The organism is Rhizobium rosettiformans (genome assembly GCF_016806065.1).
Classification (GTDB): Bacteria; Pseudomonadota; Alphaproteobacteria; order Rhizobiales; family Rhizobiaceae; genus Allorhizobium.
Genome location: NZ_CP032405.1, coordinates 805,344 through 847,500 on the forward strand (window position 1 = coordinate 805,344; position 42,157 = coordinate 847,500).

Consider the following 42,157-nt stretch of genomic DNA (forward strand, 5'->3'; position numbering starts at 1 on the left):
TCCTTTCCCGTCCGCAGGCTGACCGCATCGTGATGCGGAATGGCATGGGCATCGACCGCAGCCTGCCGGATTACCGCGAACTTGACCCGTTGCTTGGAGTTTAGACATGGCCGACTACGCGAGGATCAAACAGGAACTGGACGGCATCGCCGTCGAAGACAATCCGGCGCTCGTCAAACAGAAAAGCCGCGACTTCTACTGGTATTCGCCGATCCTGAAGGAAGAACTCGACAATGTCGTCGGTGACCTCGTCGTCTCGCCGACAACGGAAGAAGAGGTCATCCGGACGCTCAAGGTCGCCTATGCCCATGGCGTGCCCGTCACCCCGCGCGGCGGCGGCACCGGCAATTACGGCCAGGCCATGCCGCTCTCGGGCGGCATCGTTCTGAACCTGATCAACATGAACAAGGTGAAGGAGATCCTGCCCGGTCGCGTCATCTGCGAACCAGGCGTCATCATCTCAGAACTCGACAAGCAGACCAAGGAACATTCCGGCCAGGAACTGCGCTTCCACCCATCGACGAAGCAGACCGCCAGCGTCGCCGGCTTTATCGCCGGCGGCTCCGGCGGCGTCGGCTCGATCACCTGGGGCGGCTTGCGCGACCTCGGCAACATCCTGCGCCTGCGCGTCGTCACCATGGAAGCCGAGCCGCGCGTGCTTGAACTCTCCGCCTGGGATCTGCAGAAGGTCTCGCACGCCTATGGCACCAACGGCATCATCACCGAAGTCGAGATGCCGCTGGCACCTGCTTACGACTGGGTGGACGTCATCGTCGGCTATGACGACTTCATGGACGCGGTGAAATTTGCCGATGCGCTCGCCCACAAGAACGGCATCCTCCTGAAGGAAGTCGCCCCGATCGCAGCCCCGATCCCTTACGACTATTTCACGCGCCACAAGCCCTGGCTGAAGGAAGGCCAGTCGGTGGTCGTGCTGATGGTGGCACCCCATTCGATGGAGCCCTTCCTGGCGCTCGCCGAGCGGATGAAGGGCGATGTGCGTTTCCGCTCCGATCAGGTCGAAAGCATGAAGGGCATCCCGCATGCCTATGAGCTGACCTGGAACCACACGACGCTGCGAGCGCTGAAGCTCGATACCAACATCACCTATCTCCAGGTCCAATACCCCGGCCCCAATCATGTCGAGAAGGTCCGTGTCATGACCGAGCTCTTCCCCGACGAGGTCATCGGCCACCTCGAATTCATCAAGTTCGACGGCCAGATCCAATGCGCCGGCCTGCCACTGGTACGCTACACCACCCAGGAACGGCTGGAAGAAATCATCCGCATCCACGAAGAAAACGGCTGCCCAATCTTCAACCCGCACCGCTACACGCTGGAAGAAGGCGGCATGAAGCAGACCGACCAGGTCCAACTCGCCTTCAAGAAGGAAACCGATCCGAAGGGCCTGCTCAATCCCGGCAAGATGATCGCCTGGGAGAACCCGGACTTCGACTTCTCGGCGGGCAAGAACTACCTCTTCCCGGGCCTGGAAGTGTTTTCCGAAGCCTCATAAGGCCCTTCAGATGCGTTGCGGCTCCCTGTTCCGGAACCGCAACGGATAACCGCCGGAACGAACTTATTCCGAAGGTACTCCCGGCCGGACCAATCCGGCCCATGCGACATCAGACATGGCATCCCCCATCCCTCGGCATCAGGCGGCGAAGGATCGGGATGTTGGGACAAACGGCGCGGAAGTTTTCAACTGGACCCCGACTGCGAACGCGGCGGGCAACGACTTGGAGCTTTTGACATGCGCGTACTCGTCCTTCACTCCCACCCCCTAGACGAGAGCTTCGGCCGGGCGCTTTACAAGCTGACATGCGAGAGCCTGGAAAAGGCCGGCCACGAAGTCGACGGCTGCAATCTTTATGAGGAGGGTTTCGACCCGGTGCTCTCAGCCCATGACCGCCGCGTCTATCACGACATCCCGGACAATCTGGCGCTCGTGAAGCCCTATGTCGACCGCTTGCTGAAAGCCGAAGCGCTCGTCATCGTCACGCCCGTCTGGAATTTCGGCTTTCCGGCCATGCTGAAGGGCTATTTCGATCGCGTCTGGCTGCCCGGCGTCTCCTTCGACCTGGTCGACGGCAAGCTCACCCCGACGCTCCGCCACATCAGGAAGCTCGCCGCCGTCATGACCTATGGTGCCACCCCGATGCGCGCCTTCCTCGCCGGCAATCCGCCAAAGAAGATCGTGAAGCGCGTCATCCGCGCCCAGATCAAGATCGGCGCGCCGGTCAAATACCTCGCCCATTACGACATGAACAATTGCACGGAAGAAACCCGTGCAGCCTTCATGGCCAAGGTGCGCCGCGAGATGGAAAATTTCTGAGAGAAAGGCTTGCGGTCAGACCACCTTGGCCGCTGTCACCTCGACTTCAACGAGGAATTCCGGCCGCGTGAAGCCGCCCACCACCAGCAGTGTCGAAACCGGCTTCGGATCGAGCGTATAGCGATCGCGCACCGCCATATAGGCGGGAAAGTCCTCCCGCCGCGTCACAAAGCCGGAGATCCGGATCACATCCGCGAAGGTCATCCCAGCCTCTTCCAGAATGGCCTTGATCGCCTCAAAGCAAAGCTCGGCCTGGCCGGTCACATCAGGCGGGATCGTGTCGTCTGGACGGATGCCAAGCTGACCTGAAGTGACGAGCAGGCTCGCACCTGGCGGCACCAGCAGACCGTGATTGTAGTGTCCGAAAGGACGGCGGACGGAGGGGGGATTGAAGACCTTTTTCATGGGTCCGAGCCTAGCGCGGCGAGCCCGTGTGCGAAAGCGCAAAGCGCGCATCGACTCGCCTTTTGTCCTTGGCGATTGAGGCCTGTCGGCTAACGAATGCGCAGCCCCGAAGCATCGAAGAGAAAGCTGGTCTTCGCAGAAATCCCCACCGCGATCTCGTCGCCATAGCGCGCTCCATGACGCCGCTCTTCCTGCTCGATGATGATCTGCTCGCCGGGCACCGTATGGGCGTAAACATAGCTGGTATTGCCGAGATGTTCGACAACATCGACATGCGCCACCATCCGCGTATCCCCGCTGCCATCAGGCAGGAAATGCTCTGGCCGCACCCCGACCGTCACGGCATCGCCGACCTTTGGCGGGGTCGCGCAGGCAATCGTCAACTGCGTATCCGGCCGCGCAGTGAGGGCGACAGTGACCTGCCCACCCTCCGCCTGAGCGACGACCGTGGCCGGCAGAAAATTCATTCGCGGCGAGCCGATGAACCCGGCCACGAACATGTTGTCGGGATCGTCGTAAAGGGCGAGCGGCGCTCCGACCTGCTCGACAATGCCGCCACGCATGACGACGATCTTGTCGGCCAGCGTCATAGCCTCGACCTGGTCATGCGTGACATAGACGATGGTGGCGTTGAGCTCCTTGTGCAGCCGGGCGATCTCGACACGCATGTGCACGCGCAGTTCCGCGTCGAGGTTCGAAAGCGGCTCGTCGAACAGGAAAACGTCTGGCTGGCGCACGATGGCACGGCCGATCGCGACACGCTGCCGTTGGCCGCCCGACAAGGCCTTGGGCTTGCGGTCCATCAGCGCGTCGAGTTCGAGGATCTTCGCCGCCGCATTGACCCGTCGCTCGATCTCGTCCTTCGCCATGCCGGCAAAGCGCAACGCGAACCCCATGTTCTCCCGCACGGTCATATGCGGGTAGAGCGCATAGGTCTGGAACACCATGGCAATGCCACGCTTCGACGGATCGACATCGTTCATCACGCTGCCGCCGATCTCAAGCGTGCCTGCGGAAATGTCCTCAAGCCCCGCGATCATCCGCAGCAGCGTGGACTTGCCGCAGCCGGACGGACCGACGAAGACGACGAATTCCCCCGAGGAAACCTCGAGATTCACCCCCTTGATGACCTCAAGCGAGCCGTAGGACTTGCGGATATCGGTGAGCCGGACCTCTGCCATGTAAGCCTCGCTCAGGTGACGTTGAAGGTCATGCGCTTGGTCCCGAAGGGACGGCAAGTCGCCGACAGCGTCAAGTGACCGGTTTCGTTTCCGGCTTCGACATAAACGCCAACCGCGCCACCCTTGAAGGAGAGAAGCGAGGGGCCGACGATCCGGCCCGGGCCTTCGAGCGACACCTCGACCGGATCATCGAAGAAGCCCAGGACATTGCCGCCCTGATCGAGCGCACGCAGGATGACGCGAACCGTGTCCTTCTCGCCAGATCGAAGCTCAGTGTCGTCAGCCGCGATGTCCAGAGTTGTCGGCAGCGGATCGGCTGGCAGATGACGGCGAACCACTTCCTCGCCGTTGATAAAGCCGACCAGTTCGCCATCCCGCCAGGTCATGCCCCATTCGCCGAATTCCTCCGGCGTGACCATGCTGTGGTCGAGAATGCAGGGCGGATGCGGGAGGTGCGGATAGGTCTTAGTATCCGGCTCGATCCGCTTGACGATATGGCCCATGCGGATTTCGACATAGTCGCAATTGGTGAGCACGATCAGCGGCAGCACGCCACCGATATTGCGCTCGCCACGCGCCCAGAAGCTGACCGGCTGCATTACCACTTTGTCAGTTGGGTCGCCCTGCGAGGCATAGGCGTAAGCCGCGAATTTCGGCTCGCGATACATGTCGGTGACGCCGTGATAGCAGATGCGATCGCCGGAGCCGAAATCCTTGTGGGTGTTGTAGTCGAACATGCACCAGCCGGTGGACCCCGAGATCGACGGGTCACCGGCGGCGGCATTGAGGATCGCCAGATGCCGGCCGACATGCTCCGCCTGCCGCTGCTCCTGGTCGAAACGCTTGGTCGGATACATGTGACCGCCGTATTCGGTGATCATGTAGGGCACCTTGCGGTCGAGCCCGGTGACCTCGCGCTGGTCGCGCAGCACCAGCCGCTCGCGATTGTGGCCCGGCATTTCCTCCATGCCGAGGATGAAGTCGTTCATCGTATAGACGTCTTCGAGCAGCTCGCTGTCGGTGATGTAGCGAACACCGCCGGTCTGGCGGGTCGTGTCGAGCGAACGCGCCATGGCATTCGTCTCGACATAGAAGTCGTGATCGTCCTGGCTCTCGTTGATGCGGACACCCCAGATGATGATTGAGGGGTGGTTCCAGTCGCGCTCGATCATCCGGCGCACGTTCTGAACGCTCTCCGCCTTCCAGGCATCCCCGCCGATATGCTGCCAGCCGGGAATTTCCTCGAAGACCAGCAGACCGATCTCGTCGCAACGGTCGAGGAAGTACTTCGACTGCGGATAATGCGAGGTGCGGGCAATGTTGCAGGCGAGATCGAACTTCAGGATATCGGCATCCTTCTCCTGACCACGCCGACCCATGGCGTAACCGAGATGCGGCCAGGCCTGGTGACGGTTGAGGCCGCGCAGCTTCACGACGCGACCATTCAGCTTAAAGCCCTCGATCGTGTATTCGGCCGAGCGGAAGCCAAAACGGCTCGTCGTCTCATCGATACCGGCTGCGGTCTCCAGCGTAACGGTGAGGTGGTACAGAGCAGGATTGTCGATATCCCAGAGCGTGATGCCCTGAAGTGCGGAAAAGCTGAGCGCGACCTCACCGCCGGAAACACTTGCCTCGGTCCGCGCAATTTCCTGACCCGCGGCATCCTTAAGAACAGCCGTAACCTTGCCGGAGAGCGCCTGATCCGTCGGATTGGAAATCCAGACCCGCGCCGTGACCTGCTTGGTTTCAGAGAGCACATCCGGCGTCTCGATCTTGACGTTCTTGATCGAAACCGGCGCAGTGATCTTGAGCCAGACGTCGCGATAGATGCCAGCATAGGTGAGATAGTCGATCACGCCACCGAAAGGCGGGATTTCGGGGTTTTCCGAACCATCGATCTTCACCGTCAGCAGGTTGTCGCCGGCCTTCAAATGCGGCGTCAGCCGCGCCTCGAACGGCGTATAGCCATCCTTGTGCCCGGTGATCTCGGCGCCATTCAGATAGACCACGCTGTCCGCCATGGCGGCATCGAACACCAGCGAAACTTCTTTGCCTTCGAAACGCGGATCCCAGGCAATGACCTTCTGATAGGTGAAGGCCTTCTGATAGCTCTTCTCGTCGAAGTAATTATAGGGCAGCTCGACCGACGTATGGGGAAGCTGGACCGTCTCGCCCGGCTGGGACGCCGAGGCAAAAGCCGGCTCGAAGCCTGCGCGGAAGGTCCAGTCCCGGTTGAAAGTCTCGATAATGCGCATTTCAAAGTCCTATTTCACGGAGCCGAGCATGCCCTGCACGAACTGGCGCTGCATGGCGAAGAAGACGAGAAGGGTTGGAAGGGTGGCAAGAATGGTGCCGATCATCACCGTGCCGTATTCGGGCGAATAGGCGGAGGCGAGCGACGAGACCACCAGCGTGATCGTCTTCATGTCGTTCGACTGCAGCACGATCAGCGGCCAGAGATAGTTGTTCCAGTTGAGCATGAAGACGATGACGAAGGCCGCCGCATAGGTCGAGCGCATCACCGGGACATAAATATAGAAGAAGATCTGCCACTCCTTCAGACCATCGACCTTGGCCGCATCGCGAAGCTCGGTCGGGAAGGCCTTCGAGGCCTGGCGGAAGTAGAAGATGATGAAGGCCGACGCGATCATCGGCAGCATGATGGCGATATGCGTGTTGAGCAGTCCCGCCTTGCCCATCAGCATGAAGAGCGGGATCATCAGCGCCGCGAACGGCACCATCAGCGTCAGCAGGATCACGGTATAGACCCGCTCCCGAAGTTTGGAGCGGAACATCTCGAAGCCATAACCGGCAAGCGACGAGACGAGCAGCGTCAATGCTGTGCCGACCAGCGCGATCTTCACCGAATTCCAGAAGACCAGCGGCACATCCACCTGCGCAAAGAAAGACGCGATATTGTCGAGGAGGGCCGTACCGAACGTGACCTTTCCGCGAATGATCTGGCTGGTCGTATTCGTTGCCCCAATCACCATCCAGATGAAGGGGAAGATCGAGAGAAAGGCGGCAAGCGACAACACGCTGTACTGCACGATGTCGGGCAGGCGGCGACGAAGTATTGTCATCATCGACGTTCCCTTGCGGCATAGAATTGCAGGAAGGAGAGCACCGCCACCATCAGCACGATCACATAGGAGACGGTCGCCGCATAACCGAAGCTCGGCATGAAGCGGAAGGTCAGATTGTAGATATAAAGCGACAAGGTCAGCGTCGAATTCGCCGGCCCGCCCGTGCCTTCGGTGAAGTTATAGACCTCGTCGAAGAGCTGCAGCGTGCCGATGGTCGAGGTGATCGTGGTGAACAGGATCACCGGCTTCAGCATTGGGATCGTCAGGAAGGCGAAACGCCCCCAGGACGGCACGCCGTCGATCTTCGCCGCCTCGTAGATCGAGCGGTCGATGTTCTGCAGCGCTGCCAGATAGAAGATCATGTTGTAGCCGGTCCAGCGCCAGGTGATGGCGATGATGATCAGGACCTTGGCCCAGAAGGGGTCGGTGAGCCAGCCGATCGGTTCGCCGATGACGCCGATGGCGAGCAGCGTATTGTTCACCACGCCGTCGAGCGAAAACATGCTCTTGAACAGGATCGAATAGGCGACCAGCGAGGACACGCAGGGCAGGAAGATCATCGTCCGGAAGAGGCCGGAATAACGCAGCTTCGGATTGTTCAGCATGGCGGCCAGGATCAGCGCCATGGTGATCATGATCGGCACCTGCACGATGAAGAAGATGATGGTGTTTTGCAGCGCCTGCCAGAAGACCGGATCATTCCAGAGACGCACGAGGTTACCCGTGCCTGAGAATTTCAGCATCATTCCGCGTCCCGAATACAGGGAGAGAATGAGCGAGCGAACGATCGGATAGAGCATGAACAGCGAAATGAGCGCGATGGCGGGCGCAACGAACAGCCATCCGTTCACGTCGTAATAGCGTTTCAAGCTGGATCTGGATGTGGTGGCCATGCGGTTATCCCCGAACCCGATCAGTGGTCACTGAACCTTGTTATGCGAAGGGAAGCCGCGCGACGTTTCCGCCGCGCGTCTCCGGGAGGACAGGGGCCATGCCCGAGGCCAAGCCCCTGTGGGATGGGCTTACTGGATCTGAGTGGCGGCCTGGCTTTCGATCGCCTTCAGGACGTCATCCACGGGCGTGCCTTTCAGCAGTGCCGGGAAGTTCGCCGTGACGGCCGTATCGAGCTCGTTGGTGAAGATGCCGTAATTCACAGCCGGCACCTGCTCGAGCCAGTCCGCGAAATTCTGCCAAACCGTCTGACCGCTGAAGAAATCGTCCGGCTTCTGATAGGCCTCACCAGTGCGGGCGGCGAGCAACGAACCGACGGCGCCTCGCTCGGTCAGGATCTTCTGATAGAAGTCGAGATCCTTGGCATAGACCTCATTGAGGAAGTCGATCGCCTCATCCTTCTCGGCGGACGCTTCCAGCACATACCAGCTTGAACCACCGAGGTTCGATGCAGCCGTCGCACCCTCGATGTTGAGTTTCGGAATGGCGGTCAGCGCCCATTTTCCGGCCTGGTCAGCCTGCGATTTGACGGTACCGGTGATCCACACGCCCATCAGGACAGATGCGACATCGCCCGACGTGAGCGCACTGATGCCGTCATTCCAGCCGCTGGTCGGTTTGGCCACACCTTCGTTGACAATGCGGGCCTGGGTTTCAAGTGCGGCCTTCAGCGCGGCGTTACCCGTGATGTTGAGACTGCCATCCTCGTTGAAATACCACTGGCCGCCGGACTGCATCATGATGCGGATCAGGCCGCCGTCATTGCTGTCGAGCGCCATCATCTCGTGGCCGGTCTTGGCCTTCACGTCCTTGCCGATTTCGATAAAGCGGTCCCAGGTCAGGTTCTCCATATCGGAGGCCTTGTAGCCAGCCTGTTCGAGATAGTCCGTGCGGTAATAAAGCCCGGTGACGCCGGAATCGAAGGGAACGCCATAGACCTCGCCCTCGAGCGTCATCAGGTCGACCTTGTATTTGGCAAAGCCGGAATAGTCGATCTTGTCGGTCAGCGCGGCAAAGGAGCCCGGGAAGGACTGGAGATACTTCTGCGCGCCGTAATCCTCAATGAGCACGATGTCCGGCAGCGTGTCGGTCATGCCGGAGGCGAGCCCCGTTTGCAGCTTCTGCTCAACATCGGCCTTGGCGAAGTCGACGATGTTGAAGGTCGTGTCGGGGTTCTTAGCAGTATAACGCGCCGCCGCTTCCTTCATGATCGCAACGTTGAAGTTCGGGTCCCAGCACCAGATGGTGACTTCACCGGCAAAGGCGGCGGTGCTGCAGAGAAGTGCGGCGCCAGCAACGGTGGCCGAAATCGAGCGCTTGAACGCGCGAGAATAATCCATGTCTTCCTCCCAAGATCTCGTTGAACGCGGCAGCTCCATCCCCTGCCTGACGGTCACTATTCCTGAAAATCGGGAGACAGCCAAGAAAATTTTTACTAAATATTTTGTGCGCTGCGGTAAGTCACGAGGATCTCACAACCTTTCCACGAAGACTTAAGTGCGCACAGGCCTTCTCGCACTGCCACGCCAGACCATTTCGGTCGGCAGGGTGACATGCTTGGAATAGTCGCGCCCGTTCAGCCGCTCGACCAGGAGATCTACGGCCACTTCGCCGATCAACTCGCCGGGAATGCGCATGGTCGAAAGCGGCGGGTTGAGAAATTGCGCCACAGGAATGTCGTTGAAGGCCACCACCGCGACATCATCAGGAATTGAAAGCCCCGCCTCCTGGATGGCCCTGTAGGTACCGATCGCCATATTGTCGTTCGCCGCAACGATGGCATCGGGGGGCGTATCGAGTGCCAGCAGCGATTTCGCCTGCTGGTAACCGGTCTCAAGCCGGAGGTTCTGGCCGAAGCGCTCGCTTTGCCCAAGCGCCATGAGCTCGGGCTGGTAGCTCCCGCGCGCCTCGTGCCATTCGATGAAGGCCTTGCAGCGCTGCTCTCCATGCATCAGCGCATCATTGTCCATTAGCTCGTAGCCGCCGACAAAGCCGATCCGGCGGTAGCCAGCCTGCTCCAGACTGTCGAGGATAGTGGTCGTCGCCTCGCCCAGATCGGCGCGGACACAATCGAATTGCGGCATGCGTGGATTGAAATCAGCCATGATCAGATGCGGACAGACCTTGGCCATCGCCTCGATCTCGGCTCTGGGATGATGCCCGACCACGATCGTCGCGGAAATGCCCGTCAACATCGCAAGATCGACGGGCACATCGGGATTGAACACCCTTGCGATCTCGATCTTGTACTCGCGGCAGCGGGCCTCGATGCCAAGCCGCACGCCGACATAATAGGGATCGACCAGCTCCTCCTGCGGCGCCAGGAAGTGGACGATGGCGACATGCGCCGACACATCCGCATGGCTGGCCATCGGAATGTTGAGCGGAGGAAGCAGGGCATTCTTGCGCGCGCGTGGCGTCGCATAGTTCAGCGCTTCGGCCGTTTCGATGATCGCCTGCCGCTTTGCCTCGGAGACCGACAGCGTCTGGTCGTAGTTCAAGACACGGGAGACGGTCCCCGACGAAACGCCGACGGCCTTCGCGATTTCCTTGATCGTCACCACGGCGGCCTGTCCCTCCTCCACCTCTTTCCCAAGGAAACTGGTAAACCTCAGGAAAATATTTACTAGGCCACTGCGGAGATCGATACAAGCACTTCCTTGAAGACGGACCGGACCGATGCAGAGCGCCGTCCTGACGAGACACGACGACGTGGATTGCAGGGAAATCTGATCCGCCGTGAAGCCTTATCCTTGTGTCTCGCTGACAAAGGCTTCGATCTCGGCGAGACTGTCGAGACGGGTCACGTCGAAATCGGCAGCAGCCAGATCGATCCCGAAAGTCTCCTCGAGCAGCATCATCAGATGCGTGGCCGCGAGCGAATCCAGCCGTCCGCTGAAGAAGAGCGAATCCGTATCCAGAAGCGGCTGCCTGTCGCCGCGCTCTTCGAGCAGTCCCTGAACACGAGCACGGATGGATGCAATCTTGTCGGTGGTCATGGCAGGTCAAACTCCAAACAGGCCAAACAGAAAGTGGAAGCGATCCGACAGCTGGCCTTCGAGCCAGACGCTGTCGAAGATTTTCAGAAAGCAGAAGAACAGCGCCACATTGATCCGGGGCAGAACCTCGTGACGCCAGAAGCCATCCGCCGGCGAGGTCTTGCGGCCCCAGATCTGCGAGATGATCAGGCCCGCCGAGAGCAGACCGACATAAAAGGCCAGCGTCGCAAAACGGTCGAGTTCATCGAAAGGCGTCCCGTCTGCGAAGACATGGGAGACGAAGATCAGATGGTAGAGGAAATTGCCGAACCCGGCCGCACAGAAGGTGGCGAACGCGATCCGCAGGCGTGGCGATGTCTTGAACCAGCGCATGAAGGCCGGATAGAAGAAGAAATCAACCAGAACCTCCTTGAAGTAATAGTAGTAGCGGTTCCAGAACTCGGCGATCGAGCGGGATGCCAGCGGGTTCACCGTATTGCGCGGGATGTTGTAGCCCATCATGCGCGCCACGGCGACGATGGCATGGCCCCAGGCGGCAATGATCAGCAGATCCACACCGTAATTGACGATCAAACCGGCCCATTGGAGGCCAAGGGGCATGGTCGCAGTATCCCCCGGATTGAGGATCATGAAGCCGAGTTTCGGCACGCCCAGCATCTCATGAAACAGTGTCGTGGCCGCAAGCGCGGTCCAGCTGAGAATGGCCGTCCACACGGCGAGTTTCAGTGCCTTTAAGCGCGTTACGGCGAGGGCTTCGTCATCCTTTGCCTCGAAACGCTTGAGGAAGGACAGACCCTTGCCGAACGGCGCGACATCACCGCCCCAGACCGGACGCATGTAGAGCGCCCGCACGCCGTCCGGTGCTGCAGCCTTGGCCCTCAGGTCGACAGCCGCATAGGCGAGAAACCAGAAGCAGGATGCCCAGACAGCGAGGAAAGCCCAGAGCATGGCATGGCCATAATCGCCCGGCGGCACGAAGGCGGCAACAGCAAGCACCGCAAGGAAGCCGACAAGCTGCACCAGCACCGGACGGCGGGACCAGATGCCGCTGCTCATGCGCTGGCCTGCGATCATCAGCTGCGCAAAACCGAGGAAAAGAACCACACCGGCCACCTGGAGGGCGAGCGGAGGCACGGACACGCCGTTCCCGACCGCTGCGGCCAAGTCGACAACAAGCGTGTTCATGTCGGCGGTTCGGAAGGGCCGCAGCAACAGGAAGACTAGGCTCGACGTGACCAGAATGGTGAGCCGGCGCTCTGGCCAGCGCGCTGCAGCAAGAAGGGTCAAAGCGATCAGTGCAAGTGCCGACAGACTGATCTGCAGGCTTACGGCGAGTGCCGCAAGGAAGAGTGCATGGATCAGAAGCAGTCCGCGGATGGTCCCGGCAAAGCTGCGCGCTGCCGGATTGGCGTCGATCGTCAACCAGGCACGCCGCCACTTCATGAGGCGGCCTAGAGGGCGAAGCGGCTCTTGCTCGAAAACGATGCTCAAGACGCGCCCCCTTCGAGGATGTCACGCAATGCGCGCCGATCCACCTTGCCGTTGACGTTGACGGGTAGCCTATCCTTGAGATGAATGGCTTCCGGGACCATGTAGCGTGGCAGCGACCGCAACATCTTCGTCTGGATCGATTGAGCCGTTTCATCGCTGCCGGCGACAAAGCCGACCAGCCCGGTGGCAGCACCATCGACATGGGGCCAGGCCACGACCGCAACGACCGTGCTGTCAGCCGCCAGCCGCAGATGCGCCTCGACTTCTTCCAGCTCGATCCGGTTACCCTTGACCTTGACCTGGTTATCCGTCCGGCCGAGATGATGGTAGACGCCCTCGGCATCGCACAGACCGAGGTCCCCCGTCAGGTACCAGCGCTCACCATTCATGTCGCGGAAACGGTCCGCCGTCTGTTCCGGCGAAGCAAAATAGCCAATGCCGACCTGCGGCCCGCCCAGCGCGATTTCTCCCGGCACACCCGGAGCCACCGGCTGCAGGTCAGGACCGAGGATTGCGATCCTGCCGTCGCTGAAGGGTGTGCCGATCGCTACCACCCCGCGCCCTGGCGTAAGCGGCATCTCGGCACCCACGCTTTGCCTGAGCATGACGACGGTGCATTCCGTTGGCCCATAGATATTCTCGATGGCGCTGTTTGGCGCGGCAACCTTCCAGGCCTCGACCGTCACGCCCGGCAGCGGCTCGCCGCAAAAGACGGACAGGCGGATCGTCTCGAACAGTCCGGGCTTCAACGAACCGGCCGTACGCATCATGTTGACGATTGTCGGCACCGACATCCAGGCCGTGATGCCATGGCTGCGAATGAAATGCTGCGGTGCCGATAGCTCGAGCGCCGACATCACATGCAGTGCGGCGCCCGACTCCAGTGCCAGGAACAGATTATGCACACTGAGGTCGAAGGTGAGGTCATGCGCTTCGGCAACCCGGTCTTCTGTCCCGAGCGTCGTCCACGGGCGTGCCTGCACCAGATAGGACGCAAGAGAGGCGGCCGAGATCACCACACCCTTTGGAAGCCCGGTCGTGCCGGAGGTGAAGATGATATAGGCCTCATGATCCGGCCCCACCATCTCGGGTTCGCCGAGCGACGGATCGGTCAGGGCGTCGAGCGGCGTGATCGCAGCATCCACCGTTGCCGGCATATCGGCCCGCTCAGGGCCGATGATAATGGAAGGGGCCGCAGCCAGGACCTCCGGCGTCAGCAAGCCTATCCCATTGCGGTCAACGATCAGCGCATCAAGCTGGAGCAGGCTCAGCAGCGTGACCAGCCTCTCCGGCGGCCATTTCTGATTGAGCGGCACATAGGTCGCACCCGCCATGCAGGCGCCGAGAATGCCAACATAACCCTCTAGGCTTCGGGTGGCGAAAATCCCTACGCGCCGTTGTCTCAACCGCGGCGCCAGATGGCCGGCGAGGCGAGCAACCTTTTGCGCCAAGACTTCATACGTAAACTCGCGCCGCGCAACGACCAGGGCAGTCGCACTGGGATGAGCATGCGCGCATTGCCAGAAGGGAGCGGCAATGTTGAAGTTTTCATGCGTTGTTTTCACTGGAACACCGTTCAAGATTAAGCCCGTGTCACTGATATCTTTTATCGTGCTGGCGCTGATCGTTACCCGTCCGCGCACCACTAGAAGTCGGCGGCAATCATCAGGGCCGAGGCTGCTGCGGCTGAGCCGACGGCCATCGAGAGCCAGGGTCGCTTCTGCGCCACATCAATGGTGAAAAGATTGAGCGGAAACAGGTGCTGATGTGGCTGTGGCGTCGCGCCCTGACGGGGTGCCGGCAGATACCACTCGTCATCAAACCATCGCCAGTCATCCGCCCAGGTCCAGCAATCATGCCGCTTGTAGACAGAGGCCACCTCTTCCGCGAAAGCCTTGTTGGTCGGCAGACGGATCGGCTGTCCGGGAGATGTCTGGAAGTATCGCATCGCCAGAGGCAGCGACCGATTGGTGCAATAATTCGACATCCAGAGATTGAAGCCGATCTCATCCCTCAGACCTTGGAGCACGCGGAAGAGCTGGACATGTTCCTCATGCCCATATTCGCCCCAGGGATTGTGTGTGAAAACATTCATGCCCGGACGCAGGCGATCCCGCAGCAAGGTTTGTATCTTCACGAAGTTGTCCTGATAGGCCTTCAACACACTGTGTTCGGCCACGCGCCGTTCGCCCATGCCGACCTTGCCAAGCGCAAGGCGCGACATGCGCGTCAGTTCCCGCCGCTGGCTTTCGAAGCTGAGGACGAGACCGTCAGGGCTTTCTCGCGGGTCATCCCAGTTTGCACAGCCAGCCGCACCGGATTCCGAGATATTGAGGCAACTGACACCCGCGCGGGGAAAATCGGCGAGAGCGGCAGCTCGCTTTTCGCCGAGTCCCGGCTGGGCCCAGAAATCCCTGTAGACGACGACCACCTCATCGACGTCGTGCAGAATGGCATTGAACCACAGCAGTTCATCGTCCGGATGCGCTGCAACGATGACCGAATTCTCGAGGAATGCTGGGCGCGCGTTCATCCACTGTCCTCCCCGGATGTCTGGCGGCGGGCAAAAGGTGTCGTGGTCGTGGCGGCAGAAGCCTCGCGCCACCGCTCGCGCCAACGCATCGCAGTAAGCGCAATTGCGCCTCGCACGGTCGGCGTATGCGTCAATACATGAAGGGGCGTGGCCACCGTGCCGAAATCTGCCTTGAAGGGCTCATCGCCAATGGTGAAGTCGAAGATCTCGCCACCGGCCTCAATCCAGTCGCCGATCATCCCATCATAGAGCAGCAAACCCGGCGAATGGCGCCCATGGGTCTGGTAATCGCAGCCGATCAGCAGGTAGTGGAGCCGTCCGCCAAACGAGAGGCAGAAGGTATAACCGATCGCATCGCCCCCGAGTTCGAGCGCGTAGATGCGGGCAAAACCTGCCTGCGCCCCGGATTGCGCAACGGCGCTGTAGAAGGCTCGCGCTGCGGGCGCGGCAATCACGTCCTGCTCGAAACGGCCCTCGCGCAGCTGAGCCAGCCGTTCCATCGCGCGGGCGATCGCGTGCTCTCCGTGAACGACAACAAACTTTGCGCCTTCCGTCTTGAAGAATCGCTTGCGTTTGCGGGCAAGATAGCGCGCGAAACTGTCGGTCAGCGCCTCTTCTCGCCAATGCTCCACCGGCGCCAGGAGTGCCGAAGCATGCGCCGAAAAGCCGAGTGTCTTCGTGCTCCCCGGCACGAACGCCTGCCAGAGGGCCAGATGCTCATCGCGGATCGGTTTTACCCGCAAGATGTCATGCGATGGCAAGGCAGCGGCGACACAGGCGCGAACCGCGTTATGATCATGCTGCCTCTCCCACCAGACGGAATCGACCACCGGCGCCGCATAGTCACTGACGCCGAGATCCGCACTTTCAAGGATCGTCACGCCGGAGAGCTTCCGGGTAATCATCGGCAGGACGAAACAGGGAGGCTCGCCAGGCCCCGGCCGTCCCACAAGTGTTACGCCTTGCGCGCCCCGTGACGGGGCAAGATGCTTGTGCAAGGCCTGGAGCCAAAGCGGATGTTGAAAGGCGGTGGCTTTCGAGCGCGCATGCAGCGCCGCATAGTCGGCGGACTGGAAGAAGGCTTCCGTCACGGCCTCGACGACGTACGCCGTCGCCGCACCGGTCTCGGCGTGGCCTTTTTCAGTCGAACGTGGCGAGCTCGCAATAACCATGCTCCGATCCATACCAAACAGCGTCGAAAAGCAGATTAACGGCAAGCGAACGTTCGGAATTATCGTGAATCTTAAGTAAAATGCGCTGCTCTTTGGCGAAAAGCGGGACGATTGAAGGTGAAAGGATTGCGACGCGAGGGGGTGATCAGGCACACGCTCTTGCAGACACTGCTGCAAACGTCAGCGGAATCTGGACACACATGACGGCGGGAAGACGACGCGGACATATTTCCTGATGCTTGGCCGACGATACAATCGCAACTTGCCGGGGCCAGCAATTCTGCGTACTCCGATCACCATAACGGATGCGGGAATACCGAAATGGCTGCCAGTATCAGGACGATCGCGAATGTTGCCGAAACCTCGGTATCATCAGTCTCGCGCGTCCTTAACAACAGTGGCTATGTCTCGCCGGAAGTGCGCCAGCGCGTTGAAGCCGCGATCCGAGACCTCAACTATGCGCCAAGCAAGGGCGCCCGCATGCTACGCGGTGAAGCGAGCCGGATGATCGGCCTCATGCTGCCGTCCATCGATGTGCCCTTCTTTGGCATCCTCGCAAACACCATCGAGCGCGAACTGTTCGAGCGCGGTTATCACACCCTGATCTGCAGTTCGGCGGAAAACGAAGACCACGAAGCCCGCTATGTCGCGATGCTGCGCGCGCAAAGGGTGGAGGGCGTCATCGTCGCCAGTGCCTATGGCGGCACCGCGCATCTCCAGCCGCTGGTCGGTTCCGGGATCCCCGTGATAGCGATCGACCGCGAACTCGTCGGCATATCGGACGACACCGTGATGGCCGATCATGTCGAAGGCGGACGCATGATGACCCGGCACCTCGTGGATCTCGGCCATCAGAGGATCGCCGTTGTCGGGGCGCCGGGACACAGCCAGCCGATCCGGCTTCGCATGGAAGGCATCAGGGCCGTTCTGCGCGAACATGGACTTGCACCGGCCATCGAGGCGATCGGCGAGGAGCACAGCTTCGCCGCCACCTACGCGCTGGCACAATCCGTTCTGCTGGATCACACCGACATCACCGCGATCATCGGCACCACGGACATCGCGGCCATTGCGGCGATCCACGCCGTCCGCGACACCGGGCGCAGCGTACCGGATGATTGCTCTGTCATTGGCTTCGACGACTTGCCGGAGGCAGCCTATGTTCTGCCACGGCTGACGACGGTCGCACAGCCGATCCGCGCGGTCGCGCTCGAGGCGACCCGCAAGCTCGAAGAACGTCTGCAGGATCACAGGCAGAATCTGGAACGCCGGCCAGCCTCGCTTACGCGCATGCCCGTTGAGCTCATCATCCGGGAATCGACCGGGCCAGCCCCTGCAGATATCTGATTGCAGGCGTTCAGATTTCGGCGAGCAGAACCAACATGTCGGGTATGCCATCAGTCGCGGTCGCGCCGCCCAGACAATGAACTGCTGCGCGATGGGCAACGGCCGAAATGGTCTGGATCGGCCAGCCCTCGTGCAGACCGTAAAGCACCGCCGCGCAGAAGGCATCTCCGGCCCCGACGGGGCTGACGATGGCGGCCGGATCCACGGCAAGTGCGGGCGTGACAACCGGGGCCTTGTCGGGCGAAAGCCAGATGGAGAGTTCCGGCGCATGAATGACGACGCCTTGCGCCACCCCGCCGTCCAGAAGCCGCTGACCGGCCTCTTCCACAGCTGACAGCAGCAAAGTGCCCGACTTGTCGCGGACGACCATGCCCGTTGCGCGTCCGGCTTCGGTCTCGTTGACGATGACATAATCACAATGGGGCAGCGCAGCGGCGACCTGGTCGGCAAAGGCGGGGTCCTCGCTGGAGACGAAGTCGACACAAGTTGTCAGCCCCGCCTCGCGTGCCGCCTTCAAAAGACGCGCCGCCCCGGAAGAGCCGCTTGCATCCTTCCGGTCGAGAGCCGGCAGGAGCATGAGATAGCCGAGATAGAAGATCCTGTGTCCGCTGCCTGCAAAAGCAGCAGGGTCGATCAGATCGTCCGTCAGCAGGTCGTTGGAGCCGCCGTGATAGAAGAAGGTGCGGCTCTGCCCCGGCACGTTCATGACATGGGTATGTGCCGTCGCCTGGTCATCAAGAATACGGAGACCGGCAATATCGATGCCGAGAGCCGCGTGCCGATCGCGGACATAAGCGCCGTCCCGATCGTCCCCCACCGCACCCGCCACCGAAAGCCGCCCCTTGAACCCAAGCGAAGCGAGGTCGGTCACCACATTGGCCGCACCGCCGCCGACGCCCATGTCCTGGTGCAAAATATGCGCGAGACTGCCCTGTTCCGGCCAGTAGGACAGGGTGTGAATACGATCGACAATGAAGTTGCCGACGCAGACGATACCACCTGCCGTTCGGGCCTCTTGTCTGGTTCGAACCTCCTCCCCGGCTCTCATCAGACAGTCCCCTCGTTCCAGAGAGGTCTAAGCGGCGGCTCATCCTCCTCGATCTCGGCGAAACGCCCGATGGGTTCGAGGAAATAGTTGTCGGTCCTGTCGTCATTGACTTGGCTGACCTCGCCGACCAGCACCGGACCTTTGTCTTTCGCACCATAGAAACGGTGATAGAGCCCCGTGGGGATGGTGACGCTCTGGCCTGGATGCAGGACGAGTGGCTCCCAGGTCTGGAGATGGTGCTCGATGCCATCGACGAGAACAGAGACATCGGATTCCGTGACCTTGCCCGTTGCATCAGCCGCACAGAATTCGATGACGAGATCGCCGCCTGCCCGGTTGATAATGTCTTCCTGCTTTGACTTGTGCAGATGGGCCGGGGTCACCTGGCCTTCCTGGATAAAGAGCAGCTTCTCCGCATAGCTGCGTTCCCCTTCCATGCCGAGGATGCCGTTGCGCAGGCAAAAGAGCACGAGCCCCTGTTCGGCAAAACGGCCGGAGCCAAAGTCGGTAACGTCCCAGCCGAGCTGCCGGCTGGCCAGATAGCGCGAGGCCTCGGGATGGACTGCAAAATCGGCAGCGCCCCACTGCCCCCAGACGGGCAGGGACCAGCGCCAGGTCTCGAGCATCCCGATGGCAAACCGCAGGGCTTCGTTGATCTCGGAGCGTCTCATGGTCCCGCCTCAATCGTAGTCGACAGAAACGACCCGGTTTTCCAGACCGGATTGCAGCGCGGCCGTCAGCACGGCATGATGGGCAGCCGCTTCCGCGGGGCTTGCACAGGGGAAGCCGTTCGCCGTACCACCCGCCAGTTCGTCGACGAAGGCCGCCCACATCTGCTGGATCGCATCGGCGAAGCCGAATTCGAAGATCTTGCCGGTGATGGCGGGGAAGACCGAGCCATAGCCGAGGTCTTCCGTGTTCCAGGACTGGGTGCTGCCCTGGTAATCCATCCACTGCCACTGGCGCGGCTGCTTGGTCGAGAAGAAGGCGCTCTTCTTCATGCCGAGGATGCGGATGTACCACGTGTTGGATTCTCCCGGTGCGATGCGCCATGTCTTGAGAACCAGAGGGAAATCCTGGTCGGCGGTGCGCACGCGGCTGCTGATCGTCGCATTATCCCAAGTGGTGCAGGGCACTCTGTTGCCCTTGCCATCCGGGCGCTCGGTGATCCGCTTGACGAGGTTGGCATGCAGCGTTTCCGGCCGCCAGCCGAGCCGCAAGGGAACATGCAGCACATGCATGCCCAGATCCCCCATGCAGCCGTAGGCGCCGTTGACATGCTCCATGCGCTTCCAGTTGATCGGTTTGTTGGGATCGATGTCGGAAGAATGCAGAAAACCGGCTTCGACTTCGAGAATGTCGCCCATCTCGCCACTCGCCGCCATGGCAATGACCTTCTGCGCGCCAGGGAAGAAAGGCATTTCCGACGAGCAGCGAACGATGAGTTCCGGATGCTCGGCGAGAACAGCCATGATCGCCCTGTTCTGCGCCAGATCCATCCCGAACGGCTTTTCACCCAGCAGATGTTTTCCGGCCTTGAGAATGTCCGTGTAGAAGTCGGCATGCAGCACATGAGGTACGGCGCAGTAAATGGCGTCGACCTCAGGATTGGCGAGAAGTTCGCGGTAGTCCGTGGTTGCCTGTCGAACGGAGGGAACGTGGGTCTGAAACCACGCCATCAGCTCCGTATTGGTGTCACAGACGGCAACGATCTCTGGCCTAGCCTTGGCGTCAGTCAGATGCATCCAGCGGGCTGCGGCGCTGGCAAATTCGCGCCCCATGAGGCCGCAGCCGATGACGCCGAAACGAAAGGTCTTCATAAGCTCCTCCTCCCGTCACGCTATCTCAGGCGAGATGACGCGACGCTTCCTCCGCCGTTGCGCCGTCGTGAACGATGGCCATCAGCGCCCGCGTCATGCCGCCCGGATTGGCATGCTGGATGACATTGCGGCCATAGACGATCCCGCGCGCGCCTTGCTCCATCAACACCCTGGTGCGAGCGAGGATTTCCTCATCGGAGACCCGGCCACCGCCACGCACGAGGACGGGCAGCCCTTGAGCGATCTCGATCACCCGATGATATTCGGTGACGTCGTCGCAGGGGTCTGCCTTTATGATGTCGGCGCCGAGTTCGGCGGCTTGGCGGACCAGCGGCAGGATCTTGTCGATTGCGCCGTCAACCATATAGGCGCCCTTGGAATTGTCCTGCATGACCAGCGGCTCGACCATGAGCGGCATGCCGTAGATCTCGCATTCGCGCTTCAGGCTGTTCACGTTGCGCACGCAGGCCCGATAGACCTCGGGCTGGTTCGGCAGCATCAGCAGATTGACCACGACACAGGCTGCATCGAGCGCGATCGCCTGTTCGACCGGACGATCGATCACCTCGGAGAACAGGGCACTCGGCAGCGGGTTGCCATAGATGTTCGCAATATCGGTACGCAGCACGAGGGCTGGACGAGCCTTGCCCGGGATCGACTGCAGCATGGGCGCTGTGCCCGGCGGCAGCTGGATGGCGTCAGGGCCTGCCGCAGCGATGACGTCGATGGCTTGGCGCATGTTCTCGATACCGGCGAGAAACGTGCGTTCATTGAACATGCCGTGATCGATGGCCACGTCGAAGCAGTTGCCAGACGTGCCGAAGAGGCGGTTCAATCGCGCCTGTTTCATCGTTATCTCCTCCCAATGTGGTAACGTTTCCACACAGGCTAGTAGCGCACCCCACGGGTGTCAACGGAAATGATGGGAACGGTCCTATCAACGAGGCAAGCACAAAGATGCCGCCCCGGAAAACCGAGGCGGCTTCAATCAGCCGACAATGTCATCAATCGCTTTGAGACGTTCGCGGGGCCGCGTCACCACAGCCCCACAAAGATGCTCACGCCTTGGCGAGAGCGCCCCCGTCCGGTCCCGCCACTCTTTGCGCATGGGGCCAGGCGGAATGATCGAGATCGAGATCGGGAAACGCCGTCGGTTCAAAGACTGGCCGCGCCACACCGGCCTTCAGCTGCGAGCGGAAATCGTCGAGGACCCGCAAGGCGACGGGGAAGAGCATCAGGATCACGGTGAGGTTGACCACCGCGAGCACGCCCATCAGCGGATCGGAGAAGAAGAAGACCGCCGTTGCACCCGGAGCCGTCGCGCCCAGGAATACGACGATGACGATGGCAAAACGCAGAACATGCAAGGCACCCGGCCGTGCGGTCATGACCTTCAGGGCCGTCTCACCGAGATAGTAGTTGTAGATGATCGAACTGAAGGCAAAGAGCAGGATGGCGAAAGTCAGGAAATACTGCGACCACGTGCCGACCTGGCTGACCAGCGATTGCTGGGTAAGCACGATGCCGTCGATGCCTTCCACGCCCGGCTGATAGACGGGGCTGAGCAGGATGATGAAGGCCGTGCAGGTGCAGATCACGATGGTGTCGATGAACACCGAGAAGGACTGGGTAATGCCCTGGCTGATTGGGTGGCGGACATCAGCCGTCGCCGCCACGTTCGGGGTGGATCCGAGACCCGCCTCGTTGGAAAACAACCCGCGGCGAAGCCCCTGGGCCAGGGCAGCGCCGAAGCCGCCGCCGACAACCTCTTCCAGGCCAAAGGCATTGGCGATGATCGACCAGATGACGCCCGGAATCTCGGTGATGTTGGACAGGATGACCAGCAGTGTCAGGCCGATATAGATGAAGGCCATGATCGGAATGATGACGTCAGCGACCTTCGCGATACGGCGGATGCCGCCATAGACGATAAAGCCGGTGATGATCGCAAGACCAATGCCACTCCAGACGCGATCGACGCCGAGGCTGTCATAGACGGCACCGGCAAAGGTATTGCCCTGGAAAGCGTTGAAACCAAAGGCAAACGCCAGCATCAGGCAGACGGCATAGACCACGGCCAGCCATTTGTGCTTCGCACCGAGCCCATAGATGATGTAGCCGGCAGGCCCGCCCTGATAGGTGCCGTCGCCGTTGGAACGCTTGTAAAGCTGAGCAAGCGTCGATTCGACCAGGCTCGTCGCCATGCCGATGATTGCAATCGCCCACATCCAGAAGACGGCCCCCGGCCCGCCGAGCGTGATCGCGACCGCGACGCCTGCGATGTTACCACCACCGACGCGCCCGCCGACGGACACGAGCAGGGCCTCGCGTGCGCTGATCGCATTCGGATCGCCGGTCTGGTTCTTGGCGAAGAGAACGCGAAACATGCGCTTGAAGAACCTGATCTGCACGAACCCGGTCATCACCGTGATGAACACGCCGAAGACAACGAGCATGGGAATGAGCGCCCATCCCCATGTGAGATCCTCGACCAGTCCGAAAAAGCCGGTGATGATATCCATGCGTTTACTCCTCAAAGACCATAATAAAGATAGATAGCGTAGCAGGACGCCAAGCCCACTATGATGTTCATCGGCAAGCCGATCTTGACGAAATCACTGAAACGATAGTTCCCGGCACCATAAACCAGCGTATTCGTCTGATAGCCGATCGGCGTCGCAAAGCTTGCACTTGCACCGAACATGACGGCCACCACCAGGGCCCTCGGATCGATACCGAGTTGCTGACCGAGGCCGATGACGATCGGCGTCAGGATGACGGCTACTGCATTGTTGGTCACGCATTCGGTGAGCGTCGACGACAATGTATAGACCAAAAGCAGAAGAACGAAGGGCGAGACCGTCGACATCAAGGGCATGGCCGTATCCACAACGAGTGCCACGGCTCCGGTTTCTTGCAATCCCTGCCCGACGATCAGCATCGCGAAAATCAGGATCAGAATGCCGCCATCGATCGAGCCCCAGGCTTCGTCTGCGTCAATGCAGCGCAAGATGAGAATGGCGGGAACTGCGATCATCGCCAGAGTGCCGATGTCCATGACATTGAATGCAGCGAGAAGCACGACGAGACCGAGGGCGAGCAAGGCCAAAGGCGCCTTGGTCGGCCTGAAAGCACGGGCGGTGGAACGGGTGACCGATATCAGCTCGTTCTGCTGCGACAGTTCATCGAGAGCCTCGGCGGTACCCTCAATGAGCAGCTTGTCTGCCGGCCGCAGGCGGACATTGGCAAGGTCCGGACCCGGTACATGCCGGTGTCGATGGGCACCGATGATGCGCACGCCGAAGCGGCGCCCGAGCGTCAGGCTGGAAAGGCGTGTCCGATAGCCGTAGCGCCCGGGTGCCACGACCGCCTCGACCACGATGACGTCGCCCTTCGGCGCCGCTCCGCGTCTTTGACCGACGCGCAAGCCTTCCAGCGCATTCAGGGTCAAGATGTCTGCCGACTTTGCAAGAATGATCAGACCGTCGCCCTTTTTCAGGGTCATGGTCTCGATATCCTTACGGACCACCTCGCCATTGGCGTGCAGACCGACGATGCGAAGCCCAGGCTGCTTGAATTCCGCGATTTCACCGATCGGCTTTTCAGTGAACGGACCTTCGGCGAGCACGGTGATTTCCGAAAGAAACTCGGCGTCATCCTGATCGTCCAGTTCGCCGCCTTCCTCACGGCGATCCGGCAAAAGAAACCTGCCAAGCACGAGCATCGTGAGCCCGCCAGTGATTGCAGCAGCCAGACCAATCGGTGTGATCTCGAAAAGCGAGAAAGGCTCAAGCCCCTGTCCCCGGGCGACGCCATCGACGAGCAGGTTGGTCGATGTGCCGATCAGCGTCAAGGTGCCACCCAGAATAGCAAAATAGGATACGGGGATCAGGAGCCGTGTCGCAGCGATGTCCAGCGAGGTGGCGAGCCGGATCACGATTGGGATGAGGACCAACACGACCGGGGTGTTGTTCATGAAAGCCGAGGCGACGAGCGCCGTGACCAAGAAAACGACAAGCGCCAGCCGTGGGCGCTTTTTCGACCGTTCCAGAACCATTGCCGCCACGCGTTCCAAAACACCGGTACGCACAAGGGCACCCGTCAGCACGAACATGGCACCGATCGTCAGTGGCGCAGAGTTTGAGAAAACGCCCATTGCCTTGTCGGTCGGGACGAAGCCGAGCACGATAAAGACTGCGGCACCGGCAGATGCCGTCACTTCAGCGGGATATTTTTCCCAGACGAACATGCCAAACAGCAAGATCACCAGGCCCAGAGCAATCTGCGCCTCGTAGCCCGAGAAAAACTGCATCATCTTTTTCCGTAAAGCCCCCGACTGACCGCGTGAAGTAACGCGCGACACGCGATCTGGCTCCACCGGCTCGCAAAAATGTCGAGGGAGCGGGAGCTCACTACACTCTGAATGCGGCTCGCGCAAACCATAGCCCGACCTCCTGTTATGCCCGCCACTGTCCGACATCGACTGAGACGGCAACGCCGACCTCGTAAAGGACTGCCGACTGTACCGTCCTAATTATCCGATCGTGCCTGCCCGCGCCAGCATATAGGCCTCAGCGAATGCCATATGCTCGGCCGCGATCGCGCGCGCATCCTCTGTCCGTCCATCCTTCAGCGCTGCCATGAGCCGGTACTGGTAGGAGAGCCCCTCCTCCCGCGAGCTGGGCGCAGGATCAGCATAGATCTGCCTGGCCAGTGGCAGATCGCGCAACAGATTGTGCATCAGACCACAGAGAAACCCGAGCAACGGGTTGGGACAGAACTGAGCCAGCTGCGAGTGGAAATCGAGTTCCGCAACGCGTTGGCGATACTGTTCGTCCGGGTCGACCGGCGGGTGATCATAGAGCCGGATCGTTCGCTCGAGCAAAGCCAGTTGCTGGGCCGATACCCTGCCTGAGAGCGAGGCGGCGACTTCAGGCTCCAGCGCCTTGCGGATCGCATAGATGTTGGAGAGGGTCGGCGGATTGAAGAAGAAGTGGGTGGACAACAACTCCATGGCGTGGCGAGCGGAGGGAGCCGCGACGAAGGCACCGCCCCCGGGGCCGCTACGCGTGAAGATCAGGCCTTGTGTTTCCAGAGCCTTCATCGCCTCCCGCACCGTGCCCTTGGCAGCCTTGAAGCGGTCCATCAGATCGCGCTCCTGCGGCAGACGATCGCCTGGCTGAAGCCCTTGCGAACGGATGAAATCCTTCATCAGATCGGCAATGGCATCGGGTCGGCGCTTCGTCTTTCCGGCAGGGGTAAACAACCGCTTGCCGTCTTCGCTGCTCGTCTTCGCCCTCTCCTCGGTATCGGTCATCGCACGTCATTCTCTCCTGATACGGGGCGCACTGGCCACGAGCCGCCTTGTATAAGCGTGTTCAGGATCGGCAAAAAGCCTTGCCGCGGGTGCCAGCTCGACAATCTCACCGAAATACATGACGGCCACGCGGTCACAGATTGCCTCGACAACGGCAAGGTCATGACTGATGAAGAGATAGGACAAGTCGAACCGCGTTTTCAGATCGCTGAGAAGCAACAGGACCTGCGCCTGCACGCCGACGTCGAGCGCGCTCACCGGCTCGTCGAAGACTAGGATCTCCGCTTCCGCCGCAAGAGCGCGCGCGATCGCAATCCGTTGCGCCTGCCCCCCGGAGAATTCGTGCGGATAGCGCGAGAGCGTGCTCTCCGGCATCTGGACCGCGTCCAGCAGTTCCTTCATCCGTTCACGCCGCCTGGGCGCCTCGTATCCGCAGAGCAGCTTGAGCGGGGTCTCAAGGATGCTGCTGATTGTCTTGCGCGGGTTCAGCGAGGCAACCGGGTCTTGAAAGACATACTGGATCGTCTTGCCAAAGGCCTGCGGCCCCTCGCGCCGAAGCACATCCGCATCCTTGCCCCCGATCAGCATGCTGCCCGATGTCGGCGTCTCGAGCCCGACCAGCATGCGGGCAAGCGTGCTCTTTCCCGATCCGCTTTCCCCGACGACGGCAAGCGTTTCACCCCGCATCAGATCCAGCGACACGGATTTCACGGCCTTGACCTCGTGCCGTTCCTTGCCGAACAGGCTGCGCCCGCCACCGAAGGACTTGGTCAGCTCACGGATCTGGATCGCAGACTTCGTCATGACACCTCCGCGTTCTGCTTAGGGAAGAGCCGGGCGACACGCTCCAAGAATTGCGCTCCGGTCCCGAGTTCGGGCACACAGGCAATCAGCCGCTTCGTGTAGTCATGCTGCGGGTTGGCGAGAACCGCGCGCGTTTCTCCGGTCTCGACGATCTCGCCGTCCTTCATCACCGCGACGCGGTCACAGATCTCCGACACGACGCCGAAATCGTGGGTGATGAAGAGAAGCGCCATCCCGCGCTCGCGCTGAAGATCACGCAAGAGTTCGAGAATGCGGGCCTGCACGGTCACGTCGAGCGCGGTCGTCGGCTCGTCGGCGATGATCACGTCAGGATCGTTGGCAAGCGCCATGGCAATGCCGATACGCTGGCGCTGCCCGCCCGAAAGCTGATGCGGATAGTGTTTCGCCCTTTCCCGGGCCTCCGGAATTCCGACCTTTTCAAGCAGGGCAATCGCTCGTTCACGGCGGTCCTTCGCGCTCACTGACTGATGCGCAGCGATCGCTTCCTCGACTTGCCGTCCGACGGGATACATGGGGTGCAGGGTGGTCAGCGGATCCTGAAACACATAGGCGACACGGCTGCCACGCAGGGAAATCAACCGTGTCTGCGACATCGCCAGCACGTCTTCATTGCCCACATAGATCGCACCGCTCTGGATGATGCCCGGTGGGGACGCCACCAGCCCCATGACCGACAGCGCCGTAACGCTCTTCCCCGACCCGCTTTCACCGATCAGCCCGAGGCATTCCCCGCGCTTCACATGCAGGGAAATCCCACGCACCGCCGGAATGATGTCGTTTCCGCTGCGGAAACCGGTCTCTAGACCTTCGATGGAAAGAGCAGCGTCCTGGGCTGAGTTTTCCGGAACGTTTCGATCGGTTGCAATTTCCGTGACAGGCCCCGGACGCGCAAGCGCCCCGGAGCGCAGGCGTGGATCGAGCACGTCGCGAATGCCGTCACCCAGCACATTCAGGCTGATGACGATGAGAAAGATCATGACACCCGGCACGATCGACACATGCGGAGCGGTGAAGAGCTGCGCCCGCCCCTCGCCCAGCATCGACCCGAGATCGGCTTGCGGCGGCTGTGCGCCGAGGCCGAGGAAGCTCAGCCCCGCCGTTTCCAGGATCATCCAGCCGGCTGTCGTCGACATCGTGATGACGATGACCGGCGCCACATTCGGCAAAACCTCGGTGAACATGACGGACAGGTGCCCCTTGCCGGAAAGGCGCGCAGCATCGACGAATTCGCGATGGGCGTATCCGAGCGTCACGCCGCGCACATTACGCGCGAAGAAGGGGATGTTGACGATGGCAATGGCATAGAGCGCGTTCATCAGGCCCGGCCCCAGGGCAGCGACGATAGCGAGCGCCAAAAGAATGTAGGGAAAGGCCATCAGCATGTCGATGCCACGCATGATGGCATTGTCCGTGCGTCCACCCACATAGCCCGCGACAATACCGATCACTGACCCGATCAGCGCGGCGATCAGCGTCGCCGTGAAGCCGACCGTGACGGACAAACGGGCGCCCCACAAGAGCCGGCTGAGGATATCGCGGCCGAGTTGATCCGTGCCGAGAAGATGTCCGGCCGTCAGAACAGGCTTTAGCCGCTGTGCCGGCGCGGTGGCATCGGGATCGGGCAGAGGCAGGATCGGCACGAGCAGGATCAGGAGAGCGATCAGGCCGATGAGCACGAGCCCCGCTGCCGCGAGACGGTTGTTGAGAAGAAGCCGCCAGGACGTGATCCGTCCCGAAGCGACCTTGGGCGGGGTAACAGCAGAAACGGTACTCACGTGCGGATCCTCGGATCGAGCATGGATTGGAGAACATCAGCGACGAGGTTGAAGAGCACGTAGCTCGCGGCAACGACGAGCACTCCACCTTGGACCAACAGGATGTCACGGCTGGAGATGGCCTTGACCAGCATGGCCCCGACGCCCGGCCACTGGAACACGGTCTCGATATAGACGGCGCCGCCGAGCACGAAGCCGGACTGGATGCCGATCACCGGAATGATGCTAACCAGTGCCGATCGAAACGCGTGACCATAGATGACCCGCCGTTCCGAAAGTCCCTTGGCACGGGCCGTGCGGACAAAGTCCTGTCGCAGCACTTCGAGCATGGCGCCCCGCGTAAGGCGTGCGATCACGCCAGCCGCGACGACCGACAGCGTGACGGCCGGCAGCACCAGATGGAGCAGAAGGTCTTTGAGGTCCCCTCCGCCATAGACGGCATACATGCCCGAGGCCGGCAGCATGCGCCACTTGACCGCGAAGAGATAGATGAGAAGCAGTCCCAGCCAGAAGGAGGGCATGGAGATCCCGGCCAGCACGAAAAAGGTGATCGCACGGTCCGCCCATCCGAACTGCCGGACAGCCGAGACAACACCGGCGAGAAGGCCGATGACCGTGCACAGAAGGAGGGAGACGCCGGCAAGGATGAGGGTGGCGCCGAAACGCTCGAGGACTTCGTCGAGCACGGGCCGGTTCAGGGCATAGGAGCGGCCGAAGTCACCCTGCAGCACATTGCCGATCCAGACCAGGTATTGTTGAACCAGGGGCTTGTCGAGCCCGAGGTCGCGATTGATGCGCTCGACGTTTTCTGGCGTCGCATAGGCGCCGAGAATGGCTGTCGCCGTATCCCCGGGAATGAGGGCCATCACCAGGAAGACGATGATCGACAAGCCGAACAAGACGGGCACGACTGCGATCAGACGTTTGAGAATATAGGCCGGCATAGCAACCTCCGGGAATGTCCCAGGCTGACGCCGGCGAGCGACATGCCCGCCGGCATCAGCCGCAGGAGGATTACTGCTTCGTCACACCGTGCAGGTTGAGAAGGAACGAGGGCTGCAGCTTGAAGCCCTGGACAGCGGCAGTCGTGACCGCGTTCTGCTTCCAGTTGGCGACAAACAGCCAGGGGGCATCGTCATGCACGATCTCCTGGACCTGGCCGTAAAGCTTGCCGCGTTCGGCCTGATCCGTCGAGGTGCGTGCCTTCTCCAGCAAGTCGTCGACCTCGGGGTTCGAATAGTAGCCAGAGTTGAAGCCACCCTTGTCCGGCATCGCATCGCTGCGCAGCGTGAGATAGGGCACAGTGTCGGGATCATTCGTCATCCAGGCCATTTCGGCCATATCAGCCTGACCGTCGAGACCCTGGTTGACGCGACCGAGGAAGGTATTCCACTCATAGGTCTCGATCTTCACTTTGAAGCCGACAGCCTGCAGATCGGCCTGGATGGCTGCGCCCATCGTCACCGGATCGAGCATGCCCGAACCGCCTTCAGTGACGTAGAATGTCAGTTCCGGCGCCTCGACACCCGCCTCGGCGAGCAAGGCCTTGGCCTTCTCTGGATCATGGGCATAAGGCTCGACCGAGCTTTCCACCCAGTTGAAGGCAGGCGGAATCGGACCAGCGGCCACGGTTGCCGTGCCCTGAAGCACATCGTTGACCAGCGTTTCCTTGTTGACGGCGTAGTTGGCGGCCTGACGAACACGCTTGTCGGCGAACGGACCGCTCTTGGTGTTCAGGATGCCGAACCAGACATGCGGCCCCGCCTGCTCGGCGACGGAGAACGCGGCATCCTGCTGGAAGGTCGTGAGATTGTCCGGCGGCACCTCGACCATCACGTCGATGCCTCCGGAAAGCATTTCGGCAACACGCGTATTTGCATCCGTCACGGGTCGAAAGACGACGGCTTCGAGGGCCGGAGCCTCACCCCAGTAGTCCGGATTGCGCTCGACGACCACACGCTGGTTCGACAGCCATTCGGCAAACTTGAATGGTCCGGTGCCCGAGGGGTTCCGGCCGTAGTCTGCGCCATGCTGCTCCACGGCAGCCGGAGAAACGATCAGCCCTGTGGGATAGGCGAGATTGGACAAGAAGGGGGCAAACGCCTCGCTCAGCTTGAACTCTACCGTCTGGCCGTCGATCACGTTGACGGCCTCGACAGAGGCGAAGTTGAACGACAGGGGAAATGGACCGGTATTGTAGAATGGGTGGTCCTCTTTCAGCATTCGGTCGAAGTTGAACTTGACGGCCTCGGCGGTGAAGTCGGAACCGTCGTGAAACTTCACGCCCTGACGCAGCTTGAACGTATAGGTCTTGCCATCCTCCGAGATGTCCCAGCTCTCCGCGAGCGCCGGCTCGATCTCCAGCGTCCCGTCCTTGAAGCGCACCAGACCATCATAGACGTTCACCAGAATGCGGAAATCATTGGTGGCGGTGACAGTATGCGGATCGAGAGACTTCGGCTCGGCGATCTGCCCGACGACGAGGACATTGGGCGGGGTCTGCGCGCTCGCCGGCTGGGCGGCAATCATGGCGGCACTCAAGGCGGCAGCGGCAAATGCGCTCCGGAACAGCCTCTTCATGGGGAAATCCTTTCGATTTGGCATCCTTTATGCGCGCTATTAATTCACATAGATAATCCAATTGCAATAATTTATCATGATAGATATCAACCGCAGGCTTTCTCGCGGGCATGCCAATGCAGCGAGCACCGGTACCCATCACGCGTCGGATTTCGTCAGTGGAGGGGATTTTCGGCTAAAGCCTTTATGCGGTCGGCCGCGGCTGCACGAGGATCGCGCGGAAATCGTTGACGTTGGTCAGGGTCGGGCCAGTGACAACCTGTGCGTCCAACGCTGCGAAGAAGGAATGGGCGTCATTTCGTTGCAGAGCGACCTCTGGGTCGCAACGCAGTTCGGCAGCCTTTTTCAAAAGTTCGGGACCGATGACGGCGCCGGCGACTTCGGCTGCACCATCGACACCATCCGTATCGCAAGCGAGCGCGTGGATACCTCCAGCGCCGTCCAGAGCCAATGCAAGCGCCAGACAGAACTCGGCATTGGGCCCGCCAATGCCATCGCCGCGCCGTGTAACCGTAAGCTCGCCGCCGGAGAGGAGCAGGACCGGCGCATCCCCCGCACGCAGGGAATGCTGCACAGCCAGCGCCTCCCTTGCCTGGGCCTCGGCGACATCCCTCGCCTCACCTTCCAGGGCATCACCAAGAACGCGCACGTCGCAATCGACCTCTCGGGCCAGCGCCGCAGCCGCCTCTAGCGATTGCCGGGGTGCGGCGTAGATGACGTTCTGCACCCGGGCAAGGCGCGGATCGTCGGGCCTGACGACCCCGGAGCCGCGCTCCAATGCCTCACGGACCCGGCCCGGCAGCGCGACCTTCCATTGGTCGACGACCGCAAGAGCGTCATCCGTGCTCGACGGATCGCCAACCGTCGGACCGGAGCCGATAAAGGCCGGATCGTCACCCGGCACATCCGAGATCATCAAGGCGAGGACCTGAGCCGGCCAGGCTGCGGCGGCCAATTGTCCACCTTTTACTCGGCTGAGATGTTTTCGAACCGTGTTCATCCGGTCGATCGGCGCGCCTGACGCGAGCAGCGCCTGATTGACCGCCTGCTTCTCGGCAAGCGAAACGCCCGGCACCGGCTGAACCAAGAGCGCCGAGGCTCCGCCCGAGATCAGCGCCAGAACGAAATCGCCTTCGCCGGCACTTTCAACAAGAGCCAGCAGACGCGCCGTCGCCTTGAGGCCCGCCTCGTCTGGAACCGGATGGGCCGCCTCGACGATCTCGATGCCATGACATGGCCGGCCATATCCATAGCGCGTGATGACGAGACCTTCGCAGGGACCCCAGACCGCCTCGACCGCTTCCGCCATCCGAGCGCTCGCCTTGCCGGCGCCGACAACGATCACCCGCCCCTTCGGCTTTTCAGGCAGACAATCCTTGAGCGACCGCATCGGATCCGCCACCTCGACAGCACGGTCGAGCAGCTGCCGCAGGAAGACTTCCGGTCGTTCGATCATGCATTTGGCCCTCTCGAAGCCTTTCCGACGCAGCAATGCCGCCACGTTGACATCGCCGGCTGCCGGCGTACCACTAGGCGCGCCGGTTCTGAGACTGCGATGCTACCGCCAAACTCTGTCTTGTCGCAACGCTCCGTCTGTCACAGACCACGCTACAAGACGGAGAAGGCCTTAGCTGATCAGAACTCCCCTCTTCCGGATTCTTCGAGAGGCAGGACCACCATCTGCGATCCGACTGGAACACGGGCGTGGAGATCGATGATGTCCTGGTTGAGCAGGCGAATGCATCCAGACGATACGGATTGACCGATCGACCACGCCTCGTTGGTCCCATGGATCCGGTAGAGCGTGTCCCGCCCGTTCTGGTAGAGATAGAGGGCGCGCGCTCCGAGCGGATTGTCGATGCCGCCCGGCAGACCCTGTGCGAGCGGACCGTAGCGATCCGGCTCGCGAGCAATCATGTTCTGCGTCGGCACCCAACCCGGCCAGCGGGCCTTGCGCTTGATATCGCCTACGCCCTGGAATTCGAGACCGGCCTTGGCGACACCAATGCCGTAGCGCATCGCCTTGTCGCCCTCCATGACGAGATAGAGGAAGCGAGCATGCGGATCGACCACGATCGTGCCGGGCAGATAGGATGTGCGATAATTGACGACCTGGCGGATATTGCGGGGATCCATCTTCGACACATCGACCGCGGGAATGATCTGTCCACCGTCCTGCACTTCGGCATACATCGCCTGCAGCGCAGGATCGACCGGCGGCGCAGCCGGTTGGCGTGGCACGCCAGTCGTTTGCGAGCAGGCGGTCAGCAGCAGTGCGAGGCCCGCTGCCGCGCATAGGCTTTTCAGGATCCGGACTGCCGGCATCACGTCAACAAATCTCATCTACTTATCAGTCCTTGTCTGCGGGGCGATCTTGCGATGGCGATATGAAACGCCTCGCGCGAAATCCGACCGCACTGGGTTTTGGCTGCGCGCCCCTTTCAGAGCCGCATTTCCGGCAAGCCTTAAGCTGGCCGGACGAGGCCATAAAACGACATTTTCTCACGGAGGCGTGATGACAGTGTTTGCGGCTGAGAAAATGGAGACTGAGGAGGCGACAATCGGAAGTGATGGACGCAATGTCATCGTGCAGCAATGCCATTCACCAGGCCGTCCGACCTGGTGAATGGCGCTTAATAGGCACGCCTGAAAATACGTGGCCGGCATCGATGCCCACGCGTCCCTAGATGGTTCGAGCTCAAAAATCGGCGGGCAGATGTCCGATCAACTTGTCCAGCGTAACCGGATAGTCGCGGACGCGAGCACCCGTGGCGTTGTAGATGGCGTTCGCGATCGCCGCCGATACACCGCACAAGCCCAGTTCGCCGACACCCTTGGCCTTCATCGGTGAAGACATCGGATCCGTTTCGTCGAGGAAGATCACCTCTTGGCTCGGAATGTCCGCATGCACGGGCACCTCGTAACCGGCGAGATCGTGATTGACGAAAAAGCCTCGGCTCGTATCGACGATAAGCTCTTCCGAAAGCGCAGCCCCAATGCCCATGGTCATCGCGCCAATGACTTGGCTCCGGGCAGTGATCGGGTTAAGGATGCGGCCGGCCGCACACACGGCCAACATGCGCCGAACGCGGCACTCCCCGGTGACGACATCCACACCCACCTCGACGAAGTGCGCGCCGAAGGTTGATTGCTGATGGGTCTTGGAGAGGTCACCCCATTCGATCGTGTCCTCGCCGACAAGACCATCCGGACCGACGGCATCCGCCAGAGGGATTGCGTGACTGCCCGAGCGAACCTGACCGTTTTCGAATCGAACATCCTGAGCATTGAAACCGAGTTTTTGGATAACGGCCTCGCGCAGCTTGACGCAGGCGGCATACACACCGGCAGTCGAACAATTTGCACCGAACTGACCGCCGGAGCCGGCGGATACCGGAAAGCTGGAATCGCCGAGCCGGACATCGACTTCCTCCAGCGTCACCCCCATCATTTCGGCAGCGGTCTGCGCGATGATGGTGTAGCTGCCCGTGCCGATATCGGTCATGTCGGTCTCGACGGTAATCCGACCATTGCTTTCGAGGCGGACCCGGGCACCGGACTCAACGAGCAAATTGTCGCGATAGGCGGCCGCCACACCGGTTCCGACAAGCCAGTTGCCGTCGCGTCGTGTTCCCGGCTGGCCTCGATCGCTCCACCCAAAGCGTTCCGCCCCGAGGCGCAGACAACCGATCAGGTCGCGTTTCGAGAACGGGCGATCCGGGTTCTCCGGATCAACCTGCGTGTCGTTGATGATCCTGAAGTCGACAGGATCAATGCCGAGCTTTTCGGCCATCTCGTCCATGGCAATCTCGAGCGCCATCAGACCCGGCGCTTCGCCCGGCGCGCGCATCGCATTGCCCTCGGGCAGGTCGAGCGAGGCCAGGCGCATGGCGGTCATCCGGTTTTCGCCGCCATAAAGAAGCCGCGTCTGGTTGACCGCCGTTTCTAGGCTTCCCTCCGGCAAGTTGCCGGACCAGCTCTCATGTGCAATCGCCTCAATCTTGCCCTTTGTATCGGCACCGATCCGGACACGCTGGATCGTCGCCGGTCGGTGGGTGGTGTTGTTCATGATCACCGGCCTCGGAAGGGAAACCTTGACTGCGCATCGAGCAGCCTTGGCACCCAGCGCGGCAAGCACAGCATCGGCCCTGAGAAACAGCTTTCCGCCGAAGCCACCGCCGATGAAGGGCGACATCAGTCGGATCCTCTCCTTGTCCATGCCAAGGAAGGTCGCCAAGTCCGTTCGCCACCAGTCGATCATCTGGCTCGAGGTCCAGATCTTCAGTTCATCGCCGTCCCAGACCGCCATCGAGGCATGCGGCTCCATTGCCGCATGCGACTGGTCTGGTGTGCTGTACTCGGCATCGAGCGTCACAGACGCGCAAGCATAGGCATGATCGAAGTCGCCAACGGCCGTGTCGGGCTTCTCATCTTCCGAAGGCTTTTCTGCCGTTTTCTTGGCCTCGGCCAGATCGAAAGCCCCTTCCTCGGGCTCGTAGGATACGTCGATCAGTGAAGCAGCCGCCCGCGCTTGTTCGAATGTCTCTGCAACGACAAGGGCGATTGCCTGATGATAATGCTGCACGACATCTCCGCCAAAGAGCACCGCGGTATTGTGCTCACCCTTGTCGTGCTCCCCGACGTCAAGTGTGGTGACCACCGCAAGAACACCGCGCGCCTGCCGGGCGCTCTTGCTGTCGATGGAGAGGATACGCCCCTTGGCAATGCCGGCGGCCACCGGATAGCCATAGGCGATCTCAAAGCCGAGATCCCAGTGCTCATAGGCATAGGTGGCGCGACCTGTCGTCTTGAGCTCGCCGTCGATTCGCCGCGTGGGTCGGCCGACCACCGTCAGATTGTCGATGGGATTGGTCGTTTCTGGCCTGTCGAACTTCATGAGCTTTGATCCTTGGCTTGCGCGATGACGGCGCTCAGCAAGCGCTCCACGAGAGCGAGCTTGAAACGGTTCTGATCCGTCGGTCGGGCATCAGCGAGCAAGACTGCCGCCGTTGCTCGAGCACCGCTGGGCAATTGCACCTCCGCGTCCTCGCTCCGCCACGGCTTGTGTGCGACGCCCCCGAGAGCGACCCGCCCGGATCCGTCCGGCTGGATAACGACAGCGACAGAGACGAGCGCGAAGGCATAGGATGCACGGTCGCGAACCTTGCGATAGATCTGGGTGCCGCTGATCGGCGGCGGCAGACAGACTGCCGTGATGATCTCGCTTTGTTCAAGGACCGTTTCGATATGCGGCGTGTCTTCCGGCAGACGGTGGAAATCGGCGAGCGGAATGGCGCGACGGCTGCCATCGGCCTTCACTGTCTCGACGACGGCATCGAGCGCGCGCATCGCAACGGCCATGTCGCTGGGATGGGTCGCGATGCAGGCGTCACTCACCCCGAGGACCGCATGCTGCCGACTGAAACCGCCGATGGCCGAACATCCGCTCCCCGGCTGCCGCTTGTTGCAGGGTTGATTGGTGTCGTAGAAGTAGGGACAGCGGGTCCGCTGCAGCAGGTTTCCGCCGGTCGTGGCCCGGTTGCGCAATTGTCCGGACGCTCCGGAAAGCAGCGCTCGTGCCAGCAGCGGATAGTCTCGACGGACAATCTCATGGGCGGCCAGATCGGTATTGCGCACCAGGGCGCCAACCCGCAGGCCTCCTTCGGCCGTCGGTTCGATCTTGTTGAGCTCGAGCCCGTTGACATCGATCAGATGGGTCGGCGTCTCGATTTGGAGCTTCATCAGATCAAGAAGATTGGTACCGCCTGCAATAAACTTTGCATGCGGATTTGACGCGGCAATTTGCGCTGCCGCTTCGGCCGAGGCCGCGCGTTCATAGGTGAAGGCTTTCATGAGCGTGTTTCCGCGACCTCGGTAATGGCATCGACGATGTTGGGATAGGCACCGCAGCGACAGATGTTTCCGCTCATCCGCTCGCGGATCTCTTCGGCAGTTGGCCGCGCCTTGTTTATCAGATCGTCGGTCACGTGGCTGGGGATGTCGGCCGCGATCTCTTCGAGCATCGCGACGGAGGAACAGATCTGGCCGGGCGTGCAGTAGCCACACTGGAAACCGTCATGCTTGACGAAAGCGGCCTGCATCGGGTGCAGATCACCGGGTGCGCCCAGCCCCTCGATCGTGGTGACTTCAGCGCCCTCGTTCATGACGGCGAGTGTCAGGCACGAATTGACCCGACGTCCGTCGACGATGACGGTGCAGGCGCCGCACTGGCCATGATCGCAGCCCTTTTTCGTGCCCGTGAGCTGCAGGTTTTCTCGCAAGAAGTCGAGCAATGTGGTTCGGTTGTCGACGTCGATCTCGCGGAATGTCCGGTTCACCGTCAGGCGAACCTTGCTAGTCTCATTCATCAACTCACCTCGTTATCGCATGCCCACGGGAACGGTTCCGACCTATTCGCCGGCATGCGACCAATACGCCACAGCCCGCGCCAAGTTTGCAAAAGCCACCCGACACGAGTTTGTTCCAACCGATATCCGACCCTGCCGGGCGTTGGCTGTCTGCTTGCAAGAAAAGGCCTGGACAGAGGCTGGCAATCACTACTGTTTCTCGACCTCCGGGCTGGATGCGATTGCGCGAAACCCGGAGGCAAGGCTCGTCATCATCGAGCCGGGCCCACCCGAGAAACTTGTCGGAAGCGCCTTGTGGAGAGCAATTCCCTCCGTAAAAGCAAACCGGGTCGTGACCATACCGCCGACCTGGGTCTTCGGCGCCCTGCCGTCTGCCCTGCGCTTTGCGACGATCCTCGGAAAGGCGCTGCAACCGGCATGAAGCAACGCCCCTTACTTCTGTTCATGCTGCTGATTTCGTCTGCACTTGCGCTGACCATTCTGGGCTACAGCAGCCATGTTCCCCTGTCCCGGATGATGGCGGCGATCCTCGATCCTGCGCCGGACAGCTTAGGCGAGACCTATCTGCGCTACGCCCTTCTTCCCCGCATTTTTGTAGCGCTGTTTGCTGGCGCTGCCCTCTCTCTGTCCGGAGTGGTCTTCCAGCAGGTTCTGAAGAACCCTCTGGCGGAACCGAGCACGCTGGGACTTCTGTCCGGCGCTCAGCTTGCCATCACGCTCGCGGCACTCGCCGCACCGGGCATGGCGGTTTGGTCCATCGAACTATCCGCTGTCACCGGAGCCCTCGCCACGCTTGGGCTTGTCATGCTGCTCGCATCAAGAGGTGGCTTTTCCCCCGTCACCATGCTCCTTGCCGGCATGATTATCAGTTTCTTTGCCGGAACCGCATCGGTCGTCCTTGCGCTCTTCAATCATGAATATCTGCGCTCCGTCTTCATCTGGGCCAGCGGCTCGCTCGTTCAGAACGACTTTTCCAATGCCGTGGCACTGGCGCTTTGGCGGCCTGAATCCCGATGCTTGTGCTTTTGAAAGAACATGACCGTGACGGTGCTGCAGGCTGAAGCCCGAACGCCCAACTCCAGCCCGCGCCACCGCCCGCACTGCGCCCTGCTCATCGCGATCGTCGTGATGGGCGCAATCGCCGTCTTTTCTCTGACCGAGCATCTGTTCATCGACAACCTCCCAACGGCGGAGCTGGCTTCGGGTCGATGGCCGCTGGTCCTTGCGGCAGCCTCGGCCGGGGCCATGCTGGCTCTGGCCGGCACGATCATGCAGTCGGTCACGGCCAATCCGCTCGCGAGCCCCGAAGGCCTTAGGGTGAGCGCGGGCGCCGCTCCACGACGGTCCCGGACCTCGCTGCTGTCGTTGTCTGCCATCCTCACAGCTGCCGCTACCTTGGTCGTCGGCCCTTTGAGCTTTGTCGGACTGATCGCGCCCCATATCGCGGCGATGACCACGCCTCCAAAGCCGCTGGACCGGGCATTGTGTGCGGCCGCCGCCGGGGGGGCCTTGATGACCGCGGCTAACTGGCACGGTCGCAGCATTCACTTCCCCTAAGAAATCCCCGCAGGCGTCCTCGCGGCCTTCGTCGGTGGACCGTACTTCCAGTGGCTCCTTTACCGGAGGCACCCATCAACAGCCTTAGCACCCCGGCGGATCTGCTCTCGCGATTGAGCGGCCCGCTCGCGCCGATCCGGGACAGACTGCCCCATGGACCGGAAATCCGCAGGGTGGCGCCATCAGCACAGGTGCTGGAAACCGATGCCTTTGCTTGTCTCCATGAGAGCTACGCACGTCGTTTTGCCGTCAAACCCGATGGCTGTCTGGTTCCCCTATGGTCGCAGAAATAGCTGGCGACCGCGATCATCCCCGTCATGGCCCTATCCGTGATCGGGGGAAAAGCCGTTCATGCCGACATCGAGAACACCGCCACCGTGGTCGATGACGACAGCGAGCCGGTAGCCTTGCGTCTCCCCACCCCTTTCACGACAGAAGATGCCGGACCAGGCAGCCTCCCTACTGGTCTCCACGCACCTGACTCCGCTCGTTGATGCCTTGGCAAGGGGGAGCGGCCTGTCGAGAAAAGTCTTCTGGGGCAACGCAGCGCATTACCTCGAGTGGATTGTCCGGCAACTTTCCGGGAAAAACCCAGACTTCAATCTACCTGCCCGGCTGACGGATGCCATTCGCTATGTCGAGGAGAATAGACTGCGCGTGCGTCGCCGGAAAGTCTGAGAGATTGCATTCCGGGTATCGAGGATTGCGGCAGTCTCTGCCCAGATCGAGCAAAAAGGTCAGGTTTTGAACGGACAGAGATCGACCTTCTGTCTTTCCGATGTCGCCGGGCGGCCTATTCTTGCACCGCTGACGCTCGATATCCCGATGGATGGCCATGTTCTCGGGCTGATCGGGCACAACGGCTCCGGCAAGTCGACGCTTCTGAAACTGCTGCCACGTCAGCAAGCGCCAACGAGCGGCAGCATCACCCTGGACGGACGAACGCTCGACGCCTGGGACGACCAAGCGCTGGCACACAAAGCTGCCTATCTGGCGCAGCACCTGCCCTCGGCTGTCGGAATGACCGTCCGCGAACTCGAATCGCTTGGACGATATCCCTGGCACGGGTCCCTCGGTCGGTTCGGCGAGATGGACAGGCAAAAGACCGACGAGGCGATGGCATTGACCGGTGTCACGCCCCTCGCCGACCGCCTCGTCGACACGCTCTCCGGCGGTGAAAGACAACGCGCCTGGCTCACCATGCAGGTGGCGATACGGAATGCCTGCTGCTCGACGAACCGATCTCGGCCCTCGACATCGCCCACCAGATCGAGGTGCTCTCACTGCTCCGCAATCTGTCTCAGGAGAGAGGTCTCGGTATCATCATCGTCCTTCACGACATCAACATGGCGTCCCGCTTCTGCGATAACATCACTGTTCTCCATTCCGGCCGCGTGATCAGACAGGGAGCGCCGGAGACGATCATGACGCCTGAAGCACTGCAGCGCATCTATGGTTTACCCATGGACGTCATAGCGCATGAACCAATCGGAAGACCTTTGGCGATTGCGCGATAGGCTGTGTTGAAGCTCGGTCACCGACAGCGCTCAATTCGCAATGAGCTGCCTTCCAGATTGTCCGTCGAACCCGATATTGAGCAGCAACGCAAAAAGCTCCTCGACGATTATGGCGAGGAGCTTTTTGATGCGATTTTCGAATGGTAGATTTAGGTTATACTGGTTGCGGGGGCAGGATTTGAACCTGCGGCCTTCAGGTTATGAGCCTGACGAGCTACCGGGCTGCTCCACCCCGCGCCAAGAGCGCAACTATGTTTGTTGCGCTTGAGAGATTTTAGCAAGCAAAAAGGGCCGCTTGCTGCGGCCCGATGTTTTCGGCTTGGGCCGATTTTGTGTTGAGAAGATTGGGGTATTTGCGATGCAAAACCCGAGGTATTTGCTTTTGCAAAACCTGACAACATTGCCATTAGCAGACCTGGCAGCGACCTACTCTCCCGCGTCTTGAGACGAAGTACCATTGGCGCTGGGGCGTTTCACGGCCGTGTTCGGAATGGGAACGGGTGCAGCCACCCCGCCATGACCACCAGGTCGGCTAAGGGCAATGTTGTTGAGAAGCTGGCAGGCATTCGCCTGTTTTATTTTGAACACGTCAGTTTTCTCTGCCTTCGTCTGCAGGGAAGCTCCCATACAGGCCGATAGGCCGTCGCGCCCAGGTTTTTGCCGAAGGCAAAATACCGGTTTGGCGCGGCCTGTCCGGAGCGCTTAAGCGCGTCAGGACAAAAGAGAAGCATCATCGGTGCTGCTGAGCAGCACTGATGAACATAAGCAATGAGAACGATCAAGCCAATCGAGCTATTAGTAACGGTAAGCTTCATGCATTACTGCACTTCCACACCCGTCCTATCAACGTGGTCGTCTTCCACGGCTCTGATAGGGAATACTCGTTTTCAGGTGGGTTTCCCGCTTAGATGCCTTCAGCGGTTATCCCTTCCATATATAGCTACCCTGCTATGCCGTTGGCACGACAACAGGTCCACCAGAGATATGTCCATCCCGGTCCTCTCGTACTAGGGACAGATCCTGTCAATATTCCTACACCCACGGCAGATAGGGACCGAACTGTCTCACGACGTTCTGAACCCAGCTCACGTACCGCTTTAATTGGCGAACAGCCAAACCCTTGGGACCTGCTCCAGCCCCAGGATGCGATGAGCCGACATCGAGGTGCCAAACAACCCCGTCGATATGGACTCTTGGGGGTCATCAGCCTGTTATCCCCGGCGTACCTTTTATCCGTTGAGCGATGGCCCTTCCACACGGGACCACCGGATCACTATGACCGACTTTCGTCTCTGCTCGACTTGTCAGTCTCGCAGTCAGGCGGGCTTATGCCATTGCACTCGACGACCGATTTCCGACCGGTCTGAGCCCACCATCGCGCGCCTCCGTTACTCTTTCGGAGGCGACCGCCCCAGTCAAACTACCCACCATACACTGTCCCGGATCCGGATGACGGACCGCGGTTAGACATCCATGACGATAAGGGTGGTATTTCAAGGATGGCTCCACTCAAACTGGCGTCCAAGCTTCAAAGCCTACCACCTATCCTACACATGCCGACACGAATGCCAGTGTAAAGCTATAGTAAAGGTGCACGGGGTCTTTCCGTCTGACCGCAGGAACCCCGCATCTTCACGGGGAATTCAATTTCACTGAGTCTATGTTGGAGACAGCGGGGAAGTCGTTACGCCATTCGTGCAGGTCGGAACTTACCCGACAAGGAATTTCGCTACCTTAGGACCGTTATAGTTACGGCCGCCGTTTACTGGGGCTTCGATTCAAAGCTTGCACCTCTCCTCTTAACCTTCCAGCACCGGGCAGGCGTCAGACCCTATACGTCGTCTTGCGAC

The 42,157-nt window shown here is 60.8% G+C and carries 38 protein-coding genes, 1 tRNA gene and 2 rRNA genes (2 of these 41 only partly in view); 9 read left to right on the plus strand and 32 right to left on the minus strand.

Annotation, left to right across the window (positions count from 1 at the left end):
• The 3 genes from D4A92_RS03870 to D4A92_RS03880 form a co-directional block, all read left to right on the plus strand.
• Nucleotides 1–104, plus strand: the 3' end of a protein-coding gene (locus D4A92_RS03870) for a cytosine deaminase (protein ID WP_203018230.1). It extends 1,210 nt beyond the left edge of the window; only the last 104 of its 1,314 coding nucleotides appear in the window; the start codon falls outside the window, past its left edge; its stop codon occupies nt 102–104.
• A 2-nt stretch (nt 105–106) separates the two neighbouring features.
• Nucleotides 107–1,516, plus strand: a complete 1,410-nt coding sequence (locus D4A92_RS03875; RefSeq protein ID WP_203018232.1) for an FAD-binding oxidoreductase — start codon at nt 107–109, stop codon at nt 1,514–1,516.
• Nucleotides 1,517–1,753: 237 nt separating this feature from the next.
• Nucleotides 1,754–2,335 carry an NAD(P)H-dependent oxidoreductase gene (locus tag D4A92_RS03880; protein ID WP_203018234.1) on the plus strand — a complete coding sequence of 194 codons (582 nt, stop codon included), beginning with the start codon at nt 1,754–1,756 and terminating at the stop codon, nt 2,333–2,335.
• A gap of 15 nt (nt 2,336–2,350) precedes the next feature.
• On the opposite strand, the gene D4A92_RS03885 is transcribed toward D4A92_RS03880, so the two are convergent.
• The 12 genes from D4A92_RS03885 to D4A92_RS03940 form a co-directional block, all read right to left on the minus strand.
• Nucleotides 2,351–2,740, minus strand: coding sequence for a RidA family protein (locus D4A92_RS03885; RefSeq protein ID WP_203018236.1), 390 nt, complete (start codon nt 2,738–2,740; stop codon nt 2,351–2,353).
• An 89-nt stretch (nt 2,741–2,829) separates the two neighbouring features.
• Nucleotides 2,830–3,921, minus strand: a complete 1,092-nt coding sequence (locus tag D4A92_RS03890; RefSeq protein ID WP_203018238.1) for an ABC transporter ATP-binding protein — start codon at nt 3,919–3,921, stop codon at nt 2,830–2,832.
• Between the two features lie 11 nt (nt 3,922–3,932).
• Nucleotides 3,933–6,176: a glycoside hydrolase family 2 protein gene (locus D4A92_RS03895; protein WP_203018240.1), complete on the minus strand. Its 2,244-nt coding sequence runs from the start codon at nt 6,174–6,176 to the stop codon at nt 3,933–3,935.
• 9 nt (nt 6,177–6,185) lie between these two features.
• The gene (locus tag D4A92_RS03900; protein WP_203018241.1) at nt 6,186–7,007 is read right to left on the minus strand and encodes a carbohydrate ABC transporter permease; all 822 of its coding nucleotides are present in this window, start codon (nt 7,005–7,007) and stop codon (nt 6,186–6,188) included.
• Nucleotides 7,004–7,900, minus strand: coding sequence for a carbohydrate ABC transporter permease (locus D4A92_RS03905; protein ID WP_203018242.1), 897 nt, complete (start codon nt 7,898–7,900; stop codon nt 7,004–7,006). Before D4A92_RS03905 ends, D4A92_RS03900 begins: the two co-directional genes overlap by 4 nt.
• 129 nt (nt 7,901–8,029) lie before the next feature.
• Nucleotides 8,030–9,298 (minus strand): ABC transporter substrate-binding protein, encoded by a 1,269-nt coding sequence (locus D4A92_RS03910; protein WP_203018243.1) that lies wholly within the window; start codon nt 9,296–9,298, stop codon nt 8,030–8,032.
• A gap of 153 nt (nt 9,299–9,451) precedes the next feature.
• Nucleotides 9,452–10,522, minus strand: coding sequence for a LacI family DNA-binding transcriptional regulator (locus tag D4A92_RS03915; protein WP_203018244.1), 1,071 nt, complete (start codon nt 10,520–10,522; stop codon nt 9,452–9,454).
• A 183-nt stretch (nt 10,523–10,705) separates the two neighbouring features.
• A complete protein-coding gene (locus tag D4A92_RS03920; RefSeq protein WP_203018245.1) occupies nt 10,706–10,957 on the minus strand; it encodes an acyl carrier protein in 252 nt (83 codons plus the stop codon).
• 6 nt (nt 10,958–10,963) lie between these two features.
• Entirely contained in the window at nt 10,964–12,448 is a 1,485-nt protein-coding gene (locus D4A92_RS03925) for a hypothetical protein (protein ID WP_203018246.1), read from the minus strand.
• Nucleotides 12,445–14,013: an AMP-binding protein gene (locus tag D4A92_RS03930; RefSeq protein WP_203018248.1), complete on the minus strand. Its 1,569-nt coding sequence runs from the start codon at nt 14,011–14,013 to the stop codon at nt 12,445–12,447. Before D4A92_RS03930 ends, D4A92_RS03925 begins: the two co-directional genes overlap by 4 nt.
• An 80-nt stretch (nt 14,014–14,093) precedes the next feature.
• Nucleotides 14,094–14,981 (minus strand): hypothetical protein, encoded by an 888-nt coding sequence (locus tag D4A92_RS03935; protein ID WP_203018250.1) that lies wholly within the window; start codon nt 14,979–14,981, stop codon nt 14,094–14,096.
• Nucleotides 14,978–16,153: a GNAT family N-acetyltransferase gene (locus D4A92_RS03940; protein WP_203018252.1), complete on the minus strand. Its 1,176-nt coding sequence runs from the start codon at nt 16,151–16,153 to the stop codon at nt 14,978–14,980. Before D4A92_RS03940 ends, D4A92_RS03935 begins: the two co-directional genes overlap by 4 nt.
• A gap of 321 nt (nt 16,154–16,474) precedes the next feature.
• On the opposite strand from D4A92_RS03940, the gene D4A92_RS03945 reads away from it, so the two are divergent.
• Entirely contained in the window at nt 16,475–17,500 is a 1,026-nt protein-coding gene (locus D4A92_RS03945; protein ID WP_203018254.1) for a LacI family DNA-binding transcriptional regulator, read from the plus strand.
• A 10-nt stretch (nt 17,501–17,510) separates the two neighbouring features.
• Here the strand turns inward: D4A92_RS03945 and D4A92_RS03950 are convergent, their stop codons facing one another.
• The 16 genes from D4A92_RS03950 to paoA form a co-directional block, all read right to left on the minus strand.
• On the minus strand, nt 17,511–18,548 hold the full coding sequence (locus tag D4A92_RS03950) for a carbohydrate kinase family protein (RefSeq protein ID WP_203018256.1): 1,038 nt from the start codon (nt 18,546–18,548) through the stop codon (nt 17,511–17,513).
• Complete coding sequence (locus D4A92_RS03955; protein ID WP_203018258.1) at nt 18,548–19,219, minus strand: D-lyxose/D-mannose family sugar isomerase; 672 nt, start codon at nt 19,217–19,219, stop codon at nt 18,548–18,550. The genes D4A92_RS03950 and D4A92_RS03955 overlap by 1 nt, the downstream gene beginning before the upstream one ends.
• 9 nt (nt 19,220–19,228) lie before the next feature.
• Entirely contained in the window at nt 19,229–20,368 is a 1,140-nt protein-coding gene (locus tag D4A92_RS03960) for a Gfo/Idh/MocA family protein (RefSeq protein ID WP_203018260.1), read from the minus strand.
• Nucleotides 20,369–20,393: 25 nt separating this feature from the next.
• Nucleotides 20,394–21,218, minus strand: a complete 825-nt coding sequence (locus D4A92_RS03965) for a class I fructose-bisphosphate aldolase (protein WP_203018262.1) — start codon at nt 21,216–21,218, stop codon at nt 20,394–20,396.
• Between the two features lie 208 nt (nt 21,219–21,426).
• A complete protein-coding gene (locus D4A92_RS03970) occupies nt 21,427–22,890 on the minus strand; it encodes an alanine/glycine:cation symporter family protein (RefSeq protein WP_203018264.1) in 1,464 nt (487 codons plus the stop codon).
• 11 nt (nt 22,891–22,901) lie between these two features.
• Nucleotides 22,902–24,680, minus strand: a complete 1,779-nt coding sequence (locus tag D4A92_RS03975) for an SLC13 family permease (protein WP_348649888.1) — start codon at nt 24,678–24,680, stop codon at nt 22,902–22,904.
• Nucleotides 24,681–24,902: 222 nt separating this feature from the next.
• The gene (locus tag D4A92_RS03980; RefSeq protein ID WP_203018267.1) at nt 24,903–25,685 is read right to left on the minus strand and encodes a FadR/GntR family transcriptional regulator; all 783 of its coding nucleotides are present in this window, start codon (nt 25,683–25,685) and stop codon (nt 24,903–24,905) included.
• Between the two features lie 6 nt (nt 25,686–25,691).
• Nucleotides 25,692–26,489, minus strand: coding sequence for an ATP-binding cassette domain-containing protein (locus D4A92_RS03985; protein ID WP_203018269.1), 798 nt, complete (start codon nt 26,487–26,489; stop codon nt 25,692–25,694).
• Nucleotides 26,486–28,285, minus strand: a complete 1,800-nt coding sequence (locus D4A92_RS03990; RefSeq protein WP_203018271.1) for a dipeptide/oligopeptide/nickel ABC transporter permease/ATP-binding protein — start codon at nt 28,283–28,285, stop codon at nt 26,486–26,488. The genes D4A92_RS03985 and D4A92_RS03990 overlap by 4 nt, the downstream gene beginning before the upstream one ends.
• A complete protein-coding gene (locus D4A92_RS03995; protein ID WP_203018273.1) occupies nt 28,282–29,229 on the minus strand; it encodes an ABC transporter permease in 948 nt (315 codons plus the stop codon). Before D4A92_RS03995 ends, D4A92_RS03990 begins: the two co-directional genes overlap by 4 nt.
• 70 nt (nt 29,230–29,299) lie before the next feature.
• Nucleotides 29,300–30,865, minus strand: a complete 1,566-nt coding sequence (locus D4A92_RS04000) for an ABC transporter substrate-binding protein (RefSeq protein ID WP_203018275.1) — start codon at nt 30,863–30,865, stop codon at nt 29,300–29,302.
• A gap of 184 nt (nt 30,866–31,049) precedes the next feature.
• Entirely contained in the window at nt 31,050–32,321 is a 1,272-nt protein-coding gene (locus tag D4A92_RS04005; protein WP_203018277.1) for a glycerate kinase type-2 family protein, read from the minus strand.
• A 179-nt stretch (nt 32,322–32,500) separates the two neighbouring features.
• On the minus strand, nt 32,501–33,208 hold the full coding sequence (locus tag D4A92_RS04010) for a L,D-transpeptidase (RefSeq protein WP_203018279.1): 708 nt from the start codon (nt 33,206–33,208) through the stop codon (nt 32,501–32,503).
• Between the two features lie 355 nt (nt 33,209–33,563).
• Nucleotides 33,564–35,762: an aldehyde oxidoreductase molybdenum-binding subunit PaoC gene (paoC, locus tag D4A92_RS04015; RefSeq protein ID WP_203018281.1), complete on the minus strand. Its 2,199-nt coding sequence runs from the start codon at nt 35,760–35,762 to the stop codon at nt 33,564–33,566.
• A complete protein-coding gene (locus D4A92_RS04020; protein WP_203018283.1) occupies nt 35,759–36,718 on the minus strand; it encodes an FAD binding domain-containing protein in 960 nt (319 codons plus the stop codon). Before D4A92_RS04020 ends, paoC begins: the two co-directional genes overlap by 4 nt.
• Nucleotides 36,715–37,233 carry an aldehyde dehydrogenase iron-sulfur subunit PaoA gene (paoA, locus tag D4A92_RS04025; protein ID WP_203018285.1) on the minus strand — a complete coding sequence of 173 codons (519 nt, stop codon included), beginning with the start codon at nt 37,231–37,233 and terminating at the stop codon, nt 36,715–36,717. Before paoA ends, D4A92_RS04020 begins: the two co-directional genes overlap by 4 nt.
• A 154-nt stretch (nt 37,234–37,387) precedes the next feature.
• On the opposite strand from paoA, the gene D4A92_RS04030 reads away from it, so the two are divergent.
• From D4A92_RS04030 to D4A92_RS25040, 3 genes are read left to right on the plus strand one after another with little or no spacing between them, the layout of a single operon-like run.
• Nucleotides 37,388–37,654, plus strand: coding sequence for a hypothetical protein (locus D4A92_RS04030; protein ID WP_203018287.1), 267 nt, complete (start codon nt 37,388–37,390; stop codon nt 37,652–37,654).
• Entirely contained in the window at nt 37,651–38,262 is a 612-nt protein-coding gene (locus D4A92_RS25035) for an iron chelate uptake ABC transporter family permease subunit (RefSeq protein ID WP_246754025.1), read from the plus strand. Before D4A92_RS04030 ends, D4A92_RS25035 begins: the two co-directional genes overlap by 4 nt.
• A gap of 6 nt (nt 38,263–38,268) precedes the next feature.
• Nucleotides 38,269–38,790, plus strand: a complete 522-nt coding sequence (locus tag D4A92_RS25040) for an iron chelate uptake ABC transporter family permease subunit (RefSeq protein ID WP_246754026.1) — start codon at nt 38,269–38,271, stop codon at nt 38,788–38,790.
• 323 nt (nt 38,791–39,113) lie between these two features.
• On the opposite strand, the gene D4A92_RS04040 is transcribed toward D4A92_RS25040, so the two are convergent.
• Nucleotides 39,114–39,263, minus strand: a complete 150-nt coding sequence (locus D4A92_RS04040; protein ID WP_203020099.1) for a hypothetical protein — start codon at nt 39,261–39,263, stop codon at nt 39,114–39,116.
• Between D4A92_RS04040 and D4A92_RS25305 the strand changes: the two genes are divergently transcribed.
• Both D4A92_RS25305 and D4A92_RS04050 read left to right on the plus strand, forming a co-directional pair.
• Entirely contained in the window at nt 39,229–39,468 is a 240-nt protein-coding gene (locus D4A92_RS25305; RefSeq protein ID WP_203018289.1) for an IucA/IucC family C-terminal-domain containing protein, read from the plus strand. The genes D4A92_RS04040 and D4A92_RS25305 overlap by 35 nt on opposite strands.
• A 66-nt stretch (nt 39,469–39,534) precedes the next feature.
• On the plus strand, nt 39,535–40,188 hold the full coding sequence (locus tag D4A92_RS04050; RefSeq protein WP_425959335.1) for an ATP-binding cassette domain-containing protein: 654 nt from the start codon (nt 39,535–39,537) through the stop codon (nt 40,186–40,188).
• A 279-nt stretch (nt 40,189–40,467) separates the two neighbouring features.
• On the opposite strand, the gene D4A92_RS04055 is transcribed toward D4A92_RS04050, so the two are convergent.
• The 3 genes from D4A92_RS04055 to D4A92_RS04065 form a co-directional block, all read right to left on the minus strand.
• Nucleotides 40,468–40,544: transfer RNA gene (locus D4A92_RS04055), tRNA-Met, on the minus strand.
• Between the two features lie 176 nt (nt 40,545–40,720).
• Nucleotides 40,721–40,835, minus strand: a 5S ribosomal RNA gene (gene rrf, locus D4A92_RS04060).
• 246 nt (nt 40,836–41,081) lie between these two features.
• Nucleotides 41,082–42,157, minus strand: a 23S ribosomal RNA gene (locus D4A92_RS04065); it runs 1,724 nt beyond the window's last position.

Excerpts from the sequence above, each read along its gene's own strand:
- D4A92_RS03875 (WP_203018232.1), top strand. The coding sequence starts at position 107 with ATGGCCGACTACGCGAGGATCAAACAGGAACTGGACGGCATCGCCGTC.
- D4A92_RS03880 (WP_203018234.1), top strand. The coding sequence starts at position 1,754 with ATGCGCGTACTCGTCCTTCACTCCCACCCCCTAGACGAGAGCTTCGGC.
- D4A92_RS03885 (WP_203018236.1), bottom strand. The coding sequence starts at position 2,740 with ATGAAAAAGGTCTTCAATCCCCCCTCCGTCCGCCGTCCTTTCGGACAC.
- D4A92_RS03890 (WP_203018238.1), bottom strand. The coding sequence starts at position 3,921 with ATGGCAGAGGTCCGGCTCACCGATATCCGCAAGTCCTACGGCTCGCTT.
- D4A92_RS03895 (WP_203018240.1), bottom strand. The coding sequence starts at position 6,176 with ATGCGCATTATCGAGACTTTCAACCGGGACTGGACCTTCCGCGCAGGC.
- D4A92_RS03900 (WP_203018241.1), bottom strand. The coding sequence starts at position 7,007 with ATGATGACAATACTTCGTCGCCGCCTGCCCGACATCGTGCAGTACAGC.
- D4A92_RS03905 (WP_203018242.1), bottom strand. The coding sequence starts at position 7,900 with ATGGCCACCACATCCAGATCCAGCTTGAAACGCTATTACGACGTGAAC.
- D4A92_RS03910 (WP_203018243.1), bottom strand. The coding sequence starts at position 9,298 with ATGGATTATTCTCGCGCGTTCAAGCGCTCGATTTCGGCCACCGTTGCT.
- D4A92_RS03920 (WP_203018245.1), bottom strand. The coding sequence starts at position 10,957 with ATGACCACCGACAAGATTGCATCCATCCGTGCTCGTGTTCAGGGACTG.
- D4A92_RS03935 (WP_203018250.1), bottom strand. The coding sequence starts at position 14,981 with ATGAACGCGCGCCCAGCATTCCTCGAGAATTCGGTCATCGTTGCAGCG.
- D4A92_RS03940 (WP_203018252.1), bottom strand. The coding sequence starts at position 16,153 with ATGGTTATTGCGAGCTCGCCACGTTCGACTGAAAAAGGCCACGCCGAG.
- D4A92_RS03945 (WP_203018254.1), top strand. The coding sequence starts at position 16,475 with ATGGCTGCCAGTATCAGGACGATCGCGAATGTTGCCGAAACCTCGGTA.
- D4A92_RS03950 (WP_203018256.1), bottom strand. The coding sequence starts at position 18,548 with ATGAGAGCCGGGGAGGAGGTTCGAACCAGACAAGAGGCCCGAACGGCA.
- D4A92_RS03955 (WP_203018258.1), bottom strand. The coding sequence starts at position 19,219 with ATGAGACGCTCCGAGATCAACGAAGCCCTGCGGTTTGCCATCGGGATG.
- D4A92_RS03960 (WP_203018260.1), bottom strand. The coding sequence starts at position 20,368 with ATGAAGACCTTTCGTTTCGGCGTCATCGGCTGCGGCCTCATGGGGCGC.
- D4A92_RS03965 (WP_203018262.1), bottom strand. The coding sequence starts at position 21,218 with ATGAAACAGGCGCGATTGAACCGCCTCTTCGGCACGTCTGGCAACTGC.
- D4A92_RS03970 (WP_203018264.1), bottom strand. The coding sequence starts at position 22,890 with ATGGATATCATCACCGGCTTTTTCGGACTGGTCGAGGATCTCACATGG.
- D4A92_RS03975 (WP_348649888.1), bottom strand. The coding sequence starts at position 24,680 with ATGCAGTTTTTCTCGGGCTACGAGGCGCAGATTGCTCTGGGCCTGGTG.
- D4A92_RS03980 (WP_203018267.1), bottom strand. The coding sequence starts at position 25,685 with ATGACCGATACCGAGGAGAGGGCGAAGACGAGCAGCGAAGACGGCAAG.
- D4A92_RS03985 (WP_203018269.1), bottom strand. The coding sequence starts at position 26,489 with ATGACGAAGTCTGCGATCCAGATCCGTGAGCTGACCAAGTCCTTCGGT.
- D4A92_RS03995 (WP_203018273.1), bottom strand. The coding sequence starts at position 29,229 with ATGCCGGCCTATATTCTCAAACGTCTGATCGCAGTCGTGCCCGTCTTG.
- D4A92_RS04000 (WP_203018275.1), bottom strand. The coding sequence starts at position 30,865 with ATGAAGAGGCTGTTCCGGAGCGCATTTGCCGCTGCCGCCTTGAGTGCC.
- D4A92_RS04005 (WP_203018277.1), bottom strand. The coding sequence starts at position 32,321 with ATGATCGAACGACCGGAAGTCTTCCTGCGGCAGCTGCTCGACCGTGCT.
- D4A92_RS04010 (WP_203018279.1), bottom strand. The coding sequence starts at position 33,208 with ATGAGATTTGTTGACGTGATGCCGGCAGTCCGGATCCTGAAAAGCCTA.
- paoC (WP_203018281.1), bottom strand. The coding sequence starts at position 35,762 with ATGAAGTTCGACAGGCCAGAAACGACCAATCCCATCGACAATCTGACG.
- D4A92_RS04020 (WP_203018283.1), bottom strand. The coding sequence starts at position 36,718 with ATGAAAGCCTTCACCTATGAACGCGCGGCCTCGGCCGAAGCGGCAGCG.
- paoA (WP_203018285.1), bottom strand. The coding sequence starts at position 37,233 with ATGAATGAGACTAGCAAGGTTCGCCTGACGGTGAACCGGACATTCCGC.
- D4A92_RS25035 (WP_246754025.1), top strand. The coding sequence starts at position 37,651 with ATGAAGCAACGCCCCTTACTTCTGTTCATGCTGCTGATTTCGTCTGCA.
- D4A92_RS25040 (WP_246754026.1), top strand. The coding sequence starts at position 38,269 with ATGACCGTGACGGTGCTGCAGGCTGAAGCCCGAACGCCCAACTCCAGC.
- D4A92_RS25305 (WP_203018289.1), top strand. The coding sequence starts at position 39,229 with ATGCCGGACCAGGCAGCCTCCCTACTGGTCTCCACGCACCTGACTCCG.